At 70.1% G+C, this 57,034-nt stretch carries 55 protein-coding genes (1 of these 55 cut by a window edge); 34 read left to right on the top strand and 21 right to left on the bottom strand.

Annotated features, from left to right (window positions below; all coding sequences use genetic code 11):
• Nucleotides 1-1,196: the 5' portion of an ABC1 kinase family protein gene (locus HZF19_RS03110; protein WP_208027286.1), read on the bottom strand. 436 nt of this gene lie to the left of the window's left edge; 1,196 of the gene's 1,632 nt are visible here — the first part of the coding sequence; the start codon lies at nt 1,194-1,196; its stop codon lies off the left edge, out of view.
• A 55-nt stretch (nt 1,197-1,251) separates the two neighbouring features.
• On the opposite strand from HZF19_RS03110, the gene HZF19_RS03105 reads away from it, so the two are divergent.
• A complete protein-coding gene (locus tag HZF19_RS03105) occupies nt 1,252-2,424 on the top strand; it encodes a CaiB/BaiF CoA transferase family protein (protein ID WP_208027285.1) in 1,173 nt (390 codons plus the stop codon).
• Here the strand turns inward: HZF19_RS03105 and HZF19_RS03100 are convergent.
• Nucleotides 2,421-3,233 (bottom strand): enoyl-CoA hydratase-related protein, encoded by an 813-nt coding sequence (locus HZF19_RS03100; protein WP_208027284.1) that lies wholly within the window; start codon nt 3,231-3,233, stop codon nt 2,421-2,423. The genes HZF19_RS03105 and HZF19_RS03100 overlap by 4 nt on opposite strands.
• Before the next feature lie 27 nt (nt 3,234-3,260).
• On the bottom strand, nt 3,261-4,034 hold the full coding sequence (locus HZF19_RS03095; RefSeq protein ID WP_307781125.1) for a 3'(2'),5'-bisphosphate nucleotidase CysQ: 774 nt from the start codon (nt 4,032-4,034) through the stop codon (nt 3,261-3,263).
• A 65-nt stretch (nt 4,035-4,099) separates the two neighbouring features.
• Between HZF19_RS03095 and cysD the strand changes: the two genes are divergently transcribed.
• The 3 genes from cysD to cysC are packed head-to-tail and all read left to right on the top strand — an operon-like array spanning nt 4,100 to nt 6,884.
• Nucleotides 4,100-5,005 carry a sulfate adenylyltransferase subunit CysD gene (gene cysD / locus HZF19_RS03090; protein ID WP_208027282.1) on the top strand — a complete coding sequence of 302 codons (906 nt, stop codon included), beginning with the start codon at nt 4,100-4,102 and terminating at the stop codon, nt 5,003-5,005.
• Nucleotides 5,005-6,264: a sulfate adenylyltransferase subunit CysN gene (cysN, locus tag HZF19_RS03085; protein WP_208027281.1), complete on the top strand. Its 1,260-nt coding sequence runs from the start codon at nt 5,005-5,007 to the stop codon at nt 6,262-6,264. Before cysD ends, cysN begins: the two co-directional genes overlap by 1 nt.
• A complete protein-coding gene (gene cysC, locus HZF19_RS03080) occupies nt 6,261-6,884 on the top strand; it encodes an adenylyl-sulfate kinase (RefSeq protein WP_208027280.1) in 624 nt (207 codons plus the stop codon). Before cysN ends, cysC begins: the two co-directional genes overlap by 4 nt.
• 35 nt (nt 6,885-6,919) lie before the next feature.
• On the opposite strand, the gene HZF19_RS03075 is transcribed toward cysC, so the two are convergent.
• The 4 genes from HZF19_RS03075 to HZF19_RS03060 form a co-directional block, all read right to left on the bottom strand.
• Nucleotides 6,920-7,150, bottom strand: coding sequence for a hypothetical protein (locus HZF19_RS03075; RefSeq protein WP_208027279.1), 231 nt, complete (start codon nt 7,148-7,150; stop codon nt 6,920-6,922).
• Between the two features lie 82 nt (nt 7,151-7,232).
• Nucleotides 7,233-7,577, bottom strand: coding sequence for a hypothetical protein (locus HZF19_RS03070; protein WP_208027278.1), 345 nt, complete (start codon nt 7,575-7,577; stop codon nt 7,233-7,235).
• Nucleotides 7,578-7,584: 7 nt separating this feature from the next.
• Nucleotides 7,585-9,264, bottom strand: coding sequence for an energy-dependent translational throttle protein EttA (gene ettA, locus HZF19_RS03065; RefSeq protein ID WP_208027277.1), 1,680 nt, complete (start codon nt 9,262-9,264; stop codon nt 7,585-7,587).
• 118 nt (nt 9,265-9,382) lie between these two features.
• Complete coding sequence (locus HZF19_RS03060) at nt 9,383-10,798, bottom strand: NYN domain-containing protein (protein ID WP_208027276.1); 1,416 nt, start codon at nt 10,796-10,798, stop codon at nt 9,383-9,385.
• 176 nt (nt 10,799-10,974) lie between these two features.
• On the opposite strand from HZF19_RS03060, the gene HZF19_RS03055 reads away from it, so the two are divergent.
• Complete coding sequence (locus HZF19_RS03055; RefSeq protein WP_208027275.1) at nt 10,975-12,318, top strand: M20/M25/M40 family metallo-hydrolase; 1,344 nt, start codon at nt 10,975-10,977, stop codon at nt 12,316-12,318.
• Between the two features lie 6 nt (nt 12,319-12,324).
• The gene (locus HZF19_RS03050; RefSeq protein WP_208027274.1) at nt 12,325-12,951 is read left to right on the top strand and encodes an HAD-IA family hydrolase; all 627 of its coding nucleotides are present in this window, start codon (nt 12,325-12,327) and stop codon (nt 12,949-12,951) included.
• A gap of 135 nt (nt 12,952-13,086) precedes the next feature.
• Here the strand turns inward: HZF19_RS03050 and HZF19_RS03045 are convergent, their stop codons facing one another.
• From HZF19_RS03045 to HZF19_RS03035, 3 genes are all read right to left on the bottom strand, one after another.
• On the bottom strand, nt 13,087-14,031 hold the full coding sequence (locus HZF19_RS03045) for a type IV toxin-antitoxin system AbiEi family antitoxin domain-containing protein (protein ID WP_208027273.1): 945 nt from the start codon (nt 14,029-14,031) through the stop codon (nt 13,087-13,089).
• 123 nt (nt 14,032-14,154) lie between these two features.
• The gene (locus HZF19_RS03040; RefSeq protein ID WP_307781123.1) at nt 14,155-17,757 is read right to left on the bottom strand and encodes a multifunctional oxoglutarate decarboxylase/oxoglutarate dehydrogenase thiamine pyrophosphate-binding subunit/dihydrolipoyllysine-residue succinyltransferase subunit; all 3,603 of its coding nucleotides are present in this window, start codon (nt 17,755-17,757) and stop codon (nt 14,155-14,157) included.
• Between the two features lie 86 nt (nt 17,758-17,843).
• Nucleotides 17,844-20,384, bottom strand: coding sequence for an efflux RND transporter permease subunit (locus tag HZF19_RS03035; RefSeq protein WP_208027272.1), 2,541 nt, complete (start codon nt 20,382-20,384; stop codon nt 17,844-17,846).
• A 146-nt stretch (nt 20,385-20,530) separates the two neighbouring features.
• On the opposite strand from HZF19_RS03035, the gene HZF19_RS03030 reads away from it, so the two are divergent.
• On the top strand, nt 20,531-21,304 hold the full coding sequence (locus HZF19_RS03030; RefSeq protein WP_208027271.1) for an exodeoxyribonuclease III: 774 nt from the start codon (nt 20,531-20,533) through the stop codon (nt 21,302-21,304).
• Between the two features lie 25 nt (nt 21,305-21,329).
• Complete coding sequence (locus tag HZF19_RS03025; protein ID WP_208027270.1) at nt 21,330-22,103, top strand: PaaI family thioesterase; 774 nt, start codon at nt 21,330-21,332, stop codon at nt 22,101-22,103.
• Nucleotides 22,104-22,146: 43 nt separating this feature from the next.
• Here the strand turns inward: HZF19_RS03025 and HZF19_RS03020 are convergent, their stop codons facing one another.
• Entirely contained in the window at nt 22,147-24,159 is a 2,013-nt protein-coding gene (locus HZF19_RS03020) for an ATP-dependent DNA helicase UvrD2 (RefSeq protein ID WP_208027269.1), read from the bottom strand.
• A 105-nt stretch (nt 24,160-24,264) separates the two neighbouring features.
• Between HZF19_RS03020 and HZF19_RS03015 the strand changes: the two genes are divergently transcribed.
• The 3 genes from HZF19_RS03015 to HZF19_RS03005 are packed head-to-tail and all read left to right on the top strand — an operon-like array spanning nt 24,265 to nt 25,989.
• Nucleotides 24,265-24,612 carry a metallopeptidase family protein gene (locus HZF19_RS03015; RefSeq protein ID WP_208027268.1) on the top strand — a complete coding sequence of 116 codons (348 nt, stop codon included), beginning with the start codon at nt 24,265-24,267 and terminating at the stop codon, nt 24,610-24,612.
• Between the two features lie 16 nt (nt 24,613-24,628).
• Complete coding sequence (locus HZF19_RS03010) at nt 24,629-25,267, top strand: PH domain-containing protein (protein ID WP_208027267.1); 639 nt, start codon at nt 24,629-24,631, stop codon at nt 25,265-25,267.
• 8 nt (nt 25,268-25,275) lie between these two features.
• A complete protein-coding gene (locus tag HZF19_RS03005) occupies nt 25,276-25,989 on the top strand; it encodes a helical backbone metal receptor (protein WP_208027266.1) in 714 nt (237 codons plus the stop codon).
• Here HZF19_RS03005 and HZF19_RS03000 read toward each other — a convergent pair.
• Together HZF19_RS03000 and galT are read right to left on the bottom strand one after the other, a co-directional pair.
• Complete coding sequence (locus HZF19_RS03000; protein WP_208027265.1) at nt 25,970-26,986, bottom strand: galactokinase; 1,017 nt, start codon at nt 26,984-26,986, stop codon at nt 25,970-25,972. The two genes, HZF19_RS03005 and HZF19_RS03000, sit on opposite strands and share 20 nt — an antisense overlap.
• The gene (gene galT / locus HZF19_RS02995; RefSeq protein WP_208027264.1) at nt 26,983-27,900 is read right to left on the bottom strand and encodes a galactose-1-phosphate uridylyltransferase; all 918 of its coding nucleotides are present in this window, start codon (nt 27,898-27,900) and stop codon (nt 26,983-26,985) included. The genes HZF19_RS03000 and galT overlap by 4 nt, the downstream gene beginning before the upstream one ends.
• A 91-nt stretch (nt 27,901-27,991) precedes the next feature.
• Here galT and HZF19_RS02990 point away from each other — a divergent pair, with 91 nt between their 5' ends.
• From HZF19_RS02990 to HZF19_RS02970, 5 genes are all read left to right on the top strand, one after another.
• A complete protein-coding gene (locus HZF19_RS02990) occupies nt 27,992-28,876 on the top strand; it encodes an alpha/beta fold hydrolase (protein ID WP_208027263.1) in 885 nt (294 codons plus the stop codon).
• A 47-nt stretch (nt 28,877-28,923) separates the two neighbouring features.
• A complete protein-coding gene (locus HZF19_RS02985) occupies nt 28,924-30,069 on the top strand; it encodes a CaiB/BaiF CoA transferase family protein (protein ID WP_208027262.1) in 1,146 nt (381 codons plus the stop codon).
• Nucleotides 30,070-30,091: 22 nt separating this feature from the next.
• Nucleotides 30,092-30,901, top strand: a complete 810-nt coding sequence (locus HZF19_RS02980; protein ID WP_208027261.1) for a PIG-L family deacetylase — start codon at nt 30,092-30,094, stop codon at nt 30,899-30,901.
• 9 nt (nt 30,902-30,910) lie between these two features.
• On the top strand, nt 30,911-32,047 hold the full coding sequence (locus HZF19_RS02975) for an iron-containing alcohol dehydrogenase family protein (protein ID WP_208027260.1): 1,137 nt from the start codon (nt 30,911-30,913) through the stop codon (nt 32,045-32,047).
• A 63-nt stretch (nt 32,048-32,110) separates the two neighbouring features.
• Complete coding sequence (locus tag HZF19_RS02970) at nt 32,111-33,067, top strand: glycine-rich protein (RefSeq protein WP_208027259.1); 957 nt, start codon at nt 32,111-32,113, stop codon at nt 33,065-33,067.
• Between the two features lie 18 nt (nt 33,068-33,085).
• Here the strand turns inward: HZF19_RS02970 and HZF19_RS02965 are convergent, their stop codons facing one another.
• Nucleotides 33,086-33,394: a hypothetical protein gene (locus HZF19_RS02965; protein ID WP_208027258.1), complete on the bottom strand. Its 309-nt coding sequence runs from the start codon at nt 33,392-33,394 to the stop codon at nt 33,086-33,088.
• Nucleotides 33,391-34,329 carry a type I methionyl aminopeptidase gene (map, locus tag HZF19_RS02960; protein WP_208027257.1) on the bottom strand — a complete coding sequence of 313 codons (939 nt, stop codon included), beginning with the start codon at nt 34,327-34,329 and terminating at the stop codon, nt 33,391-33,393. Before map ends, HZF19_RS02965 begins: the two co-directional genes overlap by 4 nt.
• A gap of 67 nt (nt 34,330-34,396) precedes the next feature.
• Here map and HZF19_RS16740 point away from each other — a divergent pair, with 67 nt between their 5' ends.
• On the top strand, nt 34,397-34,726 hold the full coding sequence (locus tag HZF19_RS16740; protein ID WP_208027256.1) for an antibiotic biosynthesis monooxygenase family protein: 330 nt from the start codon (nt 34,397-34,399) through the stop codon (nt 34,724-34,726).
• 9 nt (nt 34,727-34,735) lie between these two features.
• Nucleotides 34,736-35,098 (top strand): hypothetical protein, encoded by a 363-nt coding sequence (locus HZF19_RS02950; protein ID WP_208027255.1) that lies wholly within the window; start codon nt 34,736-34,738, stop codon nt 35,096-35,098.
• A 40-nt stretch (nt 35,099-35,138) separates the two neighbouring features.
• Here HZF19_RS02950 and HZF19_RS02945 read toward each other — a convergent pair whose 3' ends face one another.
• The 5 genes from HZF19_RS02945 to rpmB all read right to left on the bottom strand — a co-directional run bounded on the left by HZF19_RS02945 (nt 35,139) and on the right by rpmB (nt 38,657).
• Nucleotides 35,139-35,375, bottom strand: a complete 237-nt coding sequence (locus HZF19_RS02945; protein WP_208027254.1) for an Lrp/AsnC family transcriptional regulator — start codon at nt 35,373-35,375, stop codon at nt 35,139-35,141.
• Between the two features lie 125 nt (nt 35,376-35,500).
• Nucleotides 35,501-35,947, bottom strand: coding sequence for an Hsp20/alpha crystallin family protein (locus HZF19_RS02940; RefSeq protein WP_208027253.1), 447 nt, complete (start codon nt 35,945-35,947; stop codon nt 35,501-35,503).
• A 243-nt stretch (nt 35,948-36,190) separates the two neighbouring features.
• The gene (locus HZF19_RS02935; RefSeq protein WP_208027252.1) at nt 36,191-37,987 is read right to left on the bottom strand and encodes a phosphoenolpyruvate carboxykinase (GTP); all 1,797 of its coding nucleotides are present in this window, start codon (nt 37,985-37,987) and stop codon (nt 36,191-36,193) included.
• A 152-nt stretch (nt 37,988-38,139) separates the two neighbouring features.
• On the bottom strand, nt 38,140-38,436 hold the full coding sequence (locus tag HZF19_RS02930) for a hypothetical protein (RefSeq protein WP_208027251.1): 297 nt from the start codon (nt 38,434-38,436) through the stop codon (nt 38,140-38,142).
• Nucleotides 38,437-38,462: 26 nt separating this feature from the next.
• Nucleotides 38,463-38,657, bottom strand: a complete 195-nt coding sequence (rpmB, locus tag HZF19_RS02925) for a 50S ribosomal protein L28 (protein ID WP_208027250.1) — start codon at nt 38,655-38,657, stop codon at nt 38,463-38,465.
• 150 nt (nt 38,658-38,807) lie between these two features.
• Here rpmB and HZF19_RS02920 point away from each other — a divergent pair, with 150 nt between their 5' ends.
• Nucleotides 38,808-40,487: a DAK2 domain-containing protein gene (locus HZF19_RS02920; protein ID WP_208027249.1), complete on the top strand. Its 1,680-nt coding sequence runs from the start codon at nt 38,808-38,810 to the stop codon at nt 40,485-40,487.
• Nucleotides 40,488-40,501: 14 nt separating this feature from the next.
• Nucleotides 40,502-42,640, top strand: a complete 2,139-nt coding sequence (gene recG, locus HZF19_RS02915) for an ATP-dependent DNA helicase RecG (protein ID WP_208027248.1) — start codon at nt 40,502-40,504, stop codon at nt 42,638-42,640.
• A 27-nt stretch (nt 42,641-42,667) separates the two neighbouring features.
• On the opposite strand, the gene HZF19_RS02910 is transcribed toward recG, so the two are convergent.
• Nucleotides 42,668-42,850, bottom strand: a complete 183-nt coding sequence (locus tag HZF19_RS02910) for a hypothetical protein (RefSeq protein WP_208027247.1) — start codon at nt 42,848-42,850, stop codon at nt 42,668-42,670.
• A 37-nt stretch (nt 42,851-42,887) separates the two neighbouring features.
• Here HZF19_RS02910 and rsmD point away from each other — a divergent pair, with 37 nt between their 5' ends.
• From rsmD to cas4, 14 genes are all read left to right on the top strand, one after another.
• Nucleotides 42,888-43,439, top strand: coding sequence for a 16S rRNA (guanine(966)-N(2))-methyltransferase RsmD (gene rsmD / locus HZF19_RS02905; protein WP_208027246.1), 552 nt, complete (start codon nt 42,888-42,890; stop codon nt 43,437-43,439).
• Nucleotides 43,436-43,915 (top strand): pantetheine-phosphate adenylyltransferase, encoded by a 480-nt coding sequence (coaD, locus tag HZF19_RS02900; RefSeq protein ID WP_208027245.1) that lies wholly within the window; start codon nt 43,436-43,438, stop codon nt 43,913-43,915. Before rsmD ends, coaD begins: the two co-directional genes overlap by 4 nt.
• The gene (locus HZF19_RS02895) at nt 43,912-44,547 is read left to right on the top strand and encodes an ATP synthase subunit B family protein (RefSeq protein ID WP_208027244.1); all 636 of its coding nucleotides are present in this window, start codon (nt 43,912-43,914) and stop codon (nt 44,545-44,547) included. Before coaD ends, HZF19_RS02895 begins: the two co-directional genes overlap by 4 nt.
• Complete coding sequence (locus tag HZF19_RS16205) at nt 44,544-45,104, top strand: YceD family protein (RefSeq protein WP_208027243.1); 561 nt, start codon at nt 44,544-44,546, stop codon at nt 45,102-45,104. Before HZF19_RS02895 ends, HZF19_RS16205 begins: the two co-directional genes overlap by 4 nt.
• Before the next feature lie 131 nt (nt 45,105-45,235).
• Nucleotides 45,236-45,415 (top strand): 50S ribosomal protein L32, encoded by a 180-nt coding sequence (rpmF, locus tag HZF19_RS02885; RefSeq protein ID WP_208027242.1) that lies wholly within the window; start codon nt 45,236-45,238, stop codon nt 45,413-45,415.
• An 8-nt stretch (nt 45,416-45,423) separates the two neighbouring features.
• Nucleotides 45,424-46,413 carry a phosphate acyltransferase PlsX gene (plsX, locus tag HZF19_RS02880; protein ID WP_208027241.1) on the top strand — a complete coding sequence of 330 codons (990 nt, stop codon included), beginning with the start codon at nt 45,424-45,426 and terminating at the stop codon, nt 46,411-46,413.
• Nucleotides 46,414-46,697: 284 nt separating this feature from the next.
• Complete coding sequence (locus HZF19_RS02875; protein ID WP_208027240.1) at nt 46,698-46,988, top strand: phosphopantetheine-binding protein; 291 nt, start codon at nt 46,698-46,700, stop codon at nt 46,986-46,988.
• On the top strand, nt 46,954-47,715 hold the full coding sequence (gene rnc, locus HZF19_RS02870) for a ribonuclease III (RefSeq protein ID WP_208027239.1): 762 nt from the start codon (nt 46,954-46,956) through the stop codon (nt 47,713-47,715). The genes HZF19_RS02875 and rnc overlap by 35 nt, the downstream gene beginning before the upstream one ends.
• On the top strand, nt 47,708-48,544 hold the full coding sequence (gene mutM / locus HZF19_RS02865) for a bifunctional DNA-formamidopyrimidine glycosylase/DNA-(apurinic or apyrimidinic site) lyase (protein ID WP_208027238.1): 837 nt from the start codon (nt 47,708-47,710) through the stop codon (nt 48,542-48,544). The genes rnc and mutM overlap by 8 nt, the downstream gene beginning before the upstream one ends.
• Before the next feature lie 39 nt (nt 48,545-48,583).
• Entirely contained in the window at nt 48,584-51,097 is a 2,514-nt protein-coding gene (gene cas3g / locus HZF19_RS02860) for a type I-G CRISPR-associated helicase/endonuclease Cas3g (protein WP_208027237.1), read from the top strand.
• Complete coding sequence (cas8g1, locus tag HZF19_RS02855) at nt 51,094-53,397, top strand: type I-G CRISPR-associated protein Cas8g1/Csx17 (protein ID WP_208027236.1); 2,304 nt, start codon at nt 51,094-51,096, stop codon at nt 53,395-53,397. The genes cas3g and cas8g1 overlap by 4 nt, the downstream gene beginning before the upstream one ends.
• Nucleotides 53,394-54,380 (top strand): type I-G CRISPR-associated RAMP protein Csb1/Cas7g, encoded by a 987-nt coding sequence (cas7g, locus tag HZF19_RS02850; protein WP_208027235.1) that lies wholly within the window; start codon nt 53,394-53,396, stop codon nt 54,378-54,380. Before cas8g1 ends, cas7g begins: the two co-directional genes overlap by 4 nt.
• Nucleotides 54,377-55,756 carry a type I-G CRISPR-associated protein Csb2 gene (gene csb2 / locus HZF19_RS02845; protein ID WP_208027234.1) on the top strand — a complete coding sequence of 460 codons (1,380 nt, stop codon included), beginning with the start codon at nt 54,377-54,379 and terminating at the stop codon, nt 55,754-55,756. Before cas7g ends, csb2 begins: the two co-directional genes overlap by 4 nt.
• Before the next feature lie 107 nt (nt 55,757-55,863).
• Nucleotides 55,864-56,943: a CRISPR-associated protein Cas4 gene (cas4, locus tag HZF19_RS02840; RefSeq protein WP_208027233.1), complete on the top strand. Its 1,080-nt coding sequence runs from the start codon at nt 55,864-55,866 to the stop codon at nt 56,941-56,943.
• The last annotated feature ends 91 nt before the right edge of the window (nt 56,944-57,034 follow it).

Below are 57,034 nucleotides of genomic sequence, written 5' to 3'. Positions count from 1 at the left end.
TCCGCCGGCAACGCCCCCAGGTCGCGCAGGGCGGCCATCTGCCCTCGGATGTCGTTCATGCTGGCCGCGACCTGCAGCCGCAGGAACGCCAGGCGCCGAGGCTCGTCCATCCGGCCGGTGATCCCGAAGTCGAGCAGCGCCACCCGCCCGTCGGCCATCACGACCAGGTTGCCGCCGTGCAGGTCGCCGTGGAAGATCCCGTGGATCATGGCGCCCTCCATGAAGCCGATCATCCCGGTGCGGATCACCGCCTCGGTGTCCACGCCTGCCTCCTTCATGCGCTCGACGTCGTAGAAGGCGAACCCGTCGAGCCGCTCCATGACCAGCACCCGCGGTGTGACCAGCTCGGGATGGGGGCGGGGGATCACGTAGCCCCGCTGGTCGAGCTCCGCGAAGCAACGGGCGATGTCGAGCATGTTCTCGGCTTCCAGCCGGAAGTCCAGCTCCTCGGTGATGGTCTCGGCGAACAGCTCCACGAGCGCCGGCGGGTTGGCCAGGGCGGCCACCGGGATGCGCCCGACCAGGAACGGGGCCAACCAGGCCATGACCCGCAGGTCGTCGTGCACCAGCCGGTCGATGCCCGGCCGCTGCACCTTCACGACCACGTCTTCGCCGGTGCGCAGGCGCGCCCGGTGGACCTGGGCGATCGACGCCGCGGCGACCGGCTCGGGATCGAAGCGCTCGAAGACCGCCTCCAACGTCGACCCCAGGTCGCTCTCGACCACGGCCCGCACGTCGCCGAAGGACTCCGGTGGCACCCGGTCCCGCAGCTTCTGGAACTCGCTCACCAGCTCCTCGGGGAACAGACCCTCCCCCGAGGAGATGATCTGGCCGAGCTTGATGTAGGTCGGCCCGAGTCGCTCCGCGGCGATCCGCAACCGCCGGGAGAGGTCGCGCTTCGACGCGGAGCCGCCGGCTCGCCTGCCGGAGACGTACCAGCCGACGAGGGCGCCGCCGATGTGGCGGGCCACTCGCGTCAGTCTCCGGACCGGCGGCAGCCTCCGGGGCCGGACCAGCTCGGGAAGCTCCCGGCGCTTCACCCACCGCACCGCTGGCACCGCGCGGCGCCATCGCATCTCCGCGGGGTCGACGATCCACGGCGGGTGGTCGCTGAACGAGCCCACCTCGAGGTCCGCAGGCGGGCCGTCGGTGGTGGCGCGGGTGTCGGTGTCGGTGGTGGCGGCGTCGTGGGCCATGGTGCCCGGGAGTGTAGGAGCGGACGGTCGTCGTGACCCTCGCTAGCGTGGCCTGATGCTCGAGAACTACCGGGTGGTCGAGTTGGGGGTCTGGGTGGCCGGGCCGTCCGCGGGCGGGATCCTCGCCGACTGGGGAGCCGACGTGATCAAGGTCGAGCCGCCCGAGGGTGATCCGATGCGGCGGGTGTTCCAGCTCATCGCCGGTCACGGCCGGACCGAGTCCCCACCGTTCGATCTCGACAACCGGGGCAAGCGCAGCGTGGTGCTCGATCTCAAGGACGAGGCCGACCGTGAGCGGCTGCACGCGCTGGTGAGGACGGCCGACGTGTTCCTCACCAACCTGCGGGCCGGCGCGCTGGAGCGCTTGGGCTTCGGCCCCGATGCGCTGTTGGCCGAGAACCCCCATCTGGTCTATGCCCTGGTGACTGGCTACGGCCTCGAGGGGCCCGATGCGACCCGGCCGGGCTACGACGTCGGGGGCTTCTGGGCTCGCACGGGCATCGCCGCCACCCTGGCGGCGGGCGACACCCCGCCGCCGAACATCCGCGGCGGGTTCGGTGACCACGTGACGGGGCTGGCGACCCTGTCGGGAATCCTCGGCGCGCTCCTCGAGCGGGAGCGCACGGGCAAGGGGCAGGTGGTGGAGACCTCGTTGCTCCGTACGGGCGTGTACTGCCTGGGGTGGGATCTGGGGATCCAGCTGCGGTTCGGCAAGCTGGCGGGGCCGGTGGCGAGGACCGAGGAGATGAACCCGCTGGTGAACTGCTACCGGGCCGGTGACGGCCGCTGGTTCTGGTTGCTCGGGGTGGAGAGCCAGCGGCACTTCCCCAACCTGTGTCGCAGCATCGGTCGCGAGGATCTGATCGACGACGAGCGCTTCGCCGACGGCCGGGCGCGCCGCCACCATGCCGTCGAGCTGATCGCCATCCTCGACGAGGCCTTCGCCGCGTCGTCTCGCGACGAGATCGCCGCCGCCTTCGACGCGCACGGCGTGTGGTGGGCGCCGGTGCTGACCCCCGACGAGGTGGTCGAGGACCCGCAGGCCATCGCCGCCGGTGCTTTCGTCGATGTCCCCGAGGGCGGGGGCGCACCTGCCCACCGGGCGGTGGCCTCACCGGTGACCTTCCACGGTGGGGGCGTGCCACCGGTCGGGCCGGTGCCCGGCCTCGGCGAGCACACGGCGCAGGTCATCGGCTCGATAGGTGGTAGTGAGGGCGTCGAGGGCTAGAACTCGGGTGGTCGCTTCTCCCGGAGGGCTTGCACCCCTTCGCGGAACCTCTCCTCGGTCATCATCTCCTCCAGCAGCCGCCGGGCTTCCTCGACGGCCGAGCCGACGTCGCGGTGCTGGTCGACCCACACTTGCCTGCGGGTCTCGGCCAGGGAGCGGGGTGAGATGTGGTGCGCGAGCTCGTGCGCGTACTCGTAGGTTCTCGGTAGCAGCTCGGCTCCGGGCCAAACCCGGTTCACCAGCCCCATCTCCAGCGCTTCTTCGGCCAGCACGACGCGGCTCGACAGCAGCAGGTCGAGAGCCCGGCCGGCGCCGATGAGGCGGGGTAGCACCCAGGACAAGCCGTACTCGGCCGGCAGGTGGAGCCGCCCGTGGGAGGTGGTGAGCTTCACGCCTGCCGCCGCGAAGCGCAGGTCACAGAAGCACGCGAGCACCAGCCCGACGCCGGCGGCCGGGCCGTTGAGGGCCGCGATCACCGGTTTGGTCAACCCGAAGTGGAACGCGAAGTCCCGGTCGAAGGTCGGGTGGACCCCGAATCCCGGGGTGGCCAGCTCGGAGGTCGTGCCGGGGTCGTAGCCGCCCTTGGCGACGTGGCCGTCGAGGGCGGCGGCATCCGCACCGGCGCAGAAGCCCCGCCCTTCACCGGTGACGACCACCACCCGCACCCCGGTGTCCGCTTCGGCCCGGGCGAGCAGCCACCGGTACTCGGTGTGCATCCGGCCGGTCCACGCGTTGAGGCGGTGGGGCCTGGCCAGGGTGATGGTGGCGATCCGGTCCTCCACCTGGTAGCGGGTGGCCTTCAGCTCCATCGGTCGTTCCCGGCCACTGAGCGGCCGTCAGCCGTGGAAGTCGGCGAGCGCGGCGAGCACCGGCTCGGCCAGCTCGGGGCGGCAGATGAGCAGGTCGGGGAGGTACGGATCTTCGTTGTTGTACATCAGCGGTGAGCCGTCGATGCGGGAGCAGTGGCACCCCGCGGCGGCGGCCACCGCCACCGGGGCGCAGGAGTCCCACTCGTACTGCCCGCCGGAGTGCACGTAGACGTCGACCTCTCCCCGGACCACGGCCATTGCCTTCGCCCCGGCCGATCCCATCTCGACCAGCGTGGCGTCGAGGCGATCGGCGAGGAAGGTCGCGGCCTTCGGGGGCCGGGTGCGGCTCACCACCAGCCGTACGGGCCCGTCGGAGGGGGGCGCGAGCGTGGCGGGCGGGTCGGTCCCGAGCACCACGTCCAGGGCCGGCAGCGCCACGGCGCCCGCCACCGGTGCGCCGTCGATGGTGAGGGCCACGTGAACCGCCCAGTCGGTGCGGGGCGGCTCGCCGAACTCGCGGGTGCCGTCGAGGGGGTCGATGATCCACACTCGGGAGGCGTGGATCCGCGCCGGATCGTCCTTGGACTCCTCCGACAGCACCGCGTCGGCGGGCACCGCTGCGGCCAGCCCGGCGAGCAGCAGCTCGTTCGACTGGTGGTCACCGGCCTTGCGCAGCACGGCGGGGTCGCCACCGGGATCGTGGGACCGTCGCAGCTCGAGCAGGAGCGCGGCGGCCCGACCGGCCAGCTCGGCGGCCAGCGCGTGATCGGCAGGGGTCGGCCCTGCGGGAGTCGGTGCCACCAAATGTTTACCTATCTGGTCGGGATTTCACGGGACTGCCCCCGTACCCTACGCTGGAGCGCCTCATGGATTACGAACTGAGCCACCTCCGCATGCTCGAAGCGGAGTCGATCCACATCATGCGGGAGGTCGCCGCGGAGTTCGAGCGTCCCGTGCTGCTCTTCTCGGGCGGCAAGGACTCCGTCGTCATGCTGCACGTGGCCCTCAAGGCGTTCTGGCCGTGCAAGCTCCCCTTCCCGGTGATGCACGTCGACACCGGTCACAACTTCCCGGAGGTCATCGACTACCGCGACCGCACCGTGGAGCGGTTCGGTGTCCGGTTGGTGGTGGCGAGCGTCGAGGAGTCGATCCGCCAGGGCCGGGTGGTCGACGAGACGGGCCCTCGGGCCAGCCGGAACCGGTTGCAGACCACCACCTTGCTCGACGCCATCGAGGAGCATCGCTTCGACGCGGTCTTCGGCGGTGGTCGGCGGGACGAGGAGAAGGCGCGGGCGAAGGAACGGGTGTACTCCTTCCGCGACGAGTTCGGGCAGTGGGACCCGAAGAACCAACGACCGGAGCTGTGGGCGCTCTACAACGGCCGCCACAAGCCCGGTGAGCACATCCGGGTGTTCCCGCTCTCGAACTGGACCGAGCTCGACATCTGGCAGTACATCGCCGAGGAGAGCATCGAGCTGCCGTCGATCTACTACGCGCACCGGCGGCAGGTCTTCCGCCGCGACGGCATGCTGCTCGCGGTGAGCCCGTTCGTCACCCTGATGGACGGCGAGGAGCCGTTCGAGGCGCTGGTGCGGTACCGCACCGTTGGTGACGCGAGCTGCACCGGCGCGGTGGAATCGAGCGCGGCCGACGTACACGCGGTGATCGCCGAGGTGGCCTCCACCCGCATCACCGAGCGTGGGGCCACGAGAGCGGACGACAAGACCAGCGAAGCGGCCATGGAAGATCGCAAGAAGGAGGGCTACTTCTGATGGCCGAGCTGCTCCGCTTCGCCACCGCCGGCTCCGTCGATGACGGCAAGAGCACGTTGATCGGTCGGCTGCTCTACGACTCCAAGGCCATCTTCGAGGACCAGCTCGAAGCGGTGGAGCGTACGAGCCGCGACCGCGGCGACGAGTACACCAACCTGGCGCTGCTCACCGACGGCTTGCGAGCCGAGCGGGAGCAGGGCATCACCATCGACGTCGCGTACCGCTACTTCGCCACGCCCAAGCGGAAGTTCATCATTGCCGACACCCCGGGGCACATCCAGTACACCCGCAACATGGTGACCGGATGCTCCACGGCGGATCTCACCCTGGTGCTGATCGACGCCCGCAACGGCATCGTCGAGCAGTCGCGGCGCCACGCGTTCCTGGCATCGCTGCTGCGGGTGCCGCACCTCGTGGTGTGCGTGAACAAGATGGACCTGGTCGATTACGACCAAGGGGTGTTCGAGCAGATCAAGGACGAGTTCAAAGCCTTCGCCACCAAGCTCGACATCACGGACCTCACGTTCATCCCGATCTCCGCGCTGCAGGGCGACAACGTGGTGCACCGCTCGGCGAACATGCCCTGGTACGAAGGCACCTCCCTACTACACCATCTCGAGGACGTGTTCATCGCGTCCGACCGCAACCTCATCGATGCCCGGTTCCCGGTGCAGTACGTCCTGCGCCCGATGAGTGATCAGTTCCACGACTACCGGGGCTACGCCGGCACCGTCGCCGGCGGGGTGCTGAAGGTGGGCGACGAGGTGCTCGTGCTCCCGTCCGGGTTCACCAGCCGGATCCACTCCATCGACACCCACGACGGGCCCCTGGAGGAGGCCTTCGCACCGATGTCGGTCTCGGTGACCCTCACCGACGACATCGACATCTCGCGGGGCGACATGCTCTGCAGGCCTCACAACCAACCCACGGTCGGCCAGGACATCGACGCGATGATCTGCTGGATGGCCGACCAGAGCCAGCTCACCCCGGGGGCGAAGTACGCCATCAAACACACCACCCGCTCGGCGCGCGCCCTGGTGAAGGACCTGCACTACCGGCTCGACGTCAACACCCTGCATCGTGATCATGACGCCCGAGTCCTGGCCCTCAACGAGATCGGGCGGGTGAGCCTGCGCACCACGGTGCCCCTGTTCTTCGACGACTACCGGCGTAACCGCACCACCGGCAGCTTCATCCTCATCGACGAAGCCACGAACAACACCGTGGGCGCCGGCATGATCCTCGGTCCCACCCAGTGAGCGGACCCGACGCCCGCACGAGCCCCAACGTCGTCTGGCACGAGAGCGCCATCCCCCGGGCGGAGCGCTGGGCAGCCGCTGGCCTGGCGGGCATCACCGTGTGGTTCACCGGCCTGTCCGGCTCGGGCAAGTCCACGATCGCGGTCGAGGTCGAGCGGCTGGTGCTCCAGCGAGGTCGGCCCGCGTACCTCCTCGACGGCGACAACCTCCGTCACGGCCTGAACGGCGACCTCGGCTTCTCGGCCGCCGATCGTGACGAGAACGTGCGCCGGGCCTCCGAGGTGGCGCGCTTGTTCGCCGATGCCGGGGTGGTAGCGCTGGTGCCCCTCATCAGTCCCTACCGCGCCGGTCGGGACCGTGCTCGTGCCATCCACGACGCAGCCGGGTTGCCGTTCATCGAGGTGTTCGTCAACACCCCGATCGAGGAGTGCGAGCGCCGGGACCCGAAGGGCCTCTACGTCAAGGCTCGGGCGGGCGAGATCACGGGCTTCACCGGTATCGACGACCCGTACGAGCCGCCGCGGTCACCCGAGCTCGAGCTCACGCCCGCCGACGGCAGCGCCGCCGCGCAGGCAGAACGTGTCGTCGCGCTGCTTGCGGCGCGAGGCGTGCTGCCTTAGCACGGTTCGCGACCGGCCTTGCCGATCGAGGTTGGTCACGCCGCGGCGAGTGGTGTGCCGTACGGTTCGTCGGCCTCGTGGTAGCAGCGTTCGTGGTAGTGCTCGACTCGATCCCATCGGCCCTTGACGTAGACGTTGCAGATCACCTGCAGCTGCCTGGTCTTGGCCTGGAACTTCACCAGCTCCCCGCAGTAGGCGCACTCCGCGAAGCTGCCTGCTTCGATCACACGCAGGACGGCTCGACTCTTGAACCGCCTGCTGGTCACGGTCGCCGTCGTTGCCATGCCATTCCATCGGCGGAGGGGTCGTACGAGCTGAGCGTGAAGGGCCGAACGGCCCAGTGCGCGATCAGCGCGAGCTGCCGCGCCCGAGCTCGACGGCTCGTTGCACGAGCTGGCGCAGTTCGGTCTCGTCGGCTCCCGCCGCGGCGAGCCGTTCGATGCGGGCCTCGACGTCGGCCGCGATCCGCTCGTCGACGGTGTCCGGCGGTCGATCATGCGGCGCCGCTCGTGAGCTGAAGGACCCGGGCGGCGCCACCGACGTCACCAGGATCAACCCCAGCGCGGCGGCCGCCGTGATCAGACCGAAGGTGATGGCCACCCCGTTGTTGTCGGCCACCGAGCCCACGATCATGCCCGCGATCCCCGTGACGAACACGACGATCACCAGGCGGCGGATGAGGCGGGGGGACATCGGTGCGTCAGCTGCGGACGAGGGGCTTGTACTTGATGCGGTGTGGCTGGTCGGCCTCCGCCCCGAGCTGCTTGCGGCGCCAAGCCTCGTACTCGCTGAAGTTGCCTTCGAACCAGCGGACCTGCGAGTCGCCCTCGAACGCCAGGATGTGCGTGGCCACCCGGTCGAGGAACCAACGGTCGTGGCTGATCACCACCGCGCACCCCGCGAACGCCTCGAGACCTTCCTCGAGCGCTCGCAGCGTGTCGACGTCGAGATCGTTGGTGGGCTCGTCGAGCAGCAGCACGTTGCCACCGGCCTTGAGGACCTTGGCCAGGTGCACACGGTTGCGTTCTCCCCCCGAGAGCACCCCGACCTTCTTCTGCTGGTCAGAGCCCTTGAAGTTGAACGACGCCACGTACGCCCGACCGTTCATCTCGCGGTTGCCCAGCCGGACGATGTCGGCGCCGTCGGTGATCTCCTCGTAGACGGTGCGGTCGGGATCGAGCACATCGCGCGACTGGTCGACGTAGGCCAGCTCCACGGTCGGTCCCACCCGCAGCTCACCGCCGTCGGGCTGCTCGGCGCCGGTGATCATGCGGAACAGCGTTGTCTTCCCCGCGCCGTTCGGACCGATCACCCCGACGATGCCTGCCCTGGGGAGCGAGAAGCTGAGGTCCTCGATGAGCAGACGGTCGCCGTAAGCCTTGCGGAGGTGGTCGGCCTCGATCACCACGTCGCCCAGCCGGTTGCCGGAGGGAATGAAGATCTCGAGGGTGTCCGGGCCCCGATCGGCGGTCTGCGAGTCGGCGAGGAGTTGCTCGTAGGCATTGAGCCGTGCTCGACCCTTCGCCTGCCTAGCCTTGGGGGCCATCCGCACCCATTCGAGCTCGCGCTCGAGGGTGCGGATCCGCTTGGAGTCGGCCTTCTCCTCGCGCCGGAGCCGTTCTTCCTTCTGCTCCAGCCACGAGCTGTAGTTGCCCTGGAAGGGGATGCCCCGGCCGCGGTCGAGCTCGAGGATCCAGCCCGCGACGTTGTCGAGGAAGTAGCGGTCGTGGGTGATGGCCACCACCGTGCCGTGGTAGTCGCGCAGGAACCGCTCCAACCAGGCGACCGACTCGGCGTCGAGATGGTTGGTGGGCTCATCGAGCAGGAGCAGGTCCGGGCGCGACAGCAGCAGGCGGCAGAGTGCGACTCGGCGACGTTCCCCGCCCGACAGCGTCGTGACGTCCGCGTCCGGAGGCGGGAGGCGGAGCGCGTCCATGGCGATGTCGATGGTGCGTTTCAGGTCCCACGCGCCAGCCGCCTCGATCTTGCGCTCCAGCTCGGCCTGCTCCTCACCGAGCTGCTCGAAGTCCGCATCGGGATCGCTCCAGCGGGCGAGGACCTGGTCGTAGCGTTCGAGGAGGGTGGCCGTCTCACCGAGCCCGTCCATCACGTTGCCGAGAACGTCCTTGCCCGGGTCGAGGTGCGGCTCCTGCTCGAGCAGGCCGACGGTGAAGCCGGGCGTCAGGCGGGCTTCACCCGTGAAGCCGTCGTCATGACCGGCCATGATCCGCAGGAGTGACGACTTGCCTGAGCCGTTGGGGCCGATCACCCCGATCTTGGCCCCCGGGTAGAACGACAGGCTGATGTCCTTCAGGACCTCGCGGTCGGGCGGGTAGAAGCGGCTCACCTTGTGCATGGTGAAGATGAACTGCGCGTTCATGCGGCCGAGGTTACCGATCCCCTCGTGAGCGACGGAAAGACGGGGCGAGAACGGGAGCAGCCCCGCCGTCGACCGGCGGGGCTGCGTCGTCGAGGGGTCCGACAGGAACGAAGCAGGGCTAGCGGCGGCGGGCCGGAGCCTTCTTCGTCGTGCGCTTCGCGGTGGCCTTCTTGGCCGGAGCCTTCTTCGTGGCCTTCTTGGCGGTCGCCTTCTTGGCCGTGCGCTTGGCGGTCGCCTTCTTCGTGGTCCGCTTCGCGGTGGCCTTCTTGGCCGGAGCCTTCTTCGTGGCCTTCTTGGCGGTGCGCTTGGCGGTGGCCTTCTTCGTGGTCCGCTTCGCGGTGGTCTTCCGCGCCGCCGCCTTCTTCTTGGCCGGCGCGCTCTTCGCTGCCTTGCGCGCGGGAGCCTTCTTCGCGGCCCGCTTCGCGGTGGTCCTCTTGGCTGCTCGCTTGCTCGCAGCTTTCTTTGCTGGTGTCACCTGCGCCTCCTCGGCGTGTTGGTCTGCTGTGAAAGTTGTAGCAAGGAACGATGCGCTTGTGTTGGTTTTCGTCGCGTCCTCTTCGATCTCACGTGCCGTCGCGCGAGTGATCGATGCCTCATCGGTCACCGCACTCGTCTCTTTGTGACGACGTTCCGCCGCGCGATCGCGCGTCGCGACGAGTGCGAGGTCGACACCTCGCAACGCCGCATCGATGGTGTGCACGGCAAAGGTGCGGGTCTCGCCGATCTGGAGCACGTCGCGGGCCGATCGTGGTGGCGGGTCACCCATGAGACGGAGCGGCACGTAGCAGGTGACGCCCTCGACCTCCACGTACGCGCCGTGGGAGGAGAACTGTGTGACCGTCGCGTCGAGCACCGACCCGACCGGATGCCTTCCGACGAACTCGATGAACGGCAATGCGGGGTTGATCGCCTCCGACGGCTTCGACCGCTTCTTGCGGCTGCGTTTGGCGGCCTTCTCCTCGTCCTTCTTCGCGGCCTTCGGCTTCTCGGCCCCCTTGGAGGGCTTTGCGCCCCGCCCGTCCTTCTTCGCCTCCTTCTCCTCCTTCTCCGGGGCCTTCCCCTTGGCCTTGCCCGCCTTGTCCTTGGCTTCCTTCACGGCTCGCCTGCTGGCGGGCCCACGGACGGGGGTTCGCAGCAGGAAGACCCAGCCGACACCGGGGATCGGTTTGCCGCCGACCAGCCGGCCCTCGTCGAAGAGCCATTCGTGCTGGCCGTGGAACTCCTGGAAGGAGTCGTTGGAGAGGATGGTGGCATCCGCCTTGTCGGCGATCTGGAGGATGAACGCGTCACCCCGTCCGATCGCCCCGGCGGGAGCGGTGATGAGCTCCCCCGACGACACGGCGTCGTCGAACTCGGCGCGCTCGGATGGGTCGATGCGGTGCCCGAAGGTCGCGTCGACCACCACGGTGACGATGTCGGAGGGATGCTCGGCCATGAAGGCCCGCACCGCCTCGTCCAGCTGACGGAGGCTGGGGGTCGAACGGCCTTCGGTCGCGATGTTGGAGCCGTCGACCACCACGTGCGGTCGGATCATCGATTCGTGTGTTCCCGGGTCGTGGGCCTGCCCGCGGGCAGGCGTGATGAGGTGGACTGGGTGGCCCCGATCGCGAACCGACGCGCTTCGCGCCCGGTGGGCCGAGCGGTCCGGATCGCCAGTGGCGGCCGTGTCGAGCCGGCGGGCATCGACCAACGCAGCCTACGCTGCTCCAGGTGGAAGGTACGAATGCGCGCGCCGAAGGCGAGGTCGTCGAGCTCCTCCAGCAGCTCATTCGCAACGCCTGTGTCAACGACGGCAGGGTCGACTCCGGCCACGAGGAGCGCAGCGTCAGCACCTTGACCGACTACCTGGAAGGCTCCGGTCTGCAGCTGGAACGCTTCGAGTCCGCGCCGGGCCGACAGAGCCTGGTGGCCCGCATCGAAGGCATGAGGCGCGACGCACCGACGTTGCTCCTCATGGGGCACACCGACGTGGTGCCGGTTCACGAGGAAGGTTGGCGGGAGGACCCCTTCGGCGGCGAGCTGATCGACGGTGAGGTGTGGGGGCGTGGTGCGGTGGACATGCTCAACCTCACCGCGTCGATGGCGGTGGCCCTGAAGCAGCTGGTGCGGGAGGGCTTCCGTCCCGACGGGACGCTCGTGTTCCTGGCGGTCGCCGACGAGGAAGCGCACGGCACCTACGGCGCGGGCCATCTCGTGGCACACGACTACGACGCCGTGCGGGCCGACTACGTCATCACCGAGTCCGGTGGCATCCCGATCCCCAGCCCGGCGGGGTTGAAACTGCCGGTCATCGTGGGGGAGAAGGGGCTGTACTGGTGCCGGCTACGGATCAGCGGGACCCCGGGCCACGGCTCGCAGCCTTACCGCACCGACAACGCGTTGGTGAAGGCCGCGCAGGTCGTGCAGCGCCTGCACGACTTCCGGCCGGAGACGCGGATCCACGACGTGTGGCGCCGGTTCATCGAGAGCATGGGCTATCCGGAGGAGATCACCGAGCCGTTGCTCTCGGCAGACGGCTTCGAGTCCCTGTGCGAGTCGCTGCCGGTGGGCATGGCTCGGCAGTTCCACGCCTGCACGCACCTGACCATCGCTCCCACCGTCGTGCAGGGTGGCGACAAGATCAACACCATCCCCCACACGGTGGAGCTCGACGTGGATGTGCGCACCCTTCCCGGTCAGACGATCGAGGAGGCTCGTGCCGCCCTGGTCGAGGCGCTGGGCGAGCTCGCGTCCTCGGTGGAGATCATCACCCTCCAAGCCATCGAGTCGACGTCCTCGCCGATCGACACCCCGTTGTGGGACTCGCTCTCACGGGTGACCCAGCAGTGGTATCCGGGCAGCCAGACCGTTCCGTACCTCACGGTCGGGTCCACCGATGCGAAGTACTTCCGGGGCAAGGGCGTGACGAGCTACGGGTTCGGACTGTTCAGCCGGAAGATGACCTTCGAGGACTACGGCGCGATGTTCCACGGGGACAACGAGCGGGTCGATGTGGAGTCGTTGTCGTTGTCGACCGCGCTCTGGGCCCAGGTGGCCCGGGACCTGCTCGGCTGATCGACCGTGATCCGCGCCGTGCTCTTCGACTTCGGCGGGGTGATCCTCTCGTCGCCGTTCGACGCCTTCGCCCGATACGAGGCAGAGCGCGGACTTCCGGAGGGCTTCATCCGGCGGGTGAACGCGACCAACCCCGACACCAATGCCTGGGCGCAGCTCGAGCGCCGCAAGATCACCCTCGACGAGTTCTGCGAGCGGTTCGAGGCTGAGGCAGCGGATGCCGGGCACCGCCTGGACGCTCGGGAGGTCCTGGCCCTGCTCGGCGGCGAGCTGCGTCCCGAGATGGTCGAGGCGGTCCGCCGGTGTTCGGAACGCCTGCTCACCGGGCTGCTCACCAACAACTTCGTCACCGTCGACGGTCACGTCGACCGCGAGGGCGAGATGGGCGCAGTGCTCGCCTTGTTCGACGTGGTGATCGAGTCGAGCAAGGTGGGCGTTCGCAAGCCGGATCCCCGGTTCTACGAGCTGGCGTGCCGTGAGCTCGGCATCGAGCCGGGCGAGGCGGTGTTCCTCGACGACCTCGGTGTGAACCTGAAGCCCGCCCGCGAGATGGGTATGTCCACGATCAAGGTGGTCGATCCGCACCAGGCCCTCGCGCAGCTCGAGGCCGTGGTGGGCTTCCCCCTCCGCTGACCACCGCCGACCGTCGCCCACCACCGCCCCCCTCGCGAACTGGCATGTCAAACGCGTGCTCTGGCACGCGTTTTCGCTGCCGGTCCGCGCCCCCCTCGCGAACTGGCATGTCAAACGCGTGCCAGAGCACGCAGATCAGCTGCCGGTTCGTTGCCAGGCTGATGCCCGCGCCCGGCGCACCCTCTCGACGACCTCCTGCGGGCGGTGCCACAGCTCGAACTCGGTGATGCGGACCACGAGCCAGCCCGCAGCCTCGAGCGCGGCCTGCCGGGCCGCGTCGGCTCGACGGTCGCTGATGCTCGTGTGGTGCAAGTCGCTGTCGATCTCGACGATCACCCGCGCCTCGTGGTCCACGAAGTCGACTCTGCCCAGCCAGTCCTCGCCGCCGAGATCCACCTGGCGCTCCATCGGCGCTTGGCCATCCTCTCGGAGGAGCTTCTCGAACCGTGCCTCCAGCGCGCTGTCCGGCGGCTGGTAGTCGGGACCCCGTTCCGCCAGCAGCGCGCGCATGATCCGGATTCCCGGGCGACCACGACGGCTGAGGTCCCGGAGTGTCCGGTCGAGCAGGCGCCCGGTCACCAGGCGGTGGGACCACGCGTGGTCGATCAGACGTTCCAGACGTCCTGGCGAGACGTGTGGGGCGAGGTCGAAGAGCGTGCGGGCCGGGGTGGTGATCCGCAAACCGTCGAGGATAGCCACGTGGTCATCGGGAAGGGAGCGGGTGTGATGGACGACCCCCAGCCGCGACGGCGGATAGGTGCCATCACGAAGTCGCAGCACCTGGATCGGCTCGACCCGGTAGCCGGGGACACCCCAGTGCGCTGCGGCCGTCTGGTGTGAGAGCGCGGCGGTACCGCCACACTCGAGCAGGATCGCCCACTGACGTAGCTGGGTCGTCATCGGCACACCGCCCAGGCAGAGCACCCGTGGTGCCACCCTGTGCAAGCGTCCGGTACGGACCCGATGGTCGAGCGCCGATCGGCTCGCGCCGAGCGCCTGAGCCTGGTCGGTCGTGAACAAGCAGTGCTGGCGCGCCGCCAGCGAGCGGAGATCCTCGTCGAGGGACATCTCCACCTCCATGTCCGTCTTGCCTAGCGAAGCGGCGAACTGGCAGGGGATCTGCGTGCCGGGGCACGCGTTTGACAGGCCGGTTCGCGAAAGGAGGGGGAAGGTGGCGAGGGGGAGAGAGCAGGCGAGGGCGGGTCAGAGACCAGCGAAGGTGTCCTCCAAGAGCGCCGACTGCTCCTGGAGGTGGATCACCGATGCGCCGGCGGCAGGGCTGCCCGATTCGACCCGGCTCACCCGGCGGATCGAGTGCGTCTCACCATGGGACTCGTAGAGCCGACCTTTGATGGCGTTCCAGGCTCCCATGTTCTCGGGCTCCTCTTGCAGCCACACGACCTCCCGGGCGTTCGGGTAGCGCGCCAGCACCCGTGCAACACCTTCGTAGGGCCAGGGGTACAGCTGCTCGACCCGAGCGATCGCCACGGGAGCTCCCCGGCGGTCACGCTCGGCCTCCGCCTCGACCGCCACCTTTCCCGAGGCGAGCACGACCCTGCGCACCGACGAGGGGTCCGCGACCCGTGGGTCGTCGAGCACCTCTTCGAACGAACCCCTGGTGAACGCGTCGACCGGCGATCGGGAGGCCTTCGCCCGCAGCAGCGACTTCGGGGTGAACACCACGAGCGGCTTGCGAACATGGCGGCGCACCTGCCGGCGCAGGAGGTGGAAGAGCTGGGCCGCGGTGGTGGGGTTGCAGCATTGGATGTTGTCGTCGGCCGCGAGCGTGAGGAACCGTTCGATGCGCGCCGAGGAGTGCTCCGGGCCCTGGCCCTCGTAGCCGTGGGGGAGGAACATCACCAGGCCGGACGTCTGGTCCCATTTGTCCTCCGCCGCCACGATGAACTGGTCGATGATCGTCTGCGCGCCATTGGCGAAGTCCCCGAACTGCGCCTCCCAGATCACCAGCGCATCCCTGTTGGCGACCGAGTACCCGTACTCGAAGCCGAGGGCAGCGAACTCCGAGAGCAACGAGTCGTACAGCCAGAACCTGGCGCCGTGGCGCGCCACCTGCTGGAGCGGCGTGTGCTCGTCTTCGGTCTCGTAGTCGACCAGAACGCCGTGGCGGTGCGAGAAGGTGCCTCGGCGGGAGTCCTGGCCGGTGAGGCGTACGGAAGTTCCTTCGTACAGGAGGGTGCCGAACGCCAGTGCCTCACCCAGCGCCCAGTCGGCCTCCCCACCCTGGTAGAGCTTCCTGCGCGCCTCGAACTGCCTCATCAGCTTGGGGTGCAGGTGGAAGCCCTCGGGAACCGTGTCGAGCGCGCGCACCACCTCGTCGAGCACCGCCCGGTCGACACCGGTGTCGACGTGCGGCAGCACCCCGACAGGCGCCCGAGAACGGAAGCTGCTCGCCTTCGGTGGCGCTTGGGCGCGGGTCTCCTCGAGGGCTGCCTGCAGGCGGTGCTGGAAATCGTCCAGCGCAGCCTCGGCTTCCTCCAGGGAGATGTCGCCACGCTTCACCAGCGCTTCGGTATAGAGCTTGCGCACCGATCGGCGGGCGTCGATGCGCTTGTACATCAACGGCTGGGTGTAGCTCGGATCGTCAGCCTCGTTGTGGCCATGCCGCCGGTAGCACAGCATGTCGATGACCACGTCCTTGTGGAACGCCTGCCGGTAGGCGAACGCCAGGCGGGCGACCCGTACACAAGCTTCGGGGTCGTCACCGTTCACGTGGAAGATCGGCGCCTGGACCATCTTGGCCACGTCGGTGGCGTACTCCGACGAGCGCGCCGCGGTCGGCGGGGTCGTGAAGCCGAGTTGGTTGTTGATGATCAGGTGGATCGTGCCCCCGACCCGGTAGCCCTTGATCTGCGAGAGGTTGAGCGTCTCCGCCACCACCCCCTGTCCGGCGAACGCCGCGTCACCGTGGATGAGCAGTGGCAGCACGGGATAGGCGGGATGGTCGCCCGGAGGTTCGATGCCGTCCATGCGGGCCCTCGCCATTCCCACGACCACCGGGTCGACGGCTTCGAGGTGCGAGGGGTTCGCCGCCAGCTCTACGGGGATCTCGTTGCCGGCCGGGCTCACGAACTTGCCGGTCTGGCCCAGGTGGTACTTCACGTCGCCGGACCCCTGGATCGACTCGGGGTCGAGGTTCCCCTCGAACTCGTTGAACAGCTGCTCGTAGCTCTTGCCGACGATGTTCACCAGGACGTTGAGCCGGCCGCGATGCGCCATGCCCATGGTCACCGAGTGCAGGTGCGCGTCGGCTGCTTCGGAGAGGATGGCGTCGAGGATCGGGATCGCGCTCTCACCGCCGTCGATGCCGAAGCGCTTCTGTCCCACGTACTTGGTGGCCAGGAACCGCTCCAGCGCCTCGGCGGCGTTGAGGCGCTCGAGGATGTGGCGCTTCTCCGGGCGGGTCAGCTCCACCTCGACGCCTTCGACGTGCTCCTGGATCCAGCGCTTCTCGGCCGGCTCCGAGATGTGCATGTACTCGATGCCGATGGATCGGCAGTAGGCGTCGCGCAGCAGGTGCAGCAGGTCACCCAGGCGCATCCGCTCACGCCCCCCGATGCCCCCGGTGAGGAACTCCCGGTCGAGATCCCAGATGGTGAGCCCGTAGGTCGCGGGGTCGAGCTCGGGGTGCATCTGGGGCTCCTCGACCGCCAGCGGATCGAGATCGGCGATCAGATGGCCGCGCACCCGGTGCTGGTTCACCAGCGCCTGGACCCGCATCTGCTTGCTGAGCATGGCCTGCTCGCGGTCGACCGGGTTGACGTCACGCCGCCAGGAGACCGCCTGGTAGGGGACGCCGAGTGAGCGGAAGACCTCGGCGTAGAAGCCGTCCTGGCCGAGCAGCAGGTCGTGCACCCGCCTCAGGAACAGCCCGGATTCCGCGCCCTGGATGATGCGATGGTCGTAGGTGGAGGTCAGGGTCATCACCTTCGACACCCCGAGGTCCGCCAGGGTCGCTGGGTCCGCGCCCTCGTACTCGGCCGGGTAGCCCAGCGCGCCGACACCGACGATGACCCCCTGCCCGGGCATCAAGCGGGGGACCGACTGCACCGTCCCGATGGTGCCGGGGTTGGTCAGCGTGACGGTCACGCCCGTGAAGTCGTCGGGGGAGAGCTTGTTGCCGCGGACCTTGCGGATGAGCTCCTCGTACGCGATCCAGAACCCCCGGAAGTCGAGGGTGTCGGCGTCGGGGATGCACGGGACGAGCAGGGTGCGGGAACCGTCAGGACGTTCGACGTCCACCGCCAGACCCAGTCCGACGTGCTCGTGGCGCACCACCCGGGGCGTGCCGTCGGGCCCCTCCACGTAGGTGGAGTTCATCGCCGGCACCGAATCGGAGATCGCCCGCACCACCGCGTAGCCGATCAGGTGGGTGAACGACACCTTCCCCAGCTGTTTGCGCTCGAGGTAGCCGTTGATGATGGACCGGTTCACTTCGAGCAGCCGGGCCGGAACGTCCCGGAAACTGGTGGCGGTGGGTACCTCCAGGCTGGCCCGCATGTTTGCCGCGATCCGGGCCGCCGCGCCGCGCAGTGCCTCGCCCGGAGGGGCGCCGCCGCTCGCCTCCGGTTGCGGTCCCGCCGCGGGCGGGGCTCCGCGGGCTGGTTCGGTGGTTTCGGGGGCCGCACGCCCACCATCGGCGCCGGCCGCGCTCATCGGTTGGTAGTCGTGGAAGAACTCCCGCCAGCTCTCGCTCACCGAGCTCGGATCAGCGACGTAGCGCTCGTACATCTCGTCGACGAGCCAGGCGTTCGGTCCGATCGTGCTGGGGGGCGGCAGGCCGGCCACGAACTCGATCCTACCGGCGCGGTATCCGCCGCCGTGAGGGTGGGAAGCGGTGGGAAGCCGGGTCAGGGCGTTTGGGTCCTTAACCCTCAGCGCGCTGACGGTTCGCGGTCCCGCTCCTCGTCGGGCAGCGCCTCCGGCTCGGGCCGGCCGGCAAGGCGCGGTGTGGTGGCTCGCAGGACGTCGTCGGGGATCTGGCCCCGGGAGACCCAGCCGCGCTGGTCGGCCCACACCAGCAGCGGAGGGAGCACGATGAGTGCCGCGAGCAGCGCCACGGTGATGTTCACCGCGACGACGATGCCGAAGTCGCGCAGCAGGGGGAGCTGCGAGGTGGCGATCACCCCCACGCCGGTCATGGTGGTGAGGGCGGAGACCACGAAGGCTCGCCCGGTGCGGGCCGATGCGACCCGTCCAGCCTGGCGGGGCCAGAAGCCGCGGCGCCGCTCCTCGAGGAAGCGCAACAACATCAAGGAGGTGAACTCGGCGCAGGCGGCGGTGACCAGCGGGCCGCCCACGGCGGTCATCGGGCTGAGCTGGAGGCCGAAGGCCCACACCGCGAGGGAGGTCCCGCCGACCGCGATCAGCACGGGCACCAACGTCAGCAGCGAGCGGATGATGCTGCGCAGTCGCAGGGCGACCAGCACGCCGACGAAGAGGATCGCCAGGTAGGTGAGCAGGACCCGGTTGGCTCGCAGGTTCTGGAGCAGACCGACGCCCACCGTGGCCAGACCGGAGGGGGTCGCTCGCACGCCGGGTGGCGGATCGGTCTGCGCCTTGATCTGGTCGAGGACCACGGCACGGGCCTCGAGGCTCGTCGGTGCGTAGCGGTAGATGAGGTTGGCTGCGTTGGCTTCGGGGTTGAGGGTCGAGCGTTGGATGTCGGGGGGTGCGAGCGCATAGCCGGCCCGCACGTCCTCGGCCCGGGGGGCCAATGGTGTCGCGCCCGGGACCTCGGTCGCGTACCCGATGGTCGTGACCAGGCTGGATGCGGTGAGCAGCTCGTCGTGGGTGGCCAGGAGCTCGTTCGCGTACCGCCAGGTGAACTCGACCGTGTCCTGGGAGAAGATGTCGTCGCTCTCGATGAAGATGCCCAGCTCGGAGCTGGATCCCGTCTCGTTCTCGACCTGCCGGTAGTCGCGGATCGACTGGGAGCTCTGGTCGACCCACTGCACGGGATCGGACTGCAGCTTGATGTGGTCTTCGACAGCCACCCCGCCCAGCAGCACGGCGATGCTCGCCACCGCGAAGGCGGGGGCGAGCCAGGCGGGGAGGTTTCCGAGCATCACCACGAACCGGGAGAGGGGTCCCTCGCGGTAGTCGCGCCCCTTGGTGGGGGAGCGGTACTCGCGCGCCCCCAGCACAGCGAGCGGCAGGACGATGCTCGCCAGGCACACCACGGCGATGCCGATGGCCAGTAGCAGGCCGAAGGCCCGGATCATGGGCACCAGGGCGAACCGCAGGGCGGCCATGGCGGCCACCGAGTACAGCACCACGCCGAGCAGGGCGGGCCCGAGGTTGCGAGCCGTCTCCTGGATCGGGTGCGGGTCCCGGTCGATGACGACCTCCTCTTCGACTCGGGCATGCATCTGGATGGCGTAATCGATGCCGATGCCGAGCAGGATTGGCAGCCCGGCGATGGTCACCAGCGAGAGGGGGATGCCCAGGTAGCCGGCGAGGCCGAACGCCCACACGACACCCACCAGGATCACGGCGAGCGGCAAGAGCTTCCAGCGCACGTCGAAGGTCACCAGCAGGATGACGGCCATGATCACCACCGCGATGGCCCCGAGCTGGAGCATCCCGCCGGTGAGGTAGTCGTTGATGTCCTTGAGCAGGATTGGTGCGCCGGTGACCGTGGCCGAACCGCCTTCGAGGCTGGCCCCCTCGATCACGTCGCGCACCAAGACGCTGCCCTCTCCCTCCACGTCGATCGAGGCGTTGCCCACCAGGCGCACCACGATGAAGGCGTGCTGCCGGTCCGTGAACACGGCTTGCTGGGCCCGCCGGATGTCGCCCTGGTTGTCGTAGAGCAGCAGGTCGACCCAGGCGGGGTTGTCGAGGGTGCGCTGGTCGGCGGGGATGGCGTCGAGACGGGCGAGCGTCTGGAGGGAGTCCGCTTGGCGGGCGGCTCGCCCGGCTTCGGTCGGCTCCCGCTCCAGCGCGGCGAGGGTGGCCTGGCCCACCGCGCTGTCGGTCGGGCTGGTCGTAGGCTGGCCGTCGGGGCGGCGGGTGAGCAGGTTCTCGCTCCACTGCAGGGCGGTGACCGGGGTGATCACCGCGGTGACGAGGTCTGGCCTGGCTTCCAGCTCCCGCTGGATACGGTCGAGCTCGCGGATGTTGGCCGGGCTCATCATCTGGTCGATGGTGGTGCCCTCGTCTGCGGTCAGCATCACCAGCATCGCCTGGCCACCGAAGAGGTCCTGGTAGGCGATGTTGTCGATGGCGATCTGGTCGTTGGGGTTGAGGTAGCTGTCCTGGCCGGTGGCGAACTGCAGCTTCGTGGTGCCGTAGCCGAGCAGGAGGGTGAGCAACAGCCCGCCGAGGGTGACCAAGCCTGCGTGCTTACCGAGCCACACGGCGAGCCAGGACCAGAAGCGCTGCATCCTGGTGAAGTTGCGGGCGTCGGCCATCGTTCCCCCGTTCCGGCGCAACGGTAGCGACCGGCGTGCACGGTGAGCACGGTCGAAGGTCCCGAAAGAGTTGACTGAGAGGGAAGGTCTTCGCGGCGTGGCACCCCTCCCGGTGGACCCGAACACCACGCCTAGGCTGCCGGGCGATGCGACTGGCCACCTGGAACGTCAACTCGCTCAAGGCGCGCCTCGCCCGGGTGGAGGAATGGATCGTCGCCAACCAGCCGGATGTGGTGTGCCTGCAGGAGACGAAGATGTCCGACGCGGCGTTCCCGGGGTTGGCGTTCCACGCCCTGGGCTACGAGAGCTCCCATCACGGGGAGGGTCGGTGGAACGGGGTGGCGATCCTGAGCCGGGTGGGGTTGGAGGACGTGGTCGCGGGCTTCGGCGACGGGGCGCCGGAAGACGCCGAGGCCCGGTTGCTGTGGGCGACGTGCGGGCCGCTGCGGGTCGCGAGCTGCTACGTGCCCAACGGGCGGGCGGTGGGCAGCGGGCACTACCAGTACAAGCTCCGTTGGCTGGACCGACTCGCCTCGGTGGTGGAGACACGCGAGCGCCGGCGCGCCGACCTGGTGCTCTGCGGGGACTTCAACGTCGCCCCCGACGACCGCGACGTCTGGGATCCGGAGGCGTTCGTGGGCGCCACGCACGTGAGCCCGCCCGAGCGGGCCGCGCTGGGTCGCCTGATGGCAACGGGCTTGCGGGACGTGTTCCGGGATCAGCATCCCGAGGGCGGGGTGTTTTCCTGGTGGGACTATCGCGCCGGTCACTTCCACCAGGGAAAGGGGATGCGCATCGACCTGGTGCTGGCGGCGGAGTCGCTCGCAGCCAGGGTCACGGAGGCGCGCATCGACCGTGACGCCCGCAAGGGAAGGTCGCCGTCGGATCACGCGCCGGTGGTGGTCGATCTCGCCCTCTGAGCACCGGCCGGGCCACCATGTCGGGGTGACCGACGACCCCATCCATGATCCGACCGGCGAGCGGGTGTCCCCCGGTGCCTCCTCCGCGGCCGAAGCCTTGCGATCCGCGCTGTACAGCCGCTGGCAGGAGCCCCCGGTCTCGGAGATGGACACCCGCCGGGTGGAGATGCGGCGGCTGGCGGACTCCATGCGGATCATCATCGAGCGCCTGGTCGCCACTGCGGCCCCCACCGAGGCGATCATCGAAGCTGCCGATCAGCTGGCGCGGGTGGCCCTGACGTTCGACCACCTGCGCGAAGGCACCCGCTACGAGGGCTTCGCCGAGGCGGCCAACGCGGGCGGTGACCCGCACGCCTCGTTCGAGCACAGCCCCTTCATCGGGCGGGCCAACCCGCTCGCGCCGCCGATCTACCTACAGGAGATCGAGGGCAAGGTGCACGGCCGGGTGGTGTTCGGCTCCGCCTACGAGGGGCCACCCGGTTGCGTGCACGGTGGGTACGTGGCGGGGGCGTTCGACGAGGTGCTGGGCGCTACGCAGTCGCTGTCGGGCGCTCCGGGCATGACCGGCACGCTCACGATCGTCTACCGCAGCCCGACCCCGTTGCACACCGAGCTGCGCTTCATCGGCGAGCTATTGCGCGTCGAGGGCCGCAAGATCTTCACCCGGGGGGAGCTGTACGCCGGGGAGCGACTGTGCGCCGAGGCCGAGGGGCTGTTCATCTCGGTGGGGGTGGAGAAGTTCGCGGAGCTCAAGGCACACCGCGAGCGGAGCGAGCAGGCGAGACTGCACGCCCGCTGACCTTTCCGAGGCAGCCGGCGCCCCGCCGCGATGGCCCGGTGCTTCAGCGGGTCGCTCGTGACATGACCTCGAGCAGCTCGTCTCCCCACCGACTCACCTTGACCGGCCCGATGCCCGGCAACGCGAGCAGTTCGGCGTGGGTGCGGGGGCGGGTGGCCGCGAGCGCTTCCAGCGTGCGGTCGTGGAAGATGACGTAGGCGGGCACCGCGGCAGCTTTCGCCTGCGCTGCCCGCCAGGCCTTCAAAACATCGAGCAGCTCGGCCCCCGGCCCGTCCAGATCGGCTCGGCTCGGGGTCGTCCGTGACCGGGGCCCGGATCGGTCGCGTGCGGCGGGGGCGGGGGAGCGAGTGGTCGGGCGGGTCCGCCGGGGGCCGTGGCGGAGACGCTCGCACGTTGCGGTGATCGCCTCGAGGTAGGGCGAGGCCTCGCGGGGCACGGTGCGCTCGCCGTAGGTGCGATGCTCCGCCCAGCTGCACAGAAGCTGCTGCTCCGCCCGGGTGACGGCGACGTAGAGCAGGCGGCGCTCCTCGGCGAGCGCGGCCGGGGTGCGGGCGTGGGCGATCGGCACGAGCCCCTGCTCGAGCCCGGCGATGTGTACGATCGGCCACTCGAGGCCCTTCGCGGCGTGGAAAGTGGCGATCTCGACCGCGTCACCGACCACATCCGGCTGGTCGGCTCTGGTGGTGGTCCGGAGCCACGCCAGGAAACCCTCGACCGAACCGGCGGGGTCGAGTGCGGCGTAGTCGCGGGCGAGCTGCACCAGGGCCTCGACGTTGCCAGCCCGCTCGGCGCTGGCGTCGTCGTCCGCGGCCCGCAGCTCGGCAGCGGCGACCTCGAGGTCGGCGATCGCGGTGGCCAGCTCGCGCGCTGTCTGGTGCAGCTCACGCAACCGGGCCTTCACGTCGGGCTGGTCGAGCAGGGCACCGTTGCCACGGACCCGGAAGGGGACCCGGGCGGCGCGAAAGGCCTCCTCGAGCAGGGCGATCTGTGCGTTGGTGCGCACCAGCACCGCTTGCGACGCCCACCGGGCTCCCGGGTGGTGGTGGTCGCGCACCGCCCGGGCGATCCCCGCGGCCTCGGCTCGCTCGTGGGGGAACGAGCGGACCAGCGGCACGGGTCCGTCGGGCCGGTGGGCGCGCAGCGCGCCCGCCTGCCCTTTGGAGGGAAGAAGGGCGTTGGCGACCGCGAGGATCTGCGGGGTCGAGCGGTAGTTGTCGGTCAGGCGGACGACCTCGGTGCCGGGGTGGCGGTCGGCGAAGGCGTCCAGCAACCCCGGGTCGGCGCCGTTCCACCCGTAGATCGCCTGGTTCGGATCGCCGACCACGCACAGATCGGCGCGCTCGCCGCACCACGCGTCGAGCAGCGCGTGCTGGAGCGGGTTGACGTCCTGGAACTCGTCCACGAAGAGGTGCCGGAACCGCCAGCGCTGGGCGCGGGCGAACTCCGGATCGCGCAGCAGGTCGCGCCGGCACAGCCTCAGCAGGTCGTCGAAGTCGACCAGCCGCTTGCGGTGCTTCTCCTGCTCGTAGCGATCGAAGGCCTCGGCCACCACCGCCGGGTCGACGCTCGGCCGGCGCCCCGCCGCTCGCACCGCGCCGACGTAGCCGGCAGGCTCGACGAGACGGGCCTTCGCCCACTCGATCTCGCCCACCACGTCGAGCGCCGTGGTGCCGCCGCCCACGCCCGCCGGCAGCAGGCGAGCGACGAAGGCCACCTTCCGGTCGAGGAGCTCGGGCGGCCGGATGCCGCGGTCGGCCCAGCGTTGGCGGAGCTGACCGAAAGCCACCGCGTGGAAGGTTCCCGCGGCCACCGCATCGCGCAGACCGAGTCGCCGGAGCCGTTGGGTCAGCTCGCCCGCAGCCTTGCGGGTGAACGTCAGCGCGAGCACGTGGCGAGGGTCGAGCTCGCCGGTGGCGGCTCGCCAGGCGATCCGGCGGGTGAGCACCCGGGTCTTGCCGGACCCGGCGCCCGCGAGCACGCACAAGGGCTGCGCCGGGCTGGTCACGGCTCGATGCTGGCTCTCGTTCAACCCGTCGAGGAGGTGTCGGGCGTCCACCGGCGCCGACCTTACCGACGACCCCTGACAGCGTGATGGACGGCCCGACGGGGCAGCGCATCACGGGATGGATCGCTACCCTGCGGCGGCGGTGAGGGCACGACTGTGATCGACATCCCTGAAGCCCGCTTCGAGGAACTGGTGGCCGATGCACTGGACACCATCCCCGCCGCGCTGGCGGAGCACATGGACAACGTGGTGGTGGTGGTCGAGGACCGGGCGGTCGATCCACACCTGCTCGGGCTCTACCAGGGCATCCCGCTGACCGAGCGGGCCGAGTACGGCGTGGGCGGGGCGATGCCTGACCGGATCACCATCTTCCGCCAGCCCATCCTGCGGCGCTGCGCCTCGGAAGCCGAGGTCGTGGAGCAGGTGCGGATCACCGTGGTGCATGAGGTGGCCCACCACTTCGGGATCGACGACGACCGTCTCGCCGAACTCGGGTGGGCGTGAGCGGTACGCTCGACGCGTGCCCTATCCCGAGGAGAACCTCCACACCAACGAGGAGCTGGTCCTCGATCTCCACCCGCACTGGTGGACCATCACCCCGTCGATCGCCGCCCTCGCCGTGGTGTTGACCGTGGGCCTGTGGGCCGTCATCGACGGGTGGGAGGGCCCGATCAACTACCTGATCGCCGTGGTCCTGCTGGTCAACCTGGTCTGGTTCGGGGTGCGGTACCTGCAGCTCGTCACCACCCACTTCGTGCTGACCAGCGACCGGGTCATCTACCGCTCGGGCGTCCTGGCCAAGCGAGGGGTGGAGATCCCGCTGGAGTCGATCAACGCCATCCACTTCTCGCAGAAGCTCTGGGAGCGGGCCCTCGGGCTCGGTGACCTCAAGGTCGATTCGGCCAGCGTCGAAGGGGTCTCGGAGTTCGAGAACATCCGCAAGCCCAATCGGGTGCAGAACGAGATCTACATCCAGATGGAGAACAACGAGAACCGCAAGTTCGACCGGGTGGCGCAGGGCATCAACGCGCACGACCCGGCGCCTGCGGCTCCGTCCATCCCGGAGCAGATCGCCCAGCTCGCGCAGCTGCGCGACCAGGGCCACCTGACTGCGGAGGAGTTCGAGGCCAAGAAGGCCGAGCTGCTGGGCCGCATGTAGGTGCCGGCGTGCGGGTGGTCTCGCTCGTCCCGTCGGTGACCGAGACCCTACTGGCCTGGGGTGTCGTGCCGGTGGCGGTGACCCGCTTCTGCGAGCAGCCCGGGCTGCCGCACGTCGGCGGCACGAAGGACCCGGACGTCGCGGCGATCGTCGGGCTGGCACCGGACCTGGTGGTGATGAACGACGAGGAGAACCGTCGCCAGGACTCGGTCGCGCTGGCAGCGGCGGGGGTGCCGGTGCACGTGGTGCGCGTGGGCTCGGTGCGTGACGTGGGAGCGGCGATGCGCGAGCTGGCCGACGCGGTGGGGATGGACGCCAAGGACCTGCGCATCGATGATCTGTCCGAGGCCGGTGAGCCGGCCGTGGTCGAGCGTCGCGCGTTCGTGCCGATCTGGCGCCGGCCGTGGATGACGATCGGTGGCGACTGCTACGGCGCGTCCGTGCTGCGCCATCTCGGGGTGGGTCACGTGTTCGACGACCGCTCCCGCTATCCGCAGGTGAGCCTCGAGGAGGTCGCGGCCCGGCGTCCCGACGTCGTGCTCGCGCCGTCAGAGCCCTACCCCTTTGGTGCGCGTCACCGCGCCGAGCTGGAGGCGATGGCGCCGGTGGTGTTCGTCGACGGCCGGGACCTGTTCTGGTGGGGGTTCCGTACCCCGGGGGCGCTCGACCGGCTGGGTCGGCTGCTCCGTGACCAGGGGGTGCTCAGCCACCCTCGACGGTGACGGTGGCGCCGTCGCTGGCGTGCACGTGCCAGCCTTCATCGGCCAGCGCCCCGGGCTCGCCGAGCGCCACCACGCAACCACCGAAGCCGGCACCGGTCAGTCGGGCGCCGAGCACCCCGGGCGCAGCCACCAGCCGCGCCACCAGCTCGTCGAGCACTGGCGTGGAGACCTCGAAGTCGTCGCGCAGGCTGCGGTGGCTCTCGACCATCAGCGCGCCGGCTTCGCGCAGCTCGCCCCGGCGGAGCGCGCCGGCGAAGGCGAGGACCCTCGCGTTCTCGCCGATGACGTGGCGGGCCCGGCGTCGCAGCACCGGGTCGGTGAGGGCCTCCGCGTCACTGGCAGGCCGGTCGCGCAGCGGGCCCAGCTCGGCGATGGCACGCTCGACGTCGCGCCGGCGATCGGCGTAGGCCGAGCCCGCCAGGGCGCGGGGTTGGCCCGAGTGGACGACCACGATCTCGATGCCCGGAGGAAGGTCGATCTCGGTCACGGTGAGGGTGGCGAAGTCGATGAGCAGGGCGTTGCCGGCCCGGCCGAGGATCGACGTGAGCTGGTCCATGATGCCGCTCGGCACGCCGCACGCGCGCTGCTCGGCCCGCTGGCACAGGCGGGCCAGCGCGATCGGGTCGCCCTCGTAACCCAGCGCCAGCGCGAGCGACACCTCGAGCGCGGCGCTGGATGAGAGCCCGCTGCCGACCGGGACGGTCGAGTGCACCTCCCCGGTGAAGCCCAGCGGGGGTCGCAGCTCGGCCACCACGCCGGCGGGGTAGCGGGCCCAGGGTGGATCGACCGTCGAGGGATCGGCGACCTCCAGTGGCAGGTCGGCGGGCAACGGCTCGCTCGCCGACCGCAGCCGCACCCGGCCGCCACCCCGCGTGCCGGTCACGACGGTCTCCAGATCGATGGCCATGGGGACCGCGAGGCCACCGGCGTAGTCGGTGTGGTCGCCGATCAGGTTGACCCGCCCCGGGGCCCGGGCGCGCACCCGCGGCCCGCTCATGCCTCGCGGAGGCGAGCCGCGGCCTCGGCGGGGTCGACGGGGTTGAAGTAGATCTGGCTCCCGAGCTCGCCGGCGGCCACGAAGCGCTGGATCCCCGGGGCACGGTGCAGCGGGGCCACGTGGAGATGGAGCCACGCCTCGGGCCACTCGCCGCCGTCGGTGGGCCGCTGGTGGAACCACATCATGTAGGGCATGGGCTCGTCGAAGAGCCGGTCGAGCCGGGCCAGCACGTCGAGCAGGATGGCCGCGAGCCCGTCGCGACCCAGGTCGTCGAGCGAGGGCAGGTCGGGTACCCGGGTGTGGGTGGCGAGCAACAGCTCGTAGGGCCAGTTGGCCGCCCACGGCACCCACGCCCGCCAGCCGCCGCCCGAGGCCACCAGCCGGTCGCCGATCGCCTCGTCCCCCAGCGCAGCACCCGACGGCCGGGCCAGCTCGGTGCGGGCCCGCGGCGGCACCCGGTCGAAGGCGTAGATCTGCCCGTGGGGGTGGGCGATCGTGGCCCCCACCTCTGGGCCGCGGTTCTCGAACACCAACACGTAGTCGACGCCGTCGCGGGCGCCGAGCGCGGCAGTGCGTTCGGCCCACAGATCCACCACCCGGCGGGCTTCGGGCACGCTCAGCTCCCAGAAGGCCGCGTCGTGGCGGGGGGTGTAGAGCACGATCTCGCACCGCTCGTCGGGGAAAGCCGGCCACCGGTTGGGGAACCAGCGGACCTCGTAGGGGTCGGGGGCCTCGAGACCACCGGGGCAGAACGGGCAGCCCACGGCCGGCAGGTTGGGCCGTCCCTGGCGGCTGGCGACCACGTACACCTCGTCGCCGGTGAGGGGGTCGACCCGGTAGCGCGGGTCGGCGGGCGCGTGCCGCTCCGTGCCTGCTCCGGCCCCGATACCCGTCGCCTCCGCCCCGTCGGTCACGGCTCGGGACGCTAGCCGTCCCGCCGCCGGCGGCCTCGCAGGCTGGCTCCGGCTCTTGACCGCACGGTCAAGCAACGGCGAGGATCTGCGGATGCCACGAGCGGCCAGCAACGGGATCGAGCTCGAGTACGAGACCTTCGGGACCTCCGGTGATCCACCGCTGCTGCTGGTCATGGGCCTCGGTGCGCAGATGATCTCCTGGGACGAGGACTTCTGCGAGGCGTTCGCCGACCGGGGCTTCTTCGTCATCCGGTTCGACAACCGCGACGTGGGGCTGTCGACCAAGATCGACGCACCCGACGTGGACCTGCTGGCCGCCGTGAGCGCCGCGGCCGCCGGCGGCCCGGTGGATGCGCCCTACCTGCTCGACGACATGGCCGCGGACGCGTGGGGGCTCCTCGACGCCCTCGGCATCACCCGCGCTCACCTGCTCGGCGCGTCGATGGGGGGGATGATCGTGCAGTCGATGGCCATCTCCCATCCGGAGCGGGTGCTCTCGCTCACCTCGATCATGTCCACCACCGGTGATCCCGACGTGGGCATGCCCCATCCTGACGTGCTCCACGTGCTGCTGGAGCCCGCGCCCACCGAGCGCGAGGCCTACATCGAGCACTCGGTGCGCAACAGCCGGGCCATCGGCAGCCCGGAGTACTTCGACGAGGCTCGGGCTCGCCGCAAGGCGGCCCTGTGGTACGACCGCTGCTACTACCCGCAGGGGGTCACCCACCAGCTGATGGCCATCCTGGCGTCGGGCAGCCGATCGGAGGCGCTGCGGCAGCTACGGGTGCCCGCTCTGGTGATCCACGGGGACGCCGACCCGCTGGTCGACGTGAGCGGTGGCGAGCGCACGGCCGAATGCCTCGAGGGCGCGGAGCTGCTCGTCCTCGAGGGCATGGGACATGACCTGCCCACCCACTACTGGCCCCGCATCGTGGAGGCCGTGTGCGCGCTGGCCTCGCGGGCGACCGGGGCGTGACCGGCGCACCAGGACGAGACCACCGAGACACGAACGGAGGAAGACGCGTGGGACCGCTCGCCGGGGTGAAGGTGCTCGAGTTGGCGGGGATCGGCCCGGGGCCCTTCTGCGCCATGATGCTCGCCGACATGGGGGCCGACGTGCTGCGCATCGACCGGGCGCAGAGCGTCGTGGGCGGGGACCCGGCCAACCCCCCAGCCGACGTGCTCAACCGGGGGCGGCGATCGGTGGCACTCGACCTCAAGCACCCCGACGGCGTCGAGACGCTGCTCACCCTGGTCGAGTCGGCCGATGCCCTGATCGAAGGCTTCCGCCCCGGGGTCTGCGAGCGGCTCGGCTTCGGCCCTGAGGTGTGCCTGGCCCGCAATCCGAAGCTGGTGTTCGGCCGCATGACCGGTTGGGGTCAGGACGGCCCGTACTCCCAGATGGCCGGCCACGACATCAACTACATCGCCCTGGCCGGTGCCCTGGAGCCGATCGGCCGGGCCGGGCAGCGGCCGCTTCCGCCGCTCAACCTGGTCGGCGACTTCGGCGGCGGGGGGATGCTGCTCGCGTTCGGGGTGGTGTGCGCGCTGCTGGAGGCGCAGCGCTCCGGGGAGGGCCAGGTGGTCGACGCGGCGATGGTCGACGGGGCCGCGGTGCTGATGACCATGTTCCACGCCTTCCGGGCCATGGGCATCTGGAACGACGAGCGGGGCACCAACCTGCTCGACACCGGGGCCTACTTCTACGAGGTGTACGAGACCGCCGACGGCAAGTACGTGTCGATCGGCTCGCTCGAGCCACAGTTCTACGCCACGTTGCTCGACAAGCTCGGCCTGGCCGATGACCCCTCGATGCCCCGCCAGCACGACCGCAGCCAGTGGCCGGCCATGAAGGAGCGGTTCGCCGAGATCTTCCGCACCAAGACCCGTGACGAGTGGTGCGAGCTGCTCGAGGGCACCGATGCGTGCTTCGCGCCCGTCCTGTCGATGGCCGAAGCCCCCAACCATCCGCACAACGAGCACCGAGGCACCTTCGTCACCCGCAACGGGGTCGTCCAGCCTGCTCCCGCGCCACGCTTCTCTCGCACGCCGGCGGAGATCCAGCGGCCCCCGGCGTTCCCCGGCCAGCACACCGACGAGGTGCTCGTCGAGTGGGGCTTCGACCCTGATCGGGTGGCCGAGCTCCGGCGGGCCGGCGCGATCGCCTGAGGCCACCCCTAGGCTTCGACCCATGGCGACCCTGGTGTGCTTCCACGCGCATCCCGACGACGAGAGCATCGCCACCGCAGGCACGATGGCGCTCGCTGCGGACGCCGGCCACGACGTCGTGCTGGTGGTGGCCACCCGGGGGGAGCTGGGTGAGCCCCAACCGGGTGTGCTCGCCGACGGCGAGGAGCTCTGGCAGCGCCGGGTGCGCGAGACCCACGAATCCGCCGGGATCCTCGGCGCGGGCCGGGTCGAGTTCCTCGGCTACCACGACTCGGGGATGATGGGCGACCCCACCAACGACGATCCGCGCTGCTTCTGGCAGGCCGATGTTGGCGAGGCCGCCGAGCGGCTGGCCCAGGTGCTGCGCGAGGTCCGCGCCGACGTGCTGACCATCTACGACGACCACGGGGGCTACGGGCACCCCGACCACATCCAGGTGCACCGAGTCGGGAGGCTCGCGGCCGAGCGGGTCGGGGTGTCCCGGGTGTTCCAGTCCACCATGAACCGGGACCACATCCTGGAGATGATGCGCGAGGCCGCGTCGCAGCTCGAGGCGGCCGTGGCCGAGGATCCCGACCAGCGGGAGATCGACGACGACTTCGGCTCGCCGGCGGCGATCATCACCCACGCCATCGACGTGCGCCCGGTGCTGGCCCGCAAAAGAGCCTCGATGCAGGCTCACCGCAGCCAGATCGGCCCGGAGACGTTCTTCTTGAAGATGCCCGAGGAGGCGTTCCGTTCGGCCTTCGGTACCGAGTGGTACATCGAGCTCGGTCGCTTCCGGCTCGCCGGCGAGCCCTATCGCACCGACCTGTTCGATGGTCTCGGCTGAAGGTCGCCGATGAGCAGCGAGGGTGGCGCACCGCCGGCCGGAACCGGATGGGCCCACACCGGTCTCGCCCAGCGGCTGGTGTTCGGCCCGGGCACCGTGCGGGAGGTCCCTGAGCTGCTGCGGGCACTGGGCCTGCGGCGGGTCATGCTGGTGACCACCGCAGGGCGGCTGGCGTCCGCCGACGGACGCCGCCTCACTGGCCTGCTCGGGGCGTCGCTGGCCTCCACCTTCGCGGAAGTCACCTCGCACGCGCCGGCGCCGGTGGTGCAGGCCGCGGTGCTGCAGGCCCGCCGCGATGGTGTTGACGGGCTGGTGTCGTTCGGGGGTGGCTCCTGCGCGGACACCGCCAAGGCGGTGAACTTCTTCTCTGAGCAGGAAGCCGGGATGCCCGCCACCACCTGGACCGATCGCCCGATGCTGCCGCACGTAGCGGTCCCCACGACCTACTCGGGGGCCGAGCTGACCCCGTTCTTCGGGATGACCGATCCCCACACTCGCCAGAAGCGGGGCGCGGGGGGACCGTCGTGCGCGCCCGTGGCGGCCGTGTACGACCCCGAGCTCACCGTCGCCACCCCGCCGCGGATCAGCGCGGAGACGGGGATGAACGCTCTCGCCCACTGCGTGGAGGTCGTGTGGTCCCCTTCGCGCAGCCCCGAGGCGGAAGCGATCGCGTTGGCCGGGGCCCGCCGCATCGTCGGCGCGCTGCCGACGGTGGTCGATCGTCCCGGCGAGCTGGCCGCGCGGTCCACCATGTTGGAAGGGGCGGCGCTCGGCGGCCGTTGCCTGCAGAACGGCACCATGGGCATCCACCACGGCTTGTCACAGCTCGTCGGCGGGCGGACCGGCATCGCGCACGGCCTGGCCAATGCCGTCATCCTCCCGCATGCCATCCGGTACAACGCGGGCGCGGTGCCCGACGCCATCACCGCACTGTCCGACGCGATGGGCGCCAGCGGTGATCTGGCGGCCTTCGTGTCGTCGTTCGTCGCCAGATTGGGGCTGCCCACCCGGCTCTCCGAGTGCGGGGTGCACGAGGAGGACCTCGAGGCGGTGGCCCGGCTCTCACAGTCGAACCCCAACGTGTTGCTGAACCCCCGCCCGGTCAGCGAGGCCGACGCGCTGGCGGTCCTGCGGGCCGCGTACTGAGCGGATCGCCACGTCGCGGCGGCGACGGAGTAGCCTCGTGCGATCAGTCCGAGAGGAGGCTCGGTGAACAGGCATCTCTTTCGTATCGCCCTGCCCGGAGCCCTCGTCGCTGCGGCGATGTGGCTCCCCAACGCGCCGGCCGGCGCCGCTGACCCGATCACCGAGACGTTCTCTTGTACTGGTGCCGCCCAGAGCTGGGTCGTGCCGGCCGGGGTCACCGAAGCGGTGGTCGACCTCCACGGGGCCGCCGGTGGCGACACGACGACCTCCTCGGGGGGTCTGGGCGGGCGGGCGACGGCGACGATCTCGGTCACGCCGGGCGAGACCATCCAGGTGAACGTCGGCTGTCGGGGCGGCGACAGCCAGATCTCGGTCCCCGGGGCTGGAGGCTTCGGTGGGGGTGGCGACGGCGGTACCCGCTATCTTGACTTCGGCCCGTCGGGTGCCGGCGGCGGCGGCGCATCGGACATCCGCCAGGGCGGCACGTCGCTCGGGCACCGGGTGGTGGTCGCCGGCGGGGGTGGTGGGGCCGCGTATTCGAGCCAGGGCGCGGGCGGCGCCGGCGGCGGTGCCAGCGCCGGTGACGGGAGCGCGCACCCCAATGGGACCACCACCGGCGGCGGGGGTGCCGTGGGCACCACGCCGGGCTCGGGCGGCAACGCCAACGGCGCGCCCGGCGCGCTCGGCACGGGGGGCGAGGGTGGCGACAACACGGGCAGCTCCACCGGGATCGCCGGCGGCGGCGGGGGTGGCGGCCTCGCGGGCGGCGGTGGCGGGGGCGCGGACCTGAGCGGCTGGGGTGGCGGCGGTGGCGGTGGTGGCTCTGGTGGTGGTCCCGCCGGGGTGGTGTTCGAGACGGGGGTGCGTGCCGGCGACGGGATGGTGACCATCACCTACACCCCCGGCGGCGGGGGCAGCACCACCTCCTCGACCGCATCCACGACATCGACCACGGCGACCACGACGACCGCGAGCTCGGCGGCTCGGGCCGTGCAGGCAAGCCCGCGGTACGCGGGCTGAGCACCGTCGGGGTGCCGCTCAGTGGGCCGGGCGCTCGAACTCGCGCTCGGTGAACCCGGCGAGCGGGCCCACCCCGCGGAACACGTGCCCTCGATCGTCGCTGCGGACCAGCACCACGTCGCCAGCGAGGCGCCGGCCTTGTGGGGTCAGCATCCGCAGGTCGTAGCAGGACTGCTCGAGTGCCATCGAGCGGCGCGACGCGGCCACGCACTCCCATTCCAGCTCGCTCTGGTTGTCGTGCTGGGCGACCACGAGATCCGCGTAGAGCAGGGGCATGTCCTCGCCGTCGACGGTCAGGTGGGCGATGGTGAACCGGGCGTGCTTCACCCGACGTGCTCCCGGTCGGGAGCCACGGTGAGGATCTCGGCTCCATGGTCGGTGACCAGCAGCGTGTGCTCGAACTGGGCGGTGCGGCTGCCGTCGGCGGTGACCGCGGTCCAGCCGTCGTCCCAGAGGCGGTGCTGGCCGGTACCCATGGAGATCATCGGCTCGATGGTGAACGTCATGCCGGGCTCGGCGATGGTGGCGAGGCGGGGCTCGTAGTAGTGGGGGATCTGCAGGTCGGTGTGGAACTGCTCACCGATGCCGTGACCGACGAAGGCCCGCACCACCTCGAAGCCGTTCGCGTCGGCGTGCTCCTCGATGGCCTTGCCGACGTCGGAGAGCGGCCTTCCCGGGACCACGGCTTCGATGCCCCGCTCGAGGCACTCGCGGGTCACCCGCACCAGCCGCCGGGACTCGGGGTCGGCGGCGCCCACCAGGAACGTGGCGTTGGTGTCGCCGTGCACCCCGTCGAGGTAGATGGTGACGTCGAGGTTGACCAGGTCACCGTCGCGCAGTGGCCGGTCGTCGGGGATGCCGTGGCAGATGACCTCGTTGACGGAGGTGCACAGCGACTTGGGGAAGCCACGGTAGTTGAGCGGGCTCGGGTACCCACCCCGGTCGATGCACGCCTGGTGGACGAGGGCGTCGAGCTCGTCGGTGGTGACCCCGACGTCGACCGCCTCGCCGGCGAGCTGGAGGATCTCCGCCGCAGCCCGCCCCGCCCGCCGCATCCGATCGATCACGTCGGCGGACTTGACCCGGGGTTCGTCCCAGCGGATCGGCGTCCCCGTCGCCGCGTAGTCGGGGCGGGGGATGTGCGGCGGCACGTCGCGGGGCGCGCTCACGGCGCCCGGGCGCAGCCGTTCTTGGCTGGCCTTGTGGCACCGCTTGAACTTGCGGCCGCTGCCGCACCAGCACGGGTCGTTCGCCTTCAACATCGTCCTCGGCAGTGTAGGGCTCCCGGCTGACTGGCGGCTCCGGGGCGCGTGCGACACGATCTGGCCGGTGAGCATCATCAAGATCAACGCCATCACCGTGCCCCCAGAGGCGGGCGACGAGCTGGCCAAGCGCTTCGCCGCCCGCGCCGGCGCGGTGGACGATCAGGACGGGTTCGAGGGCTTCGAGCTGCTCCAGCCGACCGACGGCCGCGACACCTGGCTGGTGGTGACCCGCTGGCGTGACGAGGAGGCGTTCCAGGCGTGGGTGGCGTCACCGGCGTTCGCTCACGGCCACCAGGGTGCTGACGCGCCGGCGCCTCATGGCGGGCCGGTGAGCACGCACAGCGAGCTGTGGTCGTACCAGGTGGCGCTGTCGAGCGGCTCGCGCGCGAGCTGATCCAGACCCGTGCTGCTCGATCTGCACGAGTCGTTCGCCTGGTTCGTGATCATCGGCAACGGCTTGGCAGGGGCGTGGGCGCTGGCCGCCCACTGGTTGCCCGCCCTGCGAACCCGCGCCCTGTGGTGGTTCACGATCGTGGCGGAAGTGGCGATCTTCGGCCAGGTGGCCATGGGCGTGGGTCTGGTGGCCGGACAGGGCCTCGAGGCCCCGCAGTTCCACATGTTCTACGGGTTCGTGGCCATCATCGCCGTGGGGCTGATCTACAGCTACCGCCAGCAGATGGAGCCCTACCGGTTCCTGCTGTACGGGTTCGGTGGATTGTTCCTGATGGGCCTCGGGATCAGGGCGATGATCGTGGGCGCGACCTAGCTGGGGTGGAACCCGCCGAGGAGCCGGGACCGCTGCCCGGTCAGAGGTTGACGACCGGGCAGGTGAGGGTGCGGGTGATGCCGTCGATCATCTGGATGCGGCTCACCACCATCTTGCCGAGATCGTCGACCGAGCCGGCCTCGGCCCGGGCGATGACGTCGTAGGGCCCGGTGACGTCGTCGGCGGAGACCACGCCGTCGATCGCGCCCACCTCCTCGGCCACTTGCGCGGCCTTGCCGACCTCCGTCTGGATGAGCACGTAGGCGCTGACGGCCATCGCGGTCTCCCTTCTGCGTTCTGGGTCATCAAGCCATGGGGGCGATGCCGATGGTAACTGGGCCGGGAACCCCGGGGCCCGGCCGAGGAGCCGGGCCCCAGGTCACCAGCGTCATGCCCCGCGGCTCAGTTGTGGGAGACCTCGGCTTCGATGGCCTGTGCGCCCTGTCCCCGGCTGACCTCGATCTTGCGGGGCTTGGCCTGCTCGGCCACGGGGACGGTGACGTGCAGGACCCCGTCGTGGTAGCGGGCCTCGAGCCGATCGGCGTCGAGGTTGTCGCCGAGGGAGAGCTGGCGGACGAAGCGCCCGTAGCGCCGCTCCCGGACGAGTACCTCCTCGCCCTCCTTGCGCTCGGTCTCGACCCGCCGCTCGGCGGAGACAGTGAGCACGTTGTTCTCGACCTCGACGTCGATGCTGTCGGGATCGACACCGGGCAGCTCGAAGCTGATCTCGACCCGGTCGCCCTTGCGTACCGCGTCCATGGCGATCCGGGCGGGGCCGGCGGGTGTGCCGCTCCACATCTCCTGGGTCAGGCGGTCGAGCTCCCGGAAGGGATCGAAACGGATCAGCATGGCTGGGACCTCCTTGCTGGTGACTCGGACTGCTCCGATAGGTCGTTCGACTCAACCTGCAGAATAGCGCAAAAGTTGAGTGTTGACAACGCAAGTTTTCTGACTGCTATGCGATCATAGGTGTGCTGCGAGGCACCGGGAAAGGGGCGCGAGGGCGCGTTCGTGCCACCTCTCGAGTGGAGGGGTCGACAGGCCGGGGCGCCGCGCGAGGGCCCCGGCCAGGCAGCTCGGGATTCGAGTGGGTCAGTCCGCGAGGCGCTTCTCGAGCTGGCGCAGCTCGTCCCGCAGCTCATCGGGCAGGCGCTCGCCGATGAACTCGAAGTGGTTCTCGATGAGCGGGATCTCCTGGCGCCACGCCTCCGGGTCCACCTCAAGGAGCTCGGCCAGGGTGGCTTCGTCCACGTTCAGGCCCGTGCGGTCCAAGGCGTCGAGGGTGGGCACCCAGCCGATCGGGGTCTCGGTGGCCTCACCGCGGCCCTCGACCCGCTCGACGATCCACTTGAGCACTCGCGAGTTCTCGCCGAAGCCCGGCCACAGGAAGGAGCCATCTTCGCCCTTGCGGAACCAGTTGACCCAGAACAGCTTGGGGAGCTTGTCGACCGCGCTGGCCTCGCCGATCGAGAGCCAGTGGGCGAAGTAGTCGCCCATGTTGTACCCGCAGAAGGGCAACATGGCGAAGGGGTCGAAGCGCAGCTCGCCGACGGTGCCGGTCGCGGCGGCTGTCTTCTCCGAGGACATGATCGAGCCCAGGAACACCCCGTGTCGCCAGTCGAACGACTCGGTCACCAACGGCACGTTCGTGGCCCGCCGACCACCGAAGAGGATCGCGGAGATCGGCACACCGGCGGGGTCCTCCCACTCGGGGGCGATGGAGGGGCACTGGTTGGCGGGCGCGGTGAACCGGGCGTTGGGGTGAGCGGCCGGCGTGCCCATCTCGGGCGTCCAATCCTGGCCGCGCCAGTCGACGAGGTGCGCGGGGGGCTCGTCGGTCATGTCCTCCCACCACACGTCACCGTCGTCGGTGAGCGCGCAGTTGGTGAACACCACGTGCCCCTTCAGGGTCTCCATCGCGTTGCGGTTGGTCTTGGCATTGGTGCCCGGCGCGACGCCGAAGAACCCGGCCTCGGGGTTGATGGCGTAGAGCCGCCCATCGTCCCCGAACTTCATCCAGGCGATGTCGTCACCGATGGTCTCGATCTTCCACCCCGGCAGGGTGGGGATCATCATCGCCATGTTCGTCTTGCCACAGGCGGAGGGGAACGCGGCCGCGATGTAGTGCTTCTTCCCGTCAGGTGGGGTGACCCCGAGGATCAGCATGTGCTCGGCCAACCAGCCGTCGTCGCGGGCCATGGTCGACGCGATGCGCAGGGCGAAGCACTTCTTGCCCAGCAGCGCGTTGCCGCCGTAGCCCGAGCCGTAGGACCAGATCTCGCGGGTCTCGGGGAAGTGGACGATGTACTTGTTGTCCGCGTCGCAGGGCCAGGGCACGTCCTGCTGCCCGGGGGCCAGCGGCGCGCCAACCGAGTGGATGCAGGGTACGAACTCGCCGTCGGGGCCCAGCACGTCGAGTGCGGCCTGGCCCATGCGGGTCATGATCCGCATGTTCACCACGACGTAGGGCGAGTCGGTGAGCTGCACCCCGATGTGCGCGATCGGCGATCCGAGTGGACCCATGCTGAACGGCACCACGTACATGGTGCGACCCTGCATCGCCCCGTCGAGGAGTTCGAGCAGCTCGGCTCGCATCTCGGCCGGGTCCCGCCAGTTGTTCGTGGGCCCCGCGTCGCTCTCGCGCTCGGAGCAGATGAACGTGCGGTCCTCCACCCGGGCCACGTCGCCGGGATCGGACAGGGCGAGGAAGCTGTCCGGGCGCAGCCTCTCGTTCAGTGGTCGGAACGTCCCGCCCTCGATGAGCAGGTCGCACATCTGCCGCCGCTCCTCTTCGGAACCGTCACACCAGTGGACGCTCGCCGGTCGGAGGATCCGTGCCCACTCGTCGACCCAGTCGATCAGCTTCTGGTTGGCGGTTGAGGCGGGCATGTGACCTCCGACGTCGTTGTCGCTCCGATGACGCGCCGATGACGCGACCGTGAATACCCAATACTAGGTGGCGACAGGCCGTGGGCAGCCAGCCCACGGCAGGCGACAGGAGACCACGCGGTGGTTCGCGCAGGACCCGGCGGGTGTTCGGCTCAGTGGCCCTTCGGGCCCAGGACGGGCTGGTCGGGGCCGTCCTGGGGGTGCTGGCGGTCGTCGGGGTGCGCGAGCTCGAAGCCCGGTGTGCCCATGTCGACCTCCGAACCGAGGCGCAGCTTCATGGCCAGCCCGCGCCCGTCCAGGTCGAAGATCACCCGCTGGCCCTGGCGGAGCATCCGGAACGGCGAGTGCTCGAGCGCCCCCTCGGCCAGCTCGTACTCGCGTAGGTCGGTGTCGGCGATGATCGTGCCGACACCGCTGGACGGGTCGTAGGACTTGATCACCCCTTGCACGACAGGCTCCCCGTCGATCGGCCGCCTCAGCGGGCGACCTTGTCGATCTTGCCGGCTTTGATGCACGAGGTGCACACGTTCAGCCGTTTGGGCGCGCCGTTGACCAGCGCTCGCACCCGCTGGATGTTGGGGTTCCAGCGGCGCTTGGTGCGGCGGTGCGAGTGGCTCACCGCCATGCCGAACGACGGCTTCTTGCCACACACCTCGCAGACGGCAGCCATGGGGGGACCTCGGGGGTTCTCGGGGCGGGAGTTCTCGAAACAGCAGAGGCCTCGAACGAGGCCCCGGGAACGCTAGCAGCGACGAGCCCGATCGCGACAATCGCGCTGATCGCGGGTCTGTTCCGTGGCGATCGGTACCATCGGCCGGCGATGCCCATCGATGTGTTCACGGCGGACGAGATCCGGCGAGCCATGAAGGTCTACGCCGGCGCGCTCCGTGACCATCGGGAGGCGATCAACCGGCTGAACGTCTACCCGGTTCCCGACGGTGACACCGGGACGAACATGGCCCTCACCCTCGAGGCGGTGTGCAACGAGCTGGATCTCGCGGCCACCGACATGGCTTCGACCTGCAAGGCGATCGCGCACGGTTCGCTGATGGGCGCCCGGGGCAACTCGGGGGTGATCCTGTCGCAGATCCTGCGAGGCACCTGCGATGTGCTGCGCGAGCACGAAACCTGCGACGCCTCGGTGTGGGCCGAGGCCCTCCGGGCAGCGTCCGACGCCGCGTACGGCGCGGTGATGCGGCCGGTGGAGGGGACCATCCTCACGGTGGTCCGGGAGTCCGCCGAGGCGGCCCGGGCCGCGGCCGAGCGAGGGGCGGCACTCGTCGAGGTGCTGGAGCGGGCCCGCGACGCCGGAGGTCGAGCCTTGGAGCGCACGCCGGAGCTGCTGCCGGTGCTCGCCGAGGCGGGGGTGGTGGACGCGGGCGGCGCGGGGCTGCTGCTGCTGCTCGACGCGCTGGCCCATGTCATCGATGGCCGGCCGATGCCGGTGCCCACTGAAGACGAGGGGCGGCTGCCGGCGGGGGCACTGGTGGCCGGCGGGCACGGGGGCCCCAGCGCGGACCACCGGAACGCCGAGTCGGGCGAGAAGGGCGTGTCCGACCTGCGCTACGAGGTCATGTACTTCCTCGAGGCCCCCGACGAGGCGGTGCCCGGGTTCAAGGACGTGTGGGCCACGGTCGGCGATTCGATCGTGGTGGTCGGCGGGGATGGCTTGTGGAACTGCCACATCCACACCGACGACATCGGCGCGGCGATCGAAGCGGGCATCGACATCGGTCGCCCGCGCAACATCCGGGTCACCGACCTGCTCGAGCAGGTGGAGGAGGAACGCTGGGTCCGCGAGGCCGAGCCACTGCCACCCGAGCCGGCCGCGGCGCACGAGCCGGTGCCGTGCGCGGTGGTGGCGGTGGCCACCGGCGACGGGGTGCGGCGCATCTTCTACTCGCTGGGGGTGCAGGGCATCGTCACCGGCGGGCAGACGATGAACCCCTCGACCGCCCAGTTGCTGGAAGCGGTGGAGCGGGCCCCGGCGGACGAGGTCGTGATCCTGCCCAACAACAAGAACATCATCCCGGTGGCCGAGCAGGTGGGGGGCCAGACGAGCAAGCGGGTCTACGTGGTGCCGACCCGGGGGGTGGCGGAGGGCTTCGCCTCCTTGCTGGCCTACGACCCCCAGGCCAGCGGCGAGGACAACGCCCGGGCGATGGCCGAAGCGGCGGCCAACGTGATCGCCGGCGAGGTGACCCGGGCGGTGCGCGACTCGTCGTGCGACCTCGGGCCCATTGCCGAGGGCGACTACATCGGCCTCGGCCGTGACGGCATCGTGGCTGTCGCGCCGAGCCTCGACGACGCCTGCACCCAGCTGCTCGACGCGCTGGTTCGCGACGACCACGAGATCGTCACCATCATCGAGGGGGAGGGCGCGACCGCGGCCACCACCCGTCACATCGAGCTGTGGTTGCAGGACCACCGGCCGAACGTGACGGCCGAGGTGCACCACGGCGGCCAACCTCTCTACCCGTACCTGTTCGGGATCGAGTAGCCCGCGGCGGCGCGATGGCCGGCACGCTGGTCCGCCTGGCCGGGATCCCGGTGACCGAGCTGAAGGGCGTGGGGCCACGCTCCGCGGCCGCGCTGGAGCAGGTCGAGGTCCGTTCGCTGCTCGATCTGCTGATGTACTACCCGCGCCGCTACCTGGACCGCACCAAGGAGGTCCCCCTCGGGCAGTTGCGCCCGGGTGAGGAGGCCATGGTGCTGGCCCGGGTGGTGAGCGTGGGCAGCCGGGTGGCCCGCAACCGCCGGCGCATGGTCACCGCCGAGGTGACCGATGGGCAGGCCGGCATGAGGGTGACCTTCTTCAACCAGCCGTGGCGGGAGCGCCAGCTCACCCCGGGCACCGAGGTGGTGTTGTTCGGCAAGCTCGAGCTGTTCCGTGGCCGCCGCCAGATGACCAACCCGGTGGTGGACCTGGTGGGCGACAAGACCGGGCGCATCATCCCCGTGTACCCCCAGTCGGAGAAGGCCGGGGTGCAGAGCTCGGACGTCGCGAGGTGGGTGGCGGAGCTGTTGCGGCGTACCCGGTTCGACGACCCGGTGCCCGATCACGTGCGGGCACGCTGGGGTCTCGTCGACCGCCGCCGCGCGTTCCACGACATCCACGCGCCGGAGTCGATGCGCGACCTGCAGGAGGCCCGGCGCAGGCTGGTGTTCGACGAGCTGCTGCGCGTCCAGCTCGAGCTGGTGCAACGCAAGCGGGAGCTGGAGGCCACCACCGTGGGCATCCGCCACGACGTGGGGGGCGAGTTGGTGGCGCGCTTCCACCAGCGCCTGCCGTTCCCCCTGACCGGCGCCCAGCGGCGGGTCATCACCGAGATCGAGCGCGACCTGACCGGCCCGCATCCGATGCACCGCTTGTTGCAGGGCGACGTCGGGGCGGGCAAGACGGTGGTGGCGGTCAGCGCCCTGCTGGTGGCGGTGCAGGGTGGCCACCAGGGGGCGTTGATGGCTCCCACCGCGGTGCTCGCCGAGCAGCACCACCTCGGCATCCGCCGGATGCTGGAGGGCTTCACCGTCCCCGACACCGCCGAGGACGGCAACCTGTTCGCCAGTGCCGGTCTCGACCGTGAGCTGCGGGTGGAGCTGCTCACCAACCGCACCACCGCGGCCGAGCGCCGCCGGCTGTTGGCCGAGCTCGAGCGGGGTGGGATCGACATCCTGATCGGCACGCACGCGCTGATCCAGGAGGGGGTCTCGTTCCGGGCGCTGGGTGTGGTGGTGATCGACGAGCAGCACCGCTTCGGGGTGGAGCAGCGGGCCGCGCTGCGAGCCAAGAGCACCGCCGAGGCGGTGCCGGACGTGCTGGTGATGACCGCTACGCCGATCCCTCGTACCGCGGCGATGACGGTCTACGGCGACCTCGACGTGTCGGTGCTCGACGAGCTGCCGCCGGGGCGCACGCCGATCGTGACCCGCTGGGCGCGAGGGCCCGGCGCCGAGGAGGAGGTGTGGGACACGGTGCGGGCCGAGGTGGCCGCGGGGCGCCAGGCTTACGTGGTGTGCCCCTTGGTCGAGGAGAGCGACAAGCTGGAGGTGGCCTCGGCGGAGGAGACCTTCGAGCGGCTCGCCGGCGGTGAGCTGCGCGGCCTGCGGCTCGGGCTGCTGCACGGGCGGGTCGGCCCGTCCGACAAGGAGGCCGTCATGGGTCGCTTCCGGGACGGTGAGCTCGACGTGCTGGTGGCGACCACGGTGATCGAGGTGGGCGTCGACGTGCCGAACGCCACGGTGATGGTGATCCTCGACGCCGACCGCTTCGGCATAGCGCAGCTCCACCAGCTCCGCGGCCGGGTCGGTCGGGGCGAGGCGGCGTCGGTGTGCTACCTCGTGGGCGACGCCACGACCGCGGAGGGCGAGCAGCGGTTGCAGGCGATGGTGCGCACCACCGACGGCTTCGAGCTGGCCGAGGTCGACCTCGAGCTGCGGGGTGAGGGCACGATCATGGGGGAGCGCCAGAAGGGGCGCAACGACTTGCGGCTGGCGTCGCTGCGGCGCGATCGGGAGTGGGTGGGGCGGGCCCGTGAGGTGGCCTTCGAGTTGGTCGGTGACGATCCGTCGCTGGCCGGGCACCCGGCGCTGGCGGAGGAGCTGGCGGTGCTGCTGCCGGACGAGGACGCGGCCGAGTTCCTGCTCAAGTCCTGACCGGGCTCGGATCGTGCGCTGGTGGGGCTAGGTGCCGGGCTCCGGGTGGTCGTCGTCGCCGGCTTCGAGCACCACGTCGAAGCGCTCGCCGCAGTCGGGGCAGCGGTAGGCGACGACGTCGCCGGGCTCCCAGCCGTCCTCGGGGCGGTACGACAGCAGCCGGGTACGGCCGCCGCAGTCCACGCAGGTGAACCCGGGCGGTGCTTCCACGCCGGGCAGGGTACTGCCCCGGTACGGTTGGCGACCGATGCGGGTGGTCGCCGGCACAGCCAGAGGTCGGCGCCTGGTCGCACCTGCCGGCCGCGACGTGCGGCCCACCACCGACCGGGTGCGCGAAGCGGTGTTCAACGCGCTGGGAAGCCTCGATGCCATCGAGGGGGACCGGGTCCTCGACCTGTTCGCGGGCTCGGGGGCGCTGGCCATCGAGGCGCTGTCGCGCGGGGCGCGCCACGCGGTGCTGGTGGAGCGCGACCGCGCCGCTCGGGCCGCGATCGAGCAGAACCTGGCGGCCACGGGCTTCACCGGGAACGCCACGGTGGTGGCCGCCGACGCCGCGAGCTACCTGGCGCGAGCGACCGGCGCCTTCGATCTGGTGCTCGCCGACCCCCCATACGCCTACGGCGAGTGGCGGGCGCTGTTGGGCTCGATCGGGCGGGTGGTCGGGCCGGGCGGGTTGGTGGTGGTGGAGTCCGACCGGGAGGTGCCCCTGCCGGAGGGGTGGCGTGTTGAGAGGCGCAAGCGCTACGGCGGTACGCTCGTCGTGTTCGCTCGTCCCCCGAGTTCCCCGGAGACCCGTTGACCCGAGTCCTGTACCCCGGCTCGTTCGATCCGATCCACAACGGTCACGTCGAGATCGTCGAGACCGCCTCGCGCCTGTTCGACGAGGTGATCGTGGCCGCGATGCGCAACCCGCAGAAGGGCGAGCCGCTGTTCACGCTCGACGAGCGCCGGGCGATGCTGGAGGAGACCGTCGCGCACCTGGAGAACGTGCGGGTGACGATGTTCTCGAGCCTGGTGGTCGACCTGGCCCAGGAGGTCGGCGCCGACTTCATCGTGAAGGGCCTGCGAGCGGTGTCGGACTTCGAGAGCGAGCTGCAGATGGCGCAGATGAACCACAAGATCTCCGGGGTCGACACCTTGTTCATCCCCTCCGCGTCGGCGCACTCGTTCCTGGCGTCGAGGTTGATCCGGGAGATCACCCGCTTCGGGGGTGACGTGTCCGCGATGGTTCCGATGGCGGTGGCCAAGCGCTTGCAGGAGAAGTACGGCCGGTGAGCGACTTCGACGCCCCCGAGGATCTCGATCTGACCCCGCCGCCCGTGGGCTCGCAGTACCACCCGCCCGAGACGGAGGAGGTGCTGCTGCAGCTGCGGGAGATGATCGAGGCGGCCCGACCGGTGCCGCTGTCGGCCTCGTCGATGATCGCCAAGGACGAGGTGCTCGAGCTCATCGACGAGGCGATCGCCCGCCTGCCCGAAGAGCTGCGGGCCGCCCGCTGGCTGCTGAAGGAGCGCGAGGAGTACCTGGCGCGGGTCCGCCACCAGGGTGAGGAGCTGCTGGAGCAGGCCCGGGCCCGGGCCGAGCGGATGGTGCAGCGCACCGAGGTGGTGAAGGCCGCCGAGCAGCGGGCCTACCAGATCATCGACACTGCCGAGAGCGAGGCCCGCCGCCTGCGCCACGAGGTCGAGGACTTCTGTGACCAGAAGCTGGCGAGCTTCGAGATCGTGCTCGAGCGCACCCAGAAGCTGGTCGCCGCGGGGAGGGCCAAGCTGCAGGGCACGAACCTGCTGGGTGAGACCGGCGCGGAGGAGGAGCAACGGCTGGCCGAAGCGACGCTCCCGCCACCGCCGGACGAGCCCCTGCCGCCCCCGCCGACCGAGCAGCTCTTCGACCAGGACGAGCCGTGACCGCTCGGCCGCTCCAGACCGGGGTGGCCGACCTGCGCCGCCACCTGGGGAGCCGCCGGCCGTTCGGCCGCAGGGTGGTGCTTGTAGGGCTGCGCATCTCCACTGCTGCGGTGCCCGACGATGCCGAGATCGGGGTTGAGCTGGAGCTGGAGTCGATCGCCAACGGCGTGGTGGCAGAGGGCCGTATCACGGTGCCGTGGGTGGGCGAGTGCCGGCGGTGCCTGCAACCGGTGGAGGGGCTGGTCGAGGCCACCGTCCGCGAGATCTTCGAGCGTCACCCGGTCGAGGGGGAGACCTACCCGCTGGGTGAGGACGACGTGGTAGATCTGGAGCCGATGGTGCGCGATGCGGCGCTGTTGTCGTTGCCGCTGGCTCCGCTGTGCGAGCCGGGATGTCTGGGGCCGGCGCCGGAGACGTTCCCGGCGTTGGTGGAGGGCGCCGAGCCGGCCGGCGAAGCGGGCGGTGGTGGAGGGCGCGATCCGCGGTGGGCGGCGCTGGACCAGCTCCACTTCGAGGAGGACGAGCCGAGCCAGGGCGGTACGTCGGGGACGGAGTGACTCCGCACTGGAACACGCGCTGCGAGCTCGCCGGCTGGCGGCCAGCCGGCCGTTCGCTCGGCCGGTGCGGCTCCCGCTAACCTGTCCCCTCCGCCCAGGCGCTGCCGCGCGCGAGATCACCAGGAACCACGATGGCCGTCCCCAAGAAGAAGACCTCCAAGTCCAAGAGCCGCAGCCGGCGTGCGTCGGCATGGCGGCTCGGCTCCCCCGCTCGGTCGGGCTGCCCGCGCTGCGGTGCGGTGAAGCGCCCGCACCGGGTGTGCGGCAACTGCGGCTGGTACCGGGGCCGGCAGGCCATCGACGTCGACTGACCGTCCCGATGCTGCCGATCGCGGTCGACGCCATGGGCGGCGACCACGCACCGGGCGCGATCGTCGAAGGCGCCCGCACCGCCGCGGCCGAGCTCGGGGTGCCCATCGTGCTGGTGGGCCAGCCCGAGGCCATCGGCGATCCGGGCGAGCTGGAGCTCTTCGCCGCCTCGCAGGTGATCGCCATGGACGACGACCCGGCTTCCAGCGTGCGCACCATGAAGGACTCCTCGCTGGTGCGAGCGGCGGAGCTGGTGCGCGACGGCAAGGCGTCCGCCATGGTCAGCGCCGGCAACACCGGCGCCACGATGGCGTCCGCGCTGTTGCGCATGGGGCGCATCAAAGGGGTGTCGCGCCCCGCGATCGCCACCCCCATCCCGGTTCCGGGCTCCACCCCCACGGTGCTGCTCGACGCGGGAGCCAACGCGGAGTGCCAGCCGGAGTGGCTGGTGCAGTTCGCCCAGATGGGCGCGGTGTTCGCCCGGGACCGCTACGGCCTCGACGCCCCTCGCGTGGGGTTGTTGTCGATCGGGGAGGAGCCCACCAAGGGCAACACCCTGGTGAAGGAGACCCACGCTCTCCTCGCGGCAGGTGAGTGGGTCGGTGCCACCGGCGCCACGTTCGTCGGCAACGTGGAGGGTCGTGACTTGATGACCGACGGGGTCGACGTGGTGGTGACCGACGGGTTCACCGGCAACGTGGCCCTCAAGACCCTCGAGGGCGGGTTGAAGACGCTGGTGGGTGCGCTGCTGGCGGCGTTCGACTCCTCGGAGGAGGCCCGGGCCGCCTCCCAGGCGCTCTGGCCCACCCTCGCCCCGCTGTACGCCTCGCTCGATCCGGAGTCCACCGGCGGGGCGATGCTGCTCGGGGTCGATGGGGTGTGCATCATCAGCCACGGCTCGTCCTCCGCCCGGGCGATCGTGAACGCGGTGTCGGTGGCCCGCGACATGGTGGAAGGCGGCGTGGTGGACCACCTCCGAGCGGCGATCAGCGCCTCCTGACGGCAACATCCGGCACACTTCGACGTCTTTGGTGCCGTCTCACCGGCGCTTCGGAGATCGCGCTCCGGTACACTTCGGGCGTTTCCGGCCCGGGGGAGGGGGTCGCACGGCCGGTGGTCGCCCGGCATCGAGTGCTCTGCTCGGGGCTCGGTACGTGCACCACCAGTCAGGCAGGGGTCCCCATCACCCACGGTGCCAGGCCGTCCGCAGTCGGCAGCGAACCCATCAGACACCCTCACCATCGAACAGACCGAATCACCCAAGCGGATCGACAAGGAGTTCAGGTGCCAGCAGAGACCCATGTGGAGCAGAGCCCGCTCGACCGCCAGGCGGTCTTCGAGCTGATCCGCGACCGGCTGGCGGACATCCTCGAGATCGATCCTGCGACCATCAACGAGGGCGACTCGTTCGCCGACGACCTCGAAGCCGATTCGCTGGCGTTGATCGAGCTGGTCGAGGCCCTGGAGGAGGAGCTGGGCGAGCGCACCGTCGGGTTCCGCATCGAGGACGAAGACCTCGAGGACCTCAAGACGGTGCGAGATGCCGTCGACTACGTGGTGGCCAAGCTCGGCTGAGGCGGGGGGCAGGCACACGCTCGCATCGCTCGACGACCGTCTCGGGTACTCCTTCACCGATCACGCGCTGGAGCAGCTCGCGCTCACGCACCGTTCGTGGTGCTCGGAGAATCCCGGCCACGAGTCCAACGAGCGGCTCGAGTTCCTCGGCGACGCCGTGCTGGGGCTGGTGGTCACCGAGTACGTCTTCGCTCGCTACCCGTCGATGCCCGAAGGCCAGCTCGCCAAGACCCGGGCGTCGGTGGTCAACGCCACCACGCTGGCGGAGGTGGCCGCCGAGGTGGGGCTCGGGCCCGCGCTGCGCCTGGGCAAGGGGGAGGAGGCCAGCGGGGGGCGGTCGAAGTCGTCGCTGCTGGCCGACGCGATGGAGGCGGTGATCGGCGCGGTGTACCTCGACGGGGGCTACGACGCGGCCCGCCGGCTGGTGCTGTCGCTGCTCACCGAGCGCATCGAGGTCGCGGCCGAAGGTCCGGGGGAGCACGACTACAAGACCCAGCTCCAGGAGCTGGCCGCCCGCCGGTTCGACGAGCTGCCCGTCTATCGGATCCGCGACGAGGGGCCCGATCACGACAAGCGGTTCTTCGCCGCCGTGCGCCTCGGGGGTGAGGTGGCCGGCGAGGGGGAGGGGCGCTCGAAGAAGCAGGCCGAGCAGGCCGCGGCGAAGGACGCCTGGGCGCGCATCACGAGCGGGCTCGGTGACTGGGGGGGAGAGGGGGAACGTGCCTGAGCTGCCCGAGGTGGAGACGATCCGGCGTGAGCTGGAGCGCGACGTGGTCGGCAAGCGCATCAAGCAGGCGGAGGTGTCGGGCACCCGCACCGTGCGGCGGCAGCCGAAGAAGCAGTTCATCGCCCGGGTGGAGGGGGCCAAGATCACCGGGGTCAGCCGCAAGGGCAAGTACCTGCTGCTGTTCCTCGACAACGGCGATGTGATCGTCATCCACCTTCGGATGAGCGGGCAGCTGCTGCGCACCGCGGTGAAGGACCCGCCGATCAAGCACACCCACGTGGTGCTCACCTTCACCCAGGGCGGGCAGCTGCGCTTCGTGGACCCTCGCACCTTCGGGGAGGTGTTCGTGGCCCGGGCCGAGACCCTCACCGAGGAGGCGCCCGAGCTGGCGGAGCTGGGGCTCGACCCAGTGGAGGAACCGATCTCGTGGACCGCGTTCGCCCAGCTGCTGCTGGCCAAGCCGGTGAGACTGAAGGCGTTCTTGATGGACCAGACCCAGCTGGCGGGGATCGGCAACATCTACTCCGACGAGATCCTCTTCGCCGCCGGGCTGCGCTACGACCGCATGTCCGACACCCTCTCCACCCAGGAGATCCGCCGCCTGTATCGGGCGGTGGTCGAGACGCTGCACGAGGCCATCAAGTACGGCGGTAGCACCCTTGCCGATGACCAGTACGTGGACCTCAACGGTAAGCCGGGCGAGTTCCAGTCGCACCACAACGTCTACGGCCGGGAGAAGCAGCCGTGCCGGCGGTGCCGACGCAACCTGGTGGTGAAGGCGAAGTTCGCCGGGCGCTCGACCTACTACTGCGAGGTCTGCCAGGTCTGACGGGCAGGTCTGTCACGGCGGGCGTGTACGAGGGAGATGATGAGCTTCGAGCAGTTCTTCGCTACGGCGGTCGGTGAGGGGGCCGTCCCTTATGCGCACCAGTTGGCGGTGGCGGAACAGGGGCTGCCGACACTCCTGATCGCGCCGACCGGAACCGGTAAGACCGAGACGGCGGTCCTCGGCCACCTCTATCGGCGGTATGCCCACCCCGACGCCGAGGTCAGGCAGTCCACTCCTCGGTGGCTGGTCATGGCGTTACCCACCCGCGGCCTGGTCGAGCAGACGGTGGAGCGGGTCCGCGAGTGGGTGAGGAAGCTCGGTCCGCAGACTCTTGCCGGCCCGACAGGTGGGCTGACCGTGGACGACGTCCACTGCGTGATGGGCGGCGAGGGCTGGGACGACCGCGCCTGGCAGCTGGCGGTCACCTGCGACGCGATCTTCATCGGCACCGTCGACATGCTGCTGTCCCGGGCGCTCAATCGTGGCTACGCGTCGAGTCGTTGGGTCTGGCCTATCTCGTTCGGGCTGTTCAACAACGGGGTGCAGTGGGTCTTCGACGAGGTCCAGCAGATGGAGCTCGCCACGGTCACGAGCCGCCAGCTCCAGGCGTTCCGCGAGCATTTCGGCACGATCCTGCCGACTCGGACGATGTGGATGTCCGCCACGCTCGACGAAGAGCTCCTGCGCACGGTCGACGCGGCCGAGATTCCCGACGGAGAGAAGGTCGACGCAGAGGGGCTCGCCGGTACCGAAGATGGTGAGGGGAGCGGCCTGGGCAAGGGGTACCAGCTGCGGGTCAATGCGCAAAAGATCGTTCATGAGTTCCAAATCGTCGATCGCAAGAAGTACGCCGACGAACTTGCGGGTCATGCCCTGAGTTCGCACCGACCTGGCTCGCTCACCCTCGTGGTGTGCAACCAGGTGAAGCGTGCCCAGGAGGTCTACACGAAGCTCCGTGCCAGGAAGCCCGAGGCGGACCTCGTGCTCCTGCACCGCCGCTTCCGGCCCCCCGAGCGTGAGAACGCCGTTGGCCGCGCACTCGACCGAGTCAAGGCGGAAGGCCCTGGGCGCATCGTGGTCACGACCCAGGTGCTCGAGGCGGGTATCGACGTCGACGCGGCCACGATGATCACCGAAGTGGCGCCGTGGTCGTCCATCGTGCAGCGGGCCGGGAGGTGCAACCGCAGCGGCCAGATCGCAGATGCCCAGCTCGAGTGGGTCGACGTCACCGACGGCCTTCCGGACAAGAAGCTGCGGGAGGAGGCCGCCCCCTACGACCCGGACGATCTCGTCGTGGCAGCCGAGGTGCTGCGCAGCCTGGAGGGCCAGGCGGTCACCCCGAAGTCGCTCCCGGGGGAGGGGCCTGCACCGAAGCGCAGGATCCACCACGTCCTGCGGCGCCGGGACCTCTTGGAGCTGTTCGACACGAGCCCGGATCTCTCCGGGGACGTCGTCGACGTGAGCCAGTTCATCCGTGAAGGCGAAGAGCGCGACGTCCTCGTCGCATGGCGGGACGAAACCGGGCCCGACATGGCGACACCGACCCGCTCCGAGCTCTGCCCGGTCTCGGTCGACCAGCTCCGGGCATGGATGAGGGCGGGTGGCAGCGAAGACGACCATCCGGTGTTCCGGCTGGACCCGCTCGGTGAGAAGGGAAGCTGGGTGCGGGCAACCCCTGACGACCTGCGGCCGGGCCAGCTCTACGTCGTGCCGGCCGAGGCGGGTGGCTACAGCCTCGAGTTGGGGTGGGCTCCGGCGAGCCGCGAGCGGGTTCCGGAGGCGGAGCGTTCCGCAGGCGAACGTCCCGACGAGGACCAACGCGCAGCCGACGACCCGGCGTCGCAGACCGGGGATTGGTACCCACTCGAACAACACCTCGAGGACGCCATGGAGGCGGCCAAGAAGCTCGTCGCAGCGATGGCACCGGACCTGAAGGAGGACTACCGGAACGCCTGCGTCACCGCCGCAGCGCTTCACGATCTCGGGAAGGCCCATCCGGTGTGGCAGGCGGCGGCGCGCAATCAGGCGGACGACACCCACCCGGCGCCGGACCACCTCGTCGCGAAGACCCCGAAGCAGAAGGGCCGTCTCAGCTTCGAGCAGCCGCACTTCCGCCACGAGCTCGCCTCGCTGGTTGCGCTCTCGGGGTATGCGACAGAACTGCTCCGGGACTGCCCTGAGCCTGACCTGTGCCGGTATCTCGTCGGCGCCCACCACGGGCGGGTACGCCTCAGCATTCGTAGCGTTCCAGGAGAGGAGTCCGGGGACGGTCACATGGTGATGCTCGGCGTTGTCGACGATTCGCAGCTTCCAGCGATCTCGACGCCGCTGGGTGAGCTGCCCGAGGGACACCTGAGGGTCGAAGACACAGCCGCCGGCTGGACCCGGAAGGCGCTCGGACTTCGCGACCGGTGCGATCTCGGGCCGTTCCGGCTTGCATTCTTCGAGGCGATCGTGCGGCTCGCCGACTGGGAAGCCAGCGCCCGGCTCCTAGCCGACGCCGACCGTTTGTCGACGATGAGTTCGGCTGGCGCAGAGGAAGCGCGGCGATGACCGAGATCCTGCTCGATGGTTGCCGGACACGGCCGCTGCTCTCGTACCTCAAGGCCTTCGGGGTTCTGGCGGCGGTGGCGGAGCAGCTCGACGCTGGAGCCACCGGCTCCTGGCGATCAGGACGCTTTGTCCTGACGCTGGGGGCGGGCAGCCTCGAGGAACTCGTCGACTTCTTCGTCGACAAGTACTCGCCACCACCGATTCTGTCGCCGTGGAACAGCCGTGGCGGTTTCCGAACCGATCGGGGGCAGAGCTCGGAGGAGCGGCTGGCGGCTCTTGAGGCGTCTACCGATTCCCGTCTGGCGGCCTATCGGAAGGCCATCGAGGTGGGTCGGTACGTCTGGGCAAAGGCCCAGGGAGCCGGACTTGTCGTGGACGGGGACAAGGGGCAGAGGGTCGACGAGAAGCGGAAGGCGGAGTTCGTCAGGCTGTGCAGGTCCCTCCTCCCCGACGACGCGCTTGGCTGGCTCGACGCCGCCGTTGTGCTCGTCGAAGAGGAGGCGGTGTACCCGGCCTTGCTCGGCGGTACCGGTGGGAACCTCGGCTCCGGTGACCTGTCGTCGAACGCGCACGAGGCCGTCCTCTGGATGGTCAAGACCGACCGGGATTGCCGCCAGCGGTACGTCGTCGAGGCTCTCACCGGCGCACGTGAGGGGGTTCCGCTCTTCGAGCTCCTGCCTGGGCAGTTCGATCCCGCAGGGACCGGGGGTGTGAACATGGGTCCCGGGGAGAAGCTGGTGAACCCGATCGACTTCCTCCTCGGACTGCACGGCGCATCGCTCTTCGCCTCGGGGGTAGCTCGGCGTCTTGCGGGCCGGTCGAGGGCGTCCGTCCCGTTCGAGGTCAACGTGTCCCCGGGCGTTGTTCGGACCATGGCCGACGGGGAGAAGGTGCGCGCCGAGCTCTGGCTCCCGGAATGGCGACGCCCCATGACGTTGTCCGAGCTCCGCCAGCTCCTGGCGGAGGGGAGGGCGCAGTGGTCAGGCAAGCAGAGTACGAGCAGCCTGGACTTCGCGCGCGCCGCAGCGTCGCTCGGCGTCGATCGCGACATTGCGGCATTCGACCGATACTTGATCGTCGAACGTCACGGCCAGGCGAACCTCGCCGTGCCGGTCGGCCGCTTCGAGGTCCGGCGGCGCCGTGGCGTGGAGCTGACGAGCGCCATCGACCCGTTCCTGGAACGGGTCGGGAGGATCTCGAACCCGACCCAGGCCGTGCGAGGAGCGGCGAGCGGGCTGTGCCGGAGCATCTTCGACCTGGCCAACCGGGACACAGCGCGCAACGCCCGGGCAGTGCTCGTGTCGCTCCACCGGCTCGAACGTGCTGTCGGCCGCTCGTCGGCAGCTCGAGACAAGGTCCGGCAGCCGTTCAGCGGGCTACGAGCGCTCAACTGGTTCGGGTTCTTTGCGAACGAGACGAGCCCGGAGTTCCGGGTGGCGGCCGCGATCGCGTCCCAGCGGGATGCGCAGTGGCGGCCCGAGCGTGGAAGCCAGGCCACCGAGGTGAGCGCCGTGCCGTTGTGGTGTCGGCCGGTGCATCGGGTCGGCGTGAGGCGCCAGGACGGCCACCAGATGATGCGCCTCGAGTGGTCGGAGGCGGAACCCGTCGTCGACCTGCTCGGGCCGGACCCACGGTCTGCCCTCCGTGAGGGCTGGCGCGTGCGAGCGCTGCGGTGCGCCCAGAACCCGCCTCGGTCAGGTCAGAACGGCAACGGGGACGAGCCCGCTACGGCAGGGCGGAATGCGGAGCTCGTGCACGACACGCCAGGCATCCAGGTCGCCTTTGATACGGCCTCACCCTGCCCCCTGGAGGACATCGTCGCCTACGGGCTGGGGTCGTTTGACGACGAGGAGTTCGCCGCCTGGCTCGAGGCGCTGGTGATGTTGGACTGGACCGGGTTCCGCTTCGACGACCTCCCGTGGAAGGAGCTCGGCGAGCAGCCCACGCCGTCGGCTTCGCTCGGGCCGGTTTTCGCCACGAATGCGCCCTTTTTCAAACGATGGGCGCTCCGCGCCGGTGGGGAGTCCGGGATCCAGGTTCGATTCCACCCGATATCAGAGCACGTCACCGCTGTCGCGAGGGGTGACGGCGCGACCGCTCTGCGGTTGGCGGCCGGCCGCCTGCGTCAGTACGGCATCGACGTCCCGCTGCGCCTCCACCCCCGGGCCGAGCTGGCCCGAGCCCGAGTTCTCGACGCTGCCCTGGTGCCGATGTTTCCCGCCGAGCTCAGCCGTGTCATTCGCACGGCCAACCCTTCCCTTCCCGACATGACCAGCACTCCCGAGGAGGAGATCGCATGACCCTGCGCCGGTCGTTCACCATCGACCTCGAGCCCCGACCGTCGCCCCGGTTCCAGCCGACGGGCTTCCCCGATCTCGGAGCGGCCCGCTTCGAGGCCTGGGATCCGGAGACGGGGACCTGGGTCGACTGCGTCCTGGTGGAATCACCGCAGTCGATGGCCAACCGCCTCGAGGCGGTCGGGTGGATCGTCGCGGGCGACCAATCGCGACCCGAGCCGGCTCTCGAAGCGTTGCCCTACGTGCGGGTCGAGGCCGAAGACGGTTCGTTCCTTGCGTCGAGCCGTACCGAGGCTCACCGGCTCGCGTCGGCGTACATCCTCGACGCGACGGCCAACGGCTCCACGATGCGTGACGAGCTTCCCGACAGGCTCGGCCTCCGGGAAGATCGCCCGCTCGACCACGCCGACTTCGCGCAGCGGCTCTTCAAGATCGACCCGCTCTGCCTGCTCCACGGCGTCTTCTTCGCCCAGCAGCAGTGGACCGCGCAGCCGAAGATGGCCCGCGCCGTGACCTCGGTGATCGACGCGGTCGACGTGCGTGAGGCCCACTCGGGTGGGGTCAAGTTCGACCAGGTCTCGAACAAGCTCAGGGAGCCCGGCAAGACCGCGGAGGGCTATGGCACCGTGCCGCACCACCGGGTCGAATACACCGCCCGTAGCATCCTGCTGCGGTGGAGCCTCGATCTCGGTCAGCTCCGCTCCTATCGCTTGAGCGACGCAGCCACGGAACTGCTCAAGATGGTGGCCTACTGGGAGCTTGCGTCGCTGCTGGAGCGCGGACTGCGGCTGCGGACGTTCTGCGACTTCGACGTGTCGACTGACCCCGTGGTCGACGAGGCAGGAGAGCCTCTCGGGGAACCGGGCCAGTACGCCGAGCAGATCTCGCAGCTCGTCGCGGGGACTCCTGAGCTCGACGGGGTCGATCCCGTGTGGACCGTGGTGTGGGCCAGCAAGGCCAAGAAGAAGGCCAAGCAGGCGACGTGAGTGTCACACTCGAGCTCCGGTACCCGTGGGGGCGCATCCACGCCACCCCGTGGGGGGCCCACACGAACGAGGCGGTGGCCGACTGGCCACCTGCTCCTCGCCGCATCCTGCGGACGCTGTACGCAGTCTGGAAGACCCGCTGCCCCGACCTTCCCGAGGGCGTGGTCCACGGCCTCCTGGAGCAGCTCACGGCACTGCCGGTCTACGGCACGGATCCCGTGCGCCCCGGTCTGACGCGCCACTTCTTGCCCGCCGACAAGCACACCGCGGGTGACTACCAGCGCGATCTGGCGCTGGACACCTTTCTCGCCTGCCGATCCGACCGCGGAGCGATCGTTCGTTGGGAGGTCGATCTCACCCCGGAACAGCATGAGGCGCTCGCTCGTCTCGTCGAACAGATCCCCTTCCTCGGGAGAGGTGAGTCGCTCTGCGAGATCACCTTGACCGATGCCGTGCCCGAGGACCGCCCTATCCGCTGGCATCCGTTGGATCCCACTCACCCCGCCGAGGGCGAGGTGGTGGACCTGTTGGTCGCCGAGGCGCCGCTCGATCGCGAGGCGCTGACGGAGACACCCGCTCAGATCCGCAGCTCGAAGCGGCTGTGGCCTTCGGGCGCCCGTCTCGTGCCGTATGTGTCGACAGGGTCGAGTCCGGCAGAGCAGACCCGTGGCCGCTTCGTGGTCCGTCGGCGCCCGAGCGCCATTCGATTCCGGCTCGACGGCCGAGCCCCTGTTCACGTCCGTCAGAGCCTCGCCGTGGCGGACCTGCTCCGCCAGGCGGCGCTCAGCAAGGGACCGGATGGCTCGCACACGCTGTCAGGTCGAGCGGAAGCTGGGCGTCGAACGGACCAGCACCAGCACGCCCACTACCTGGTGTTCGCGACTGCCGGTGACTACCTCGATTCTGCGGTGATCTGGGCGCCGGAAGGCTTCGACGACGAGCACGTCAGAGCGCTGACGAACCTGCGGTGGCTTCGCTCCGGATATTTGAAGGAGGTGCCGCCGCTACGCATGGTGCTCGAGGGGCTCGGTCCGATCGATCGGGTTGCTCCGGAGATCACCACGGCGTCGCACCGCTGGCGGACGGTCACGCCGTTCGTGATCACGCGGTACCCGAAAGACCGCCGGCCGCTGGATGAGCACGTGGTGGAGCAAGTCCGGGATGAGCTCGGCCACCGCGGGCTACCCGAGGGGAGGATCACGGTCGACGCCGATCCGTCGGCCATGTACTTCCGGAGGCACCGGCCAGGCCGATCGCTACGACTGGCCCGGCCCGCCAGGCACGTCGAGCTCGAGTTCGACGTGCCGGTCTCGGGTCCGATGTGTCTCGGGGCGTTGGCCCACTTCTCGCTCGGGTTGTTCCTTCCAGTACCCTGAGGCGACCAGACCGGCCACAGGCCGGTCTGGTCGCTGCGATCCCGGCGTGTGGGTGAAACCGATGTCACGGCACGGTCGTACGACAGGGTGTGATCAGCGACGCGACCGTGAGCGACGTACCGGAGCTGGTTCCTGCCCGGATGGTCAACGAGTTCTGTTACTGCCCCCGCCTTTTCTTCCTCGAGTGGGTCGAATCGAGGTTCGTTCACAACGCCGATACCGTCGAGGGCGCGTGGCGTCACCGCCACTCCGAGCAGCCATCTGGACGAGCCCCACTCCCCGAGGATGAAGGGGATCTCAAGATCGCTCGGTCTCTGAGGCTTTCATCCGACCGCCTGGGTCTGGTGGCCACCTGCGACGTCGTGGAGGCGGCTGAGGGAGAGGTTGTTCCGGTCGACCACAAGAAGGGGGTGCCACCCGATATCCCTGAAGGGGCCTGGGAGCCCGAGCGTGTGCAGCTGTGCGTGCAGGGCCTGCTACTCCGAGAAGCAGGCTACCGCTGCACCCACGGGTACCTGTGGTTCGCAGGGGCCAGGCGCAGGGTCCGGGTCGACTTCGACGAGGCATTGGTCGGTCGCACGCTCGAGTTGGTTCGTGAGTTGCGGGCTACGGCGGCCTCCGGCGTCGCGCCACCCCCGCTGCTGGACAGCCCCAAGTGTCCACGTTGCTCCCTCGTCGGACTGTGCCTGCCGGACGAGACGAACGTGCTGCTCACCAGGCAGTCACTCCCCGCACGCAGGTTGATCCCTTCGGACGATGCTCCGCATCCCCTGTACGTCACCGAGCCAGGAGCGGTCGTGCGGAAGAACCACGGCCGTATCGAGGTGACGAGGAAGGGTGAGCGCCTTGCTTCCGTTCCGTTGATCGACGTCTCCCAGTTGTGCCTACACGGCAACGTCGAGGTCTCGACGCCGCTCCTGCGCGAACTGTTTGCCCGTGAGGTTCCTGTCTGCTGGTTCTCATCAGGTGGATGGTTCTCGGGTATGGCTCACGGTTTGCCGTCCAAGCACGTCGAGCTTCGACGCCGTCAGGTGATCGTGGCGAGCCAGGGTGGTCTCGAGATCGCCCGTCACGTCGTATCGGCGAAGATCCGCAACTCTCGAACCTTGCTCATGCGCAATGCGAGGAGCCGTCCCGAGGAAGCGATCGATGGCACTGCGCGTGATCGTGGGATGAGGGGCGTGTAGGGGTCCACCCGTGTGGGTCGGGGCCTCGCTGGACTCGGTGTTGTTGGAAGACGCCGATCCGAGGAGGCCCCGATGGCTGCTGACTGTATGC

This window comes from Rhabdothermincola sediminis (assembly GCF_014805525.1).
In the GTDB taxonomy this organism is placed as follows: domain Bacteria; phylum Actinomycetota; class Acidimicrobiia; order Acidimicrobiales; family Acidimicrobilacustridaceae; genus Rhabdothermincola; species Rhabdothermincola sediminis.
The sequence above is the reverse complement of the archived record's forward strand: the minus strand, read 5'-3'. Positions and strand labels throughout refer to the sequence as shown.

Coding starts and splice junctions, on each gene's coding strand:
- cas8g1 (WP_208027236.1), top strand. CDS start 51,094: ATGACCGAGATCCTGCTCGATGGTTGCCGGACACGGCCGCTGCTCTCG.
- HZF19_RS02980 (WP_208027261.1), top strand. CDS start 30,092: ATGGCGACCCTGGTGTGCTTCCACGCGCATCCCGACGACGAGAGCATC.
- plsX (WP_208027241.1), top strand. CDS start 45,424: ATGCTGCCGATCGCGGTCGACGCCATGGGCGGCGACCACGCACCGGGC.
- HZF19_RS03000 (WP_208027265.1), bottom strand. CDS start 26,986: ATGAGCGGGCCGCGGGTGCGCGCCCGGGCCCCGGGGCGGGTCAACCTG.
- HZF19_RS03105 (WP_208027285.1), top strand. CDS start 1,252: ATGCTCGAGAACTACCGGGTGGTCGAGTTGGGGGTCTGGGTGGCCGGG.
- HZF19_RS02940 (WP_208027253.1), bottom strand. CDS start 35,947: ATGCTGATCCGTTTCGATCCCTTCCGGGAGCTCGACCGCCTGACCCAG.
- recG (WP_208027248.1), top strand. CDS start 40,502: ATGGCCGGCACGCTGGTCCGCCTGGCCGGGATCCCGGTGACCGAGCTG.
- HZF19_RS02990 (WP_208027263.1), top strand. CDS start 27,992: ATGCCACGAGCGGCCAGCAACGGGATCGAGCTCGAGTACGAGACCTTC.
- HZF19_RS03030 (WP_208027271.1), top strand. CDS start 20,531: ATGCGACTGGCCACCTGGAACGTCAACTCGCTCAAGGCGCGCCTCGCC.
- rnc (WP_208027239.1), top strand. CDS start 46,954: ATGCCGTCGACTACGTGGTGGCCAAGCTCGGCTGAGGCGGGGGGCAGG.
- HZF19_RS03070 (WP_208027278.1), bottom strand. CDS start 7,577: ATGTCCCCCCGCCTCATCCGCCGCCTGGTGATCGTCGTGTTCGTCACG.
- cysN (WP_208027281.1), top strand. CDS start 5,005: ATGGCCGAGCTGCTCCGCTTCGCCACCGCCGGCTCCGTCGATGACGGC.
- ettA (WP_208027277.1), bottom strand. CDS start 9,264: ATGAACGCGCAGTTCATCTTCACCATGCACAAGGTGAGCCGCTTCTAC.
- HZF19_RS02935 (WP_208027252.1), bottom strand. CDS start 37,987: ATGCCCGCCTCAACCGCCAACCAGAAGCTGATCGACTGGGTCGACGAG.
- HZF19_RS02945 (WP_208027254.1), bottom strand. CDS start 35,375: ATGGCCGTCAGCGCCTACGTGCTCATCCAGACGGAGGTCGGCAAGGCC.
- cas3g (WP_208027237.1), top strand. CDS start 48,584: ATGAGCTTCGAGCAGTTCTTCGCTACGGCGGTCGGTGAGGGGGCCGTC.
- HZF19_RS03035 (WP_208027272.1), bottom strand. CDS start 20,384: ATGGCCGACGCCCGCAACTTCACCAGGATGCAGCGCTTCTGGTCCTGG.
- map (WP_208027257.1), bottom strand. CDS start 34,329: ATGTTGAAGGCGAACGACCCGTGCTGGTGCGGCAGCGGCCGCAAGTTC.
- HZF19_RS02975 (WP_208027260.1), top strand. CDS start 30,911: ATGAGCAGCGAGGGTGGCGCACCGCCGGCCGGAACCGGATGGGCCCAC.
- cysD (WP_208027282.1), top strand. CDS start 4,100: ATGGATTACGAACTGAGCCACCTCCGCATGCTCGAAGCGGAGTCGATC.
- rpmB (WP_208027250.1), bottom strand. CDS start 38,657: ATGGCTGCCGTCTGCGAGGTGTGTGGCAAGAAGCCGTCGTTCGGCATG.
- rpmF (WP_208027242.1), top strand. CDS start 45,236: ATGGCCGTCCCCAAGAAGAAGACCTCCAAGTCCAAGAGCCGCAGCCGG.
- HZF19_RS02920 (WP_208027249.1), top strand. CDS start 38,808: ATGCCCATCGATGTGTTCACGGCGGACGAGATCCGGCGAGCCATGAAG.
- HZF19_RS03060 (WP_208027276.1), bottom strand. CDS start 10,798: ATGATCCGACCGCACGTGGTGGTCGACGGCTCCAACATCGCGACCGAA.
- HZF19_RS03100 (WP_208027284.1), bottom strand. CDS start 3,233: ATGGAGCTGAAGGCCACCCGCTACCAGGTGGAGGACCGGATCGCCACC.
- cas7g (WP_208027235.1), top strand. CDS start 53,394: ATGACCCTGCGCCGGTCGTTCACCATCGACCTCGAGCCCCGACCGTCG.
- HZF19_RS03045 (WP_208027273.1), bottom strand. CDS start 14,031: ATGGAGGTGGAGATGTCCCTCGACGAGGATCTCCGCTCGCTGGCGGCG.
- rsmD (WP_208027246.1), top strand. CDS start 42,888: ATGCGGGTGGTCGCCGGCACAGCCAGAGGTCGGCGCCTGGTCGCACCT.